Source organism: Flagellimonas spongiicola (assembly GCF_023502425.1).
Classification (GTDB): Bacteria; Bacteroidota; Bacteroidia; order Flavobacteriales; family Flavobacteriaceae; genus Flagellimonas; species Flagellimonas spongiicola.
The window spans coordinates 288,357-329,474 of record NZ_JAMFMA010000004.1 but is presented as its reverse complement, the minus strand read 5'-3'; the positions used below and the strand labels follow the sequence as shown (position 1 = coordinate 329,474).

Here is a 41,118-nt window from a genome sequence, read left to right as displayed (position 1 = left end):
TGTTGCAACTGCCATTGGCGGCTGGTTGCCTACTCCGCCTGTTACCATGGAAAAATTCACGTTATATGGTTGACCAAGTACTCCACCTGATTCATTAGAACCATTATAGGCTGTAGCGGTTAGAGAATAAGACCCTTCTGGTAAAGAGCCTATCAAATAATCACCCGAATTATCCCCGAAAAGTGCATAAGGGGCTCCATTTTCTGTTCGTGAATTGGAATTTGTGCCCGATAATTGAAATGAGACACTCCCTACAATTGAAGGTACAGTATTCGCCCTTACATTTAAATTTGTTGATGGAAGTGAATTGATATTTATTTGTTGTCCATCTGTAATGGTGAAAAGCTCCGTATCATCATTTGAATTCATTAATGTAAATGACAGAACTCCATTTTCAGGAGGAGTACCCGAACTAATGTTAATGGATGTTGAAGATGCGTTACCGTAATTGATTACAAGAGTAGCGCTTTTGTTGGTTCCTGTTCCTCCAACAGCTATGTTCAATTGATGATTAGCCCCTGGCGCTAACAAAGCATATTCAAGAGCTCCTGCAGCAATGGAAAAATCAGAAGCATTTGGTCCAATTATTTCAAGTGACTTAATAATTATTCCGGTATTGCCGCCAACTACGTCTATTGAAAGATTTGCTGAGGAATTCTCCGCTATATTCAACTCTGATGGCGTATTAAGGCTACTTGCAACCAAAACGGCACCCTGAGGGTTGTCCGTGCCCAGATATTCCATATTCTTTTGATTGCCACCACCTAAGTTTGGAGATCCCGCTAAAACAAATATACCTCCACCTGAGACGATTGCTTGCGTACCGTGCCTTCCAAAATTCATATCAGACAGTGTCCTCCAACTTTGTCCGACCGGGTCAAATTCTTCAGTGCTTTTAAGTGCTATCTGGCCAGCAACTTCACCTCCCATTACTACTAGCCTGTTGTTGAAATTTACCGCTGCATGACCCGCTCTTTGAGTAGGTATATTTTGAGCACTTGGTAATGTACTCCAACTTGCTGTACCAAAATCATAGACATCTACCTCCGCAATTGTTGGGGCAAATGTTCCACCTGGACCTCCGGAAAGTCTTCCACCAGATACGTAGAGTTTGTTACCTATTACCGCAGAATGAAAATGATCTCTTGCGCGCGGAGCATCTGACAGCGATGTCCATGTACCTGTTGCTGGTTCATATTCATCGAACCACGGAACATATCCACCATTATGTCCTATTGTGTTTCCGCCAACAATGTAAAATTTCCCATTATACATAGAGAGTCCAGCAGATCCTCTTTTTCTGCTTGCCGGAATTTCTGGACCCTGTATCCATTCATTAACAGTCGGATCAAAAGCCCAAACAAAATCAGCTGGAGCTTCTGTTGGAAAAGTATTTGTTTTGAACGCTCCAATAACCCAGATTAAACCTTGATGTTCCGTTGCCTGAAAGTGATTGAATTCTTGGGGTGCAGAGTTTGTCAATTGAGTCCAGCTATCAGTTGTATAATCGTAAACATCTATAGTTGTTGTATTCTCACGTCCGCCCATTAGATAAAACTTGTTTCCAGCTTGGACAAAAGAGCATTCATGACGACCTGTATAATTCTCATTCTCATCCTTATCAACCCAATTGGAGTTAATAGGCTCAGCTGAAACTATCCATGTAAATTGAATAGTTTGAGCATCAACGGTTTCGGCATCACTGTCATCAACCAAAATTGTTACCAAATATGGACTATTGTTTGCGCTACCGGAATTTACCGTTCCTCCTATTTGTCCATTCGTCGGCTCAATAAAAACACCAGGTGGTTGTCCTGACATGGAAAAACTCAAATTTCCATCACCACCTGAAGCAATTACTCCAAGACTACCATCCAAAACATCTCCATCAATGTTATTTTGGTTGGCAACTGGTTGAACGATAATCGGATTTTGATTGCTGGAATTTGCAAGTATCTCAATTGCATTTACTAAAGGGTTTTCTACTTGATGTGCGAATTGTATATTAAGTTGACCATCCAATACCTGAGTAGCATAACTAAGCATTCCACCGGATTGATGACCAAATAGAGCAACTAAATCCACATTATCTCCCAATTGTTGCCCTTCAATATTAACATCAAAAACCCTTTGACCCACTTGACTGGTTCCCACAAAACTGTTTCCTGCATAAATGTTCACAATGTAATCACCATTGGAAACCGGAAATATAAACTCCATTTCAGGTGCTGATGGCAAATCATATCTTTCTTGGGCAAATAATGACTCAAATGTACTTTGATCCATTTCTGCCGGAATGCTAGAATGTCTATTTGCGAATTGTAAATTTGACCCAAAAATCTGACCTGCATTTACACTATACCCGCTGCCAGAAGTAGCTCCATTGACTAGGTTTGACTGCCAATCAACACCATCACTACCATTTACCAATGCTCCAGAGGCGTTTACCCGAGCGACCACACCACTATTAGCCGTATTGGTGGTCACATTCAAAAAATCCCAAGATCCTTCCAGTTCTTTTCCAGAAGTGTTTGACGTACCTATAAATCCAACCGCTAAATCTGTATTGGCGTTTTGTAATGCTTGTAATATTGAACCAGCTGCATTAAATGTTCCCAATAAAACATTTGAACCTGCATCTATTTGATACTCTAAATCCACTATCCCGGTCGCTGGATTAATCACAAAATGAAATAATATTCCAGCATTTGGCCTATCCCCAACTGAAATATTAACTTGAATTGGTGTACCAGGAACATCATTTATTTCTTGCAATGCGGTAAAACCATTAGTTGTTACTACGAACTTTATATAATTACTTTGTGTACCATCTCCAATAAAGAATCCTAATTCTCCATTGGTAACACCATTGGTATTGCCATAAAGTCTTAACGGTCCGGAAAAACCATTCATTCCGCCGGTAACTCTAATTACACCAGTTGTATTATTTACTTGTACACCATATTGATATCCTTTGTCCTGATTGTTTGAAGTTCCCAATGCTGTGCCAGAAGTCATATGGGAAGTCATTATGCCTGGCGCCCCGCCCAATACATCATTTGGGTTAGGTCCTGCATCTTTAACATCTAACCAGTCCAACCAGTTATTACCGGTATCGCCATTATTCATCAGGCCAGTCATTCCTAGACCGAAAATACCTCCCAATCCTTGTTGGGAATTAAACAGGTCGTTAAATACTGGTATTGTAAATGCATCACTGCCTATGGCATTAGGATTGCCCAATTGGAATGGATCGTTAGCATCTGAAATACCATCAGCATCGTCATCGGTATCATTTAAGTTTGAAATGAACGGTGCTCCGGTAGATTTATCAAAATCATCAGGTTGCGAGCCTCCGTTGCAAACTTGTGTTCCATTATCTACTTCATCCTGATTTAAATAACCATCTAAATCTCCATCTGCAGTTGGACTATAACCAGCGTCTCCTGGCTCGAGACAGTTTGTAAAATCTTGTGGTTCAAAAACTACTATTTTCCCTTCTAATGTTCCTGCCCAAACCGTTCCTGGGAATATGTCCGAATCACTATTACAAGTTATACCAAGAGCATTCCCACCAATACCCGATAAAAATGTTTGATTTAAACTTTGTAATGTACCATTGGCCTGAAGTTGAACTCTTCTTACGTTACCTCCACTGTGTCCCGCTAGAAGATCACCTTGCATTGCCCCATTAAAATTAGAAGCCGTATACTCATCAATGCCATTAGTATTAGTACCCCATGTCGCTACCGGGTTATCTTCTGGCCCATCTGGGTTATTCACCGTTGGACCTCTCCAATCCCCTTCCACTGGGTTTGCAAACTGCACTGGCGGCCAGTTTGCCGGTAATGCAATATTTGCATTTGAGGTTGAACCAGCAGTAGATCCGTTTGGATCGTACGTTAATGTTCGAAAAACTTGGCTTGCTCCAATCTCTGTAAATAATCCGGCCCCATTTGGATTGGCTCTTACGGGATTTGGATGACCCCCGTACAAGGAACCAGGTGTATAGGTTTGAATATTAGTTGTAATTAACTGTAGATGATCAACATTATCTACTTGCTCATTTCCAGATTGCGACTGACTACCTGGCTCACTTGGCACATAGTTATTCGTGGCCGATCCCCCGCCTTCATTTTCAGGAAAACCACCCCAACCTCCATTAGCTCCGTTGTCCGTAGCGTACAAAGCACCGCTTTCGGTAAGAACTATATCATATGAATTCCTGTAACCTGGCGAATATATTTGAACAGGACCTGACGGAACAATCACAGCTTGATTTAAACCATCATTTCCACCAAATGGATCATTTACATCAATACCATTATATCCAGCACCATTTGGGTCTGTAATCCCATTGGCATTTGGCCGTGTAGGATCGTCCAACGTTGGAATATCGTATATATAGCTGCGGCCGTTATTGTTTTGTATTGGTAAACCTTCTATCATATCCAAATTGACTGATAGGATTGCGCCCGACAAAGCATACTCACATTGATATACAAAATTAACCGAAGGCCCACCCGCATTGGTGTGACCTCCCGACGCCACAATCAAGTAATCAGTTCCGTTAATGTTGGTGAATTCAACGCCATTTGTAGCATGGTTTTCTTCAGATCTAGGCAGACCCCGAACGATATCTACAACTTCCCATGTACTTCCAGTCCAAGTAAATCTTGTAATTGTACCGGAATTTGTATCCAAATCCACATCGCCATTGCCACCTCCAGGTCCAGCTCCGATGCGAAAATCACTTGAGGCCACATATATTATTGGATTGGAAGCTGTACCAGCCACCGTAAGACCAGTTGTCTCTCTAGAAGAACAATTGTTTGCGCCCCCACTGCAAGGTGTTCCATCATCATCGTAGTTGGTTATGTTCTTAACACCAGACAGTGTTTCAATATCTATTACCGAATAATTCCCCGGGCCATTCCTTTGAATTGTAAGAATCTTAATCGTTCCAGGGTATTCGGCAACATATAATCTACCATCGGGACCATACATTAACGATGTGACTCCGGAAGCAACGTTGCCAAGACCTCCAAAATTCAAGTCATTTTGTGTAAAACTTTGCGCTGTAAGCACATTACTTGTTAGGGCAAATACAAGACACAGCAAACCTGCCTGAGCACGTTTAAAGTAATATCCTTCCATATTCCTTTTGGTTGGGATTAGAAAATCAGTAAAAAACAGTATTTATGGGGGAAAGGGGGACTTACTCAAAATTATTCTTTTTGCAAGCAGCTTATCCATCCAAATCTTCAAAATCGATTAAGGGTTTCAAATACTCGATAAAAAACACCATCTAATTCACTGATAATTAGCTAAAAAAAAAGGGAAGTCCTAAGACTTCCCCTTTTTCTCTTACTTTGTTAAGAATAATCCTAACCTATCTATTTTGAACCAGCAGTGGAATCAATATCGGATCACCATTACTTAATTCGACTTTTACATAATATAACTCGTCTCTTAATGTATGTACCGGAATCTGATATTGATTATCCGTGAATACGTCTTGTGGTTGGAATGCACCCATTAACCTACCTATGGAATCATAGAGGTATATCATTGTGGTTACTGTACCTTGCGGCATATTGAAAATTCTAAGGTTAGCAGTAGCATTAGCAGGATTCGGTGCTATCCTAGCCTCAAAATCGGTTATACCTGAAGGATCATTATCCTCTACTTCTATTGTTAAGGTAGCTGTATTCACAAGACCTTCGGCATCTTCTACCGTAAGTACCACATCAAATGTTCCAGCGAACTGATAGGTGTAAACCGGATTTTCCTCTGATGAGCTGGAACCATCTCCAAAATCCCAAGTATATGAAACTATGGCATTATCATCTGTAGAGTTACTGCCAGTAAACGAAACTTCCAGCGGAGCATTACCCGTCAATGGTGTTGCGCTTGCTACTGCAACTGGTGCTTGGTTTCCAGAATCCGATACCACTATTGTTACCGTTGTCATGTTTGTGAGACCTTCCCCATCAGTAACAGTAAGTTCAACTTCATAAGTACCCGAAGAAGCAAAAATATAAGTTGGGTCAGCATCAGTTGAAGTTCCACCATCTTTAAAATCCCATGAATAGCCAACAACTGCCTCATCATCAGTGGAGCTGCTTCCTATAAACGAAACTTCCAATGGAGCGTCGCCATTCTCAGGTGTCGCAGAAGCTATTGCCACTGGAGGTTGATTACCATTAGGATCCGTAACAATTATGGAAATTGTGGTTGTGTCTGTCAACCCTTCTCCATCAGTTACAGTCAATTCAACTTCGTAAGTGTCCGGAGTATTAAAAGTCGTAACCGGATTCATTTCGTCGGAAGTTGTTCCATCCTTGAAGTCCCAGAAGTAACTTACTATTCCTGTATCGTCTGAAGATCCACTTGCATTGAATATTACTGGAAGTGGTGCGTTACCAATTGTCGGATTTGCTGTTGCAACTGCAATTGGAGCTTCATTATCTGGATCCGTTACGGTAATGGTTATCGTTGCTGTATCCGTAAGACCCTCAGCATCCGTTACCGTTAATTCAACTTCATACGTTCCCGCAGCATTAAACGTGTATGTTGGATCAGCTTCAGTTGATGTACCTCCATCAATGAAATCCCATGAATAGCCAACCACACCTTCGTCATCGGTAGAATTGCTACCCGTGAATGTTACTTCAAGAGCAAAATCACCAGTGGTCGGTGTTGCTTCTATAACAGCTGTTGGAGCCATATTTGGTACTTCAACAGTTATTGAGACAATATCTGTATCTGTTAACCCTTCGTTATCCGTAACTGTCAATAGTACATCATAGGTACCTGGAGTTACAAAGGTATAGGTAGGGTTCATTTCAGAAGATGTACCCCCATCAATGAAATCCCATTCATAACTATCTATTTGCAAATCATCCGTTGACCCACTGGCGTCAAAATTCACTTCCAATGGCGCATCGCCAGTTAGCGGAGTTGCACTTGCTACAGCGGTTGGAGCTATTCCAGCCCCCTCAACTGTGATTGTAATACTTTTTGTATCGGAATTGCCACTGGCATCGCCTACGGTCAAATCCACATCATAAGAGCCAATATCAGTGAACACATGTGTTGGGTCTGCATCTGTAGATGTATTACCATCTTTAAAATCCCACAAGTAACTGGTTACCCCTAAATCATCTAGAGAATTACTTCCGGTGAAATTCACAGTCAATGGAGCAGGTCCGCTTGTGACGTCAGCTTCTGGTACTGCTATGAGATCACCCGGTTCTCCTACATACCAGACAAAATCAACAGTTTCATTGGTCGGAGGCGTTCCACTTTCAGTAACAGTTACAGAAACATTGTACGGGCTATTGTCTGCGGCACCAATACCACCTGATCCTTGAGAGGATTCAGGCCCATCCAATGTTGTAATCGGTTCACCCGGGCCTTGTAAATCAATTTGTGTTAAGGCAAAGCGGTCAACTCTATGACCTGCAGAACGTTCTGACATAGATACGGTAAATGTAGTTGGGCTTGGTACATATACATAGACTGCAAAACTGTTAAAATCGATAGTTTCGGCACTCCATTTATTTCCGCCACCTACTGCATCTCCATTTCGGAATATTTTAAAGTATCCATTACTTCCAGGGTTAGAGGAACCAAAATTAGGTCTACCTTCTGCATTTCCTGCGGGATAGTAAACACTTTTTCCAATGCTTCCACCGCCTAAAAATGTTTCAAACTCTGCGGTATTCGTTAAATCTGCACTTACACAGAAGAAATGGATATTAGATGTATTATCTATTTTAAACCAAGTATCATTTTCTTCCGTTGGCTCTGAACCGCTAAATGCAGATTTCATATGGAATCGATATACCCCAGGTGTATTGATCTGAACATCATAATCAACCACTTCCCCAACTCCAGCAACACTGAAATGGTTAGCATGAGCTTCCATGAAAGTTGTGCCTCCGTCGACTATGATATCCCATCCTGAATTTGCAGCTGAATCTGAAAAATCGGTCTCGGCTTCTACAATTACCAATCCACCTTGTTCATTGAAAGCTCCTCCCGATCCACCTGAACCATCGGCCAATGTACCAGTAATAAGTCCTGTATTGGTATTTATCGCCAAATTAGGTGGTAATCCCGTTGCGCTAAAAGTAGTCGAACTTGTACTGGTTGTTTGAATTTGCAAGGAAACAGCGTCCCCTTCATAATTATATTGGTCACCTGGATTGGTCACTTCAAACTCTGCATTTGGATTATTGGTCAATGCAATATTCATGGTACTGGCCGCTCCGTAATTAATGGTTAAGACCGCAGAACGATCCGTTCCAGTGCCAGCTAATGTTATACCGACGGAATGGGAACCACCTGCATTCAACAAAGCATTGGTCAAATCGCCAGAGTCTATAGTGAAGTCTGCCGCATTTGGACCGGAAATCTCCATAGAACGTATAAATATGCCAACGTTACCATCAATAATATCCAAATCCAAATTCACTGTTTCACCATCATTAACAACAAGTGTATTTGGCGCAGACAACTGACTTGCATTACTTGGCGTACCAGTTGGATTGTCATCACCTAGATATTCCATTGTTTTCTGGTTACCGCCTCCTAAATTTGGAGAACCGCCAAGTATCTGAATTCCAGTTCCTGAGACAATAGCCTGTGTGCCATGGCGATTAAAATTCATATCGGCTAGCCTTTCCCATGACTGGGTAGCTGGATCATATTGTTCTGTTATGTTCAATGCGCCATTTACATTAATACCATACACCAATTCATTCTGTACTTCACCTCCCATTACGACAAGCTTGTCATTGAAATTCACCAATGCAGGAGCTCCACGTGGCGTAGGAATATTTTGCGCACTTGGAAGTGTACTCCAAGTTCCAGATGTGAAATTAAAGACATCCACTTCAGCTATGGTAGGCCCAAAAAAGCCTCCTGCACCTCCAGTAAATCTACCTCCAGCCACATATAGTTGATCTCCAATAACTGCAGCAAAGAAATGGTCTCTAGCTCTTGGTGCATCTGCTAGTGGTGTCCATGTACCTGTTGTCGGATCATATTCATCGAATTGGGCAACATATCCGCCGTCATGTCCATCATTATTTCCACACACAACATAGAATTTATCATTATAGACAACTAGTCCTGCAGAGCCTCTTCTTCGGTTAGCAGGAATCTGTGGCCCCTGTATCCATTCTTCGTTTGCTGGATCAAATGCCCAAACATGTTCTGCCGGTTGTTCGTTAGGGAAAGCATTATCTTGGAATGCTCCAATAACCCAAATCAGTCCTTGGTATTCTGTTGCTTGGAAATGGTTAAACTCAAATGGTGCCGAGTCCACTAATGAATTCCATGTATTTGATGAATAATCATAAACATCTATGGTTCTTGCAGCTTCACGACCGCCCATTAGATAGAATTTATCCCCTGCTTGAACAAAAGCATTTTCATGTCTCGCGGTATAACTCTTGTTTTCATTTTTCTGTGTCCACAGGAACTCTGCGGAAACACTCCACGTAAAGTTTTGGCTTGATGGGGCAGAACGTGGTTTGATAGCGGTTACGATAACGTTGTGTATCCCATCTCCATTTGGTCCGCCTGAAGATGCATTTACACTCAAGGTTCCAGTTATCTGACCTGTATCTGGATTAATCGAAATTCCTTCCGGTTGACCAGCTATATAGAAATTAGCAATCTCACCAGGAGCTCCTCCTGATGCGCTTACCGTAAAATCAATATCTTCTAAAATACCATTGGATTGATTGGAAATATTGGACAAAGTATACGTTGGATTTCCGTTATCCACCGCATAAACCTCTATTGCATTAATCAAGGGGTTCTCAACTACATGTCCGAAAGAAATATTCAATTCACCGTCAGATACGGTTACGGGATATGCCATCATACCTGCTACTTGATGCCCGAATTCGGTAATAAGGTCTATGTTGTCTCCTACAACTACGCCCTCCATCAATATATCAAATACTCGATCTCCAACATTTTGAGTACCTGTGAAGCTATTGCCCATAAACATATGAACAACATAGTCACCATTGGAAACGGCTATATCATATTCCATTACCGGATTGGTACTTTCATCATATCTTTCTTGTGCAAACAAAGCGTCAAAAACTGAGTTGTTGACATACGCAGGTATTGAACTATCTCTGTTTGCGTATTCAATACTTCCCAGGGTATTGGTAATTAATCCGGTATTTACAGAATATGCATTACCTGATTGTGCACCAACATTTGAATTGTCTTCCCAAACTGATCCAATATCCGTAGAACTAACTTCACTACCCGCAGCATTAATCCTATTTACAAATGGCTCTACAATTACCCATGAAAAGTTGATATTCACTTGATCACTTGTAAGTCCATCGCTATCATCAACCGTTACGGTCACATTAAATGGACTACCACTGAAAGCGTTTTCATCTACGGTTCCTCCTATTTGACCATTCGTTGGTTCTATAAATAAGCCTGTGGGTAGTCCTGTGGCTGCATATTGTAGATTACCATCTCCTCCAATAGCCTGTACCCCAAGACTTCCATTCAATTGTTCTCCGGCATCACTGCGCTGATCTGCAATCGGATGAACATATATAGGTGTTTCTGAATCTGGTGCATCTAATATTTCAATTCCATTAATCAACGGATTCTCTATGATTCCATGAATAAATTCAACATCCAAGAAACCATCATTCACGGTGATAATGTGGCTAATCATTGTACCAACATTATGCCCATAAGTACCGGATAAATCGATGTTATCCAATAATGGAAGATTTACCCCTTCTATATTGACATCAAATATTCTTTCACCCGGATCTGATGTTCCTATAAAACCGTTACCCATATATAATCTAACCTCATAATTGCCAGGTTGAGCAACTGGGAAAGAGTATTGAAAGTTGGGTGGTCCAGGAGTACTGTCATATCTTTCTGAATTAAAAATACTACTAGGAGTTGTGGCCGTGTCAACCGAAGAATCAGTGCTTGAGACCGTCCCAAGGAAAATGGTATTGGTACCAGCTACAGATAAATATTGTGAAGTGTTCGCAACCGAATCCTCTTCCCAATCAATATCTCCATCAATTGCGCTAATTTGAGGTCCACCAGAATTTACACGATACAATATGGTATAACCATCAGTAACATCTACCGTAAATACATCTTCCACAAAAAGACCGTCACTATCTGTTGCACGAATTGTAATCGTTGATGACTCAACCGTTGAAGGATAGGATAATGTAAGTGTGTTACCCGTAATATTGGTTCCAATTGCCGGATTGGTATTGTTTTGAACTGTATAAGTCAAATTTCCCAATCCTTCATCATCATCAAAATAACTATCTAGATTAATATCTTCATCCGCGGTATCAATAATTCGATCCAAATCTGGTATCTGTTGTACCAAAATCGGATTTTCGCCTAGTACATTTAAAAAGTCCCATGAGCCTTCCAGTTCTTTGCCCGCAGTATTGGATGAACCTATAAAACCAACAGCCAAGTCGGTGCTGCTTGATTGAATTGCTTGTAAAACATTGCCCAAAGCAGTAATGGTTCCCAAGGTAGTCCTAGCATTATTATCAATTTGGTATTCCAAGTCAACTGATCCTGTACTAGGATTGACTACAAAATAAAAACGAATCCCATCTGAGGGCCTATTGGGTATACTGATTGTAGTCTGAACAGGTGTTCCAGGTACATCATTAATTTCTTGTAATGCAGTAAAACCGTCAGTGGTCACCACAAATTTGATATAGTTACTTTGTGTACCATCACCAATGAAAAATCCAAGTTCACCACCAGTGACACCATCGGTGTTTTCATATAGTCTTAGCGGCCCTGTAAAACCATTCATACCACCAACCACTGTAAAATTGCCAGTAGTATTATCCACTTGAACACCGTATTGATATCCTTTATCTTGATTATTGGAATTGCCCAAGGCCGTACCATCGGTCATGTGCGAAGTCATGATTCCCGGGGCACCTCCCAAAACATCATTTGGATTAGGTCCTGCATCTTTAACATCAAGCCAGTCTAACCAGTTACTTCCGGTATCTCCGTTGTTCATTAAACCGGTCATACCGAGTCCAAATATTCCGCCTAAACCTTGCTGAGTATTGAATAAGTCATTAAAAATTGGAAGGGTAAAAGCATCGCTACCTCCAGTTGTTGGGTCTCCTAGCTGAAAAGGGTCGGTTGCATCTGATATCCCATCGGCATCATCATCCGTATCATTTAAGTCAGAAATCAAAGGTGAACCTCCTGCTGATTTATCAAAATCATCAGGCTGTGACCCTCCATTACATACTTGGGTTCCATTGTCCACTTCATCTTGATTCAAATAACCATCTAAATCCCCATCTGCAGTTGGATCGTAACCAGCGTCCCCTGGTTCCAAACAATTTAAGAAGTCCTGTGGTTCAAATACCACAATACCACCTTCAAGTGTACCTGTCCAGACAGTACCAGGGAATACATCCCCATCTCCATTACAAGTAATACCCAAGGCATTCCCTCCAATTCCTGAGAAGAAGGTCTGGGTTAACGATTGCAACGAGCCATTAGCTTGCAGCTGTACTCGCCTAACAAGTCCACCGCTATGTCCAGCTAAAAGATCTCCTTGCATTGCACCACCAAAGTTAGAGGCAGTGTATTCATCTATTCCATTGGTATTTGTTCCCCAAGTCGCAATTGGGTTATCATCCGGACCATCTGGATTGGCAACGGTGGGACCTCTCCAATCCCCTTCTACTGCATTTGCTGTTTGAACTGGTGGCCAGTTGGCTGGTAGTCCTATATTTGGATCAGTAGTTGATCCCGGAGTAGAACCGTCAGGATCGTAAATCAATGTTCTGAAAACTGCAGTTGTACCATTATCTGTATACAATCCTGCCCCACTTGGATTAGCTCTTGTAGGATTAGGGTGTCCACCATAAAGCGATCCAGGGACATAAGTTTGAATGTCAGTGGTTACCAATTGAAGGTGATCCACATTATCAATTTGTTCACTCCCAGAAGGTGATTGGCTACCTGGTTCCAATGGGTCATATGCATTGGTTGCAGAACCTCCTCCCTCATTTACTGGGAAGCCTCCCCAACCACCATTTGCACCATTGTCCGTTACATAAACGGCTCCGCTTTCAGTCAGCACTAAATCATATGCATTTCTATATCCAGGAGAATAGATTTGTACAGGACCTGATGGGTCCACAATCGCCTGATTTAAACCATCATTACCTCCCCATGGATCATTGATGTCTATACCGTTGTAGCCGGGAGCATTAGGATCAGTAATCCCATTGGCATTTGCTCTGGTTGGGTCATCCAGTGTTGGAATGTCATAAATATAGCTTCTGCCATTATCGTTTAAGATAGGCATACTCTCCAACATATCTAAGTTAATGGAAAGAATAGCCCCCGAAAGCGCATATTCACAGGTAAAAACAAAATTTGTTGAGGGTCCACCGGCATTGGTGTGTCCTCCAGAAGCTACAATTAAATAGTCTGTACCGTTTATTGTTGCTATTTCTAAACCATTTGTAGCGTGATTTTCTTCAGATCTAGGTAATCCCCTGACTATATCAACAACATCCCAAGAACTTCCATTCCATGAAAATCTTGTAATCACACCTGAATTTGTATCCAAACCTACATCCCCATTTCCCCCACCAGGGCCAGCACCAATTCTAAAATCACTAGATGCCACATAAAACACAGGATTAGATGAAGTACCGCCTACTGTCAAACCAGTAGTCTCCCTAGGTACGCTAGAGAACAAAGTACCATCGTCATTATGATCCTCCATAGTTTGGATTCCATTCAGCACCTCCATGTTGGTAACTTCATAATCCGTAGAACTATTCCTGGCAATGGTAAGAATCTTGATAAGTCCAGGGTATTCGGCGACATAAAGTCTGCCATCCGGACCATACATCAAAGAGGTAACGCCGTTTGAAACATTACCTTGTCCATTAAAATCCAATGAACTCTGATCAAAGCTCTGACCATACATATTGGAAGAAAATAGACAAGTCAAAAGTAGTATGAAAACTAGACTGTACTTGGGGTAGTTTTTTCTCATGATAGTAATGATATTTTCAGCAATTATTTTTTAGTTGAGGATTTAACTTACAAGGTTTCAAATATACTTCAATGTGGTCCAAAAGGTTTCGTTGATATAGCTTTATTCGTTCAATTAGAAAGCTTTATCGACGAACTACAAGGAGTCGTAAATACGAGGATTTAACTAATGTTTAAGGATATTTCCTACGGGAGAATTTAATGAAAAACCCCATTTAAGTGTTTATAGGACAAAAGGAAGTTAACAATTAAGATGTTCGACTAAAGCTTCCACCATTTTTTGGTGGATTTTCCATAGCCATAACCATATTTACCACCATAACCCAATTCTGATGCTTTAACGTCATTTACGGCAAAGCATAAGCCTTTAATTTTCCCTTCTTCTTGCAATTTAATTGGGTATTCCACGGCTTTAACTTCAGTGGTTTCGGCTCTTGTCACATAAATCAAGTGGTCTGCATAGTTGCTGATAAGAAGTGTATCGGTAACTACCATCAACGGTGCCGTGTCCACCAATACGTAGTCGTATTTTTCTGACGCTTCTTGTATCAAAGTTTTCATTCTTTTACTAAGAAGTAGCTCAGCAGGGTTAGGCGGAATCCTACCAGAATATACAACATCGATTTCATTTTCATATACCAGCATTGTGTTGGTAACATCCTTCATTGTTAGGTCTTTATTAAGGATATACTCCGTTAATCCAGCATCTTTGCCTCGTTTGGGACTTGCCAGATTGTCTGAATATCCCCCTGTAAAGAATGAATAGATTTTAGGGTTTCGAATATCAGCTCCGATTAAAAGCACTTTTTTATTGGTACTTGCCAATATCATGGCCATGTTCGATGAAACAAACGTTTTACCCTCACCTGAAACACTGGAAGTGATATAGACGACATTGTTCTTTCCAAATCCACTAGATTGTCTCGTTTTTATTAAATAATCTAAGTTGGTTCTTACAATTCTTAAAGCTTCCGCTAAAACGGAACGATCATCTTTAACAATGATTTTTTCCTCTTTTTTACTCAACCTTGGGATTTCACCTAGAATTGGAACACCGTCAACCAGTTTTTCCAGCCCATGTAAATTGTGGATCTTATTGTCTATTAGACTATGTACATAAATCACAGAAAAAGGCATCAAAAAGCCAAATATCAATGAGGCCAAATAAATAACTGGTCTGTTTGGTGAAATAGGATAAGGCGTTGGATTGTATGCACTATCAATTATTTTACATTTTTGGGCAGTAGATGCTACGGCAATTTGAGCTTCTTCCCGCTTTTGAAGCAAATACAAATAAAGGGATTCTGTTGTTTCTTGTCTTCTTGTAATATCCCTTAGCGCACGTTCATTTTTGGGCGCTGAATAAATTTTTGACCGGATAATAGCTTGTTGGTTACTTAAGGTATTCACCTGCATCCCCAAGTTATTCACCGTACTATTCAAACTGGATTGCATTGTCCTTTTTAAACCATTAAGCTGTTGATCAAGGTTTACAATTACCGGGTTTTTCTCGTTTGAACTTTTGAGTAATCGATTTCGTTCTAGTACCAACTGATTATAACGTTCCGCATTACCGGCAATACCAGGATCTGAAAGCCCAAGATTAGAAGGTAATACTTCGTAACTCTCTTGTTGATCTACCATTTCCTTCATAGAAGCTGCAATCTGGAGCTGGGTATTTGCATTGGCAAGATCCTGCCTATTTGCTGCCCCGATGTTAAGGTTGATATTTGCTTCGGAGGCGATATCGGTTACCCCTCGTCCTGTTTTAAATTCCTCTGCACTTTGGTCAACAACATTTAAGCTACTAGAGATATCAGCTATTCTGGCATCAATAAAATCAGCGGTTTTGTCGGCAATGTTTTTCTTATCCGCAATAGCATTTAGGTTGTACACCTTTATCAATTCATCTATGACATCCGTAGCTTTTTCTTTAATAGGGTCCTCCAACGAGATATATACAATATTTGAAAACTCATCAGCTACCGTAATGTTCAATCTATCATTATAGGACTGAGCCATGAGTCCAACTGGAGTAACGGAAACTTCTAATTTTGCTTCCTCATATTTGCGAAGTACTCTTGAGTTAGGGGTAACCACCATGTCTCCTATAGGAGTATCAATATTACGTCCAAAAGGCACAATTGTTGGTGGATCTTCTTCATATTCACTATACCCGAAATCAGTTTCGGAGTTATAGGTAAAATAAAATGCAAAGTCAGCCTTGTTCAGCGTGGAATCCGGTGCAATAAAATTTACATTAATCGGAGGATTTGCATAAAATTCGGTATCTCGAATATCACCTAATGCGGTAATTGTTGTATTAAGTCCGAGGGCCCGGACAACATCAATGAGATTGGACCTGGAATTGATGATTTCGATTTCATCTTCTACCTTGTTTTTGGCGCCAGAAAAAACATCAAGTTCACTAAATAAATCTAATCCAGAAGAGGAATCCTTGTCTTCCTCTATTTGTATCTTGGCCTCAGCAATATATTCTGGGGTAGTATATCTTAAATAAAGGTAACCTAGTACCAAACACACAAACATAGATAATGCAAACCATTTCCAATGTTTCACATACGATAGGAGTAGTTCTTTTAAATCAATGTTTTCACCCATAATATATACTAACGGCTAAGATAAATTCTTTAATATTAATTTCTGGTAAGTAAAATCACTGCCGAGGTCAACAGTACAGAACCAATTGAAACCCAGATACTTGCCCTGTTATCCAATTGTGAAGATGTAACTGCCGATTCGTTTGGTTCTACATATACCACATCGTTTTGCGTCAGGTAATACACCGACGAATTCAATGCTTCTTTACTTCTTAAATCAATTCTATTGTAAACTTTGGTACCATCAAAATCGCGAATAACCATTACATTATCACGCTGTCCTTTGATCGTTAAATCACCTGCAAGACCAAGTGCCTCCAAAATAGTTATACGTTCCCCATTTACTGGATAAGTTCCAGGTCTGTTAACTTCACCCAAAATGGTTACTGTAAAGTTTTGCAGACGAATATTTATAATTGGGTCCTTTAAATAATCGGCAAGCTCGTCCCGTAACAAAACTCTTACCTCTTCTGGGGATAGACCCACAATTTTTATTTTACCTATTACTGGAAAATCAATTTCACCAGCCTGATCTACTAAGTAATCTACACTTTGAGGAGTAAACCCAGTATTTCCGCCTCGCAATCCACGATATAAATTAAAGGGTGCGCTTGCTTCTTCATTAAGCGTAGAAACATGTATACTTACCACATCATCAACCTTGAATTTTGGTGTGAAGCTGTTACGATCCACAAAAGTTTCAAATTCGCCAGCATTTTGAAAATAGACAATATCCTTTTTTGAAGCACATGAAGCCAGTAACGAGATTAACAATAGAATTGGTAATCTTGTAAGTAAAAATTTAGTTTTCATAAAATTGTTATTGGTTATGGGTATTGATCTAATTAGGATTGCAACATTTTCTCGTCTTTAACGTCCTGTTTTTTTCCAGAAGATTTTTTTGTGCCCTTCTCATCAAATTTACAAAGGTTGGAGTTATTGGAAATATACTCAGGTACAATTTCCTTCATTATTTTGATCGTATTTTCATTGAAGAATATATTGGAGATACATAACTCATCTATTTTGGACCGAATTAAATTATAATCCAACTCCCGAACCTTACTGATCATTATCTTTTTATGATAGGTAGGAAGGGTATTTTCACCATTTGCCAAGAGTTCTTCATAAAGTTTCTCACCTGGCCGTAAACCTGTAATCGAAATGTCAATATCCTCTGGATATCTTAACCCAGATAATTTTATCATGTTCTTGGCCAGATCATAAATACGCACAGATTCACCCATATCAAAAATGAAAATTTCACCGCCTTGTCCCATAGCACCGGCTTCCAATACCAACTGAGATGCCTCAGGAATTGTCATAAAGTAACGTGTAATATCCTTATGGGTCACGGTTAATGGTCCACCTTTCTCTATTTGTTTTTTGAATAGAGGAATAACAGAACCGTTGGAACCTAAAACATTTCCGAAGCGGGTGGTAATGAATTTTGTTCCTCCTTTTTGTTGCATGCAACTGATGTACATTTCGGCAATTCTTTTGGTTGCCCCCATTACATTGGTTGGATTTACCGCCTTATCCGTAGAAACAAAAACAAACTTATCCACCTCATGAGTCAAAGCAAGGTCCGCGATTGTCTTAGTTCCACCCACATTTATCTTAACAGCTTCATAAGCATTGTACTCCATTAAGGGTACATGTTTGTACGCAGCGGCATGAAAAAGAATGTCAGGTTTATGTTCTTCAAAGAACATATTCATCCGGTTCTTATCCCTAATATCCGCAACAAGGGGTAAAAAATTGTGATATCCGTTCTGTTTTAACTCTTGCTGTAAATTGTAAAGAGCAGATTCTGCTTGATCAATAATAATTAATGTTTTATAGTCATATGTAGCAATTTGTCTTACAATTTCGCTACCTATTGATCCAGCCCCACCCGTAACCATTATCGTTTTTCCTTTTAGTTCATCAGTCACCTTTGACTTCTTGATATTAATAGGAACACGATTTAATAAGTCTTCAATTTGTACATTTTTTATCTGGGATACCTTGAACTCGCCATTTATCCAATCCTGAACAGGTGGTACAATCTTGACTTCGACATCAAAATCCACTAGCCCTTCAACTAGTGTGCGCAATTTGTGGTTATCAATTACGTGGATAGCCACAATGATTTCGCTAACATTGTTACTGGCTAAAAAGTAATCTTCCAATACATTCCTTCCGTAGACTTTGACACCATTTATGGTTTTACCCACTTTCATTTTGTCATCATCAATATAACCTATGACTTTGATATTACTAGCACTGTGGCTTGTAAGGGCATTATATGCGATCACACCAGATTCTCCCGCACCGTAAATCATTACGTTTTTTACGGTTTTAAATCTTTTGGTCATACTTTCAAACATTGTCTTGAAGGTATACCTTGCAGCTGTTAGGGCAATAAAAGCAACTAAGCTATGTATGATTATTATGGAAAGTGGAATTGTAAATCCATCCATAAGATCTAGTTGCCTATTAAGTATTACAACGAAAATGGTAAAAATGCTACTTAAACATATTGCATTGAAAATGTTGTATACATCCTTAATACCAGTGTGCCGAACAAACCCTCTGTATGAACCAGTCAGCATAAAAGCCACTCCTGATATAAACATTACAATAGGTAGCTGAATCAAGAATTTCTCTACATCAAAATTCAAAGTCATGTTAAACCTAATGATGTAGGATAAGACAAATGTGATTCCTATTATAGTTACATCAATAAGCAGTACCAACCACTTGGACGCGTACTTTCTTGTCGTATTCAATAAGTAATTCTGTATCATGCCAATGCAACTTTTTTAATTATTGAAACGACTCTTTCCAAATCTTCCTGCTCCATATTGGAGCCACTAGGTAAACAAAGTCCTCGATTGAAAAGATCTTCTGAAGTTCCATCTGAAAAATGCAAACAACTCGCAAATACAGGTTGTAGGTGCATTGGTTTCCAAAGTGGTCTAGATTCTATATCTTCCTGGTCAAGTGCCAAACGAATGCTTTCTCTTTTGTCAAAACTATCTGTCAGTATGCATGTCAACCATCTATTGCTGTAAAAACCTTCAGGCTCTTCAAGAAACTCGATTCCAGCGATACCCGATAAATTTTTCAAATAATAATCAAAATTGAAACGTCTTGCCGCTACCCTATCATCAATCACTTCCATTTGTCCGCGTCCAATACCAGCAAGAACATTGCTCATCCTATAATTGTATCCAATTTTGGAATGTTGGTAATGCGGTGCTTTATCCCTTGCCTGCGTAGCTAAATGGACGGCTTTTTGCTTTATGGATTCATTCTTTGTCAGCAAGGCGCCACCTCCAGATGTGGTGATTATCTTGTTCCCATTAAAGGAAAAAATACCTATTTCGCCAAACTGTCCACATTTCATCTCTTTATATTCGCTTCCCAAAGCCTCTGCACTATCTTCTATTACAGGAATTCCATATTTTTTTGAAATTTCCTGTATTTCCTCAATTTGATAAGGCATACCATACAAATGCACTGCTACAATTGCTTTTGGTTTTTTCCCATTGGATATTCTATCCAAAATTGCCTTTTCCAATAACTCTGGTGAAATATTCCATGTTTTCGACTCACTATCAATAAACACTGGCGTAGCTCCCAAATAGTTAATTGGGTTAGCTGAAGCCGAAAAGGTGAAACTCTGACATAGCACTTCATCCCCTTTCCCAACACCTAAGAGCTGCAATCCAAGATGGATTGCCCCTGTACCTGAGCTCAAGGCTGCGGCATGGACATTGTTGTTCAAATAAGATTCCAAGGAATTTTCAAAAAAATTGACATTGGGACCGAGTGGGGCCACCCAATTGCTATCAAAAGCCTCTTTAACATAAAGTTGCTCTGTACCGCCCATGTGGGGTGATGATAGCCATATTCTGGTTTTGGTCATCAAAATTTGGGTTTTTTGAGGTTTTTCATGTTCAAAAATAGATATCCCCTTAGCTTAAATCCCCAATATTCGTTAAAGCCATAAAAATATCGATTAAATGAACCCTTTGCCCCTTGGATTGCATATATGAACATTCAAGCTGTGTCATTTATCCGTTAGAGCGTATATTTTGTCCAAAAGCATTAGGATCACGATCTTTAATTTTATAATCTTTGCAGCTGAAAAATATTCCTGATGAAAAAAATCACAAAAATCTGTTGTATTGGTGCTGGTTATGTTGGCGGTCCCACAATGTCCGTAATTGCTTTAAAATGTCCTGAAATCCAAGTCACGGTTGTTGACTTGAATGAAAAGCGCATTGCCCAATGGAACGATGAAGACCTAGATAAACTGCCCATATATGAACCCGGATTAAAGGAGATTGTTGCGCAAACTAGAGGCAAGAATTTGTTCTTTTCTTCAGACGTTGACAAAGGGATTGACGAGGCGGAGATGATTTTCATATCCGTGAACACCCCGACTAAGACATATGGTAAAGGTAAAGGGCAAGCAGCGGACTTGAAGAATATTGAGTTATGCGCCAGGAATATTGCCAGGGTAGCTAAAGAAGATAAAATTGTAGTGGAAAAATCCACCTTACCAGTGCGTACAGCCGAAGCACTAAAAAGCATATTGGACAATACAGGTAAAGGTGTGAAATTTGAAATACTTTCCAATCCAGAGTTTCTTGCTGAAGGAACTGCAATAGAAGATTTGCTAAATGCGGACAGGGTCTTAATTGGAGGTGACGAAACGGCTGCCGGACAGGCAGCTAAGGATGCACTTAGTTGGGTTTATGAACATTGGATACCTAAAGATCGGGTGCTGCAAACCAACGTTTGGTCGTCAGAATTGTCCAAGCTTGTAGCAAATGCCTTTCTGGCACAACGTGTCTCATCAATAAATTCAATATCAGCACTTTGTGAAAAAACAGACGCCAATGTTGCTGAAGTCTCGCGAGCTATCGGTTTTGATAGTAGAATAGGCTCAAAATTCTTGAACTCTTCTGTTGGATTTGGTGGGTCATGCTTTCAAAAGGATATTTTGAATCTTGTTTATATCGCCAAAAGTTTTGGTTTGACCGAGGTTGCAGATTATTGGGAACAGGTCATCATTATGAACGACTACCAAAAAAGACGTTTTGCTGATAATATTGTTTCTACATTATACAATACAGTTTCGGGTAAGAAAATTGCTTTTTATGGTTGGGCTTTCAAAAAAGATACTAATGACACTAGGGAGTCGGCAGCAATTTACATTGCAGATGCATTACTCGATGAAATGGCCCAAGTAGTGGTCTATGACCCAAAAGTAAAGGAAGAGACCATTTATAATGATCTCGATTATTTGGGTACACGAAGTCCAGAAGAAAACCGTAGATTATTAAAGGTTGTAAGTGACCCCATGGAAGCAGCGGAGCAATCACACGCCATAGCCATTTTGACTGAATGGGATGAATTCAAAACTTATGACTGGCAAAAAATCCATGAAATCATGTTAAAACCGGCATTTGTCTTTGACGGCAGAAGGATTTTGGAAAATGAAAAAATGGAAAAGTTAGGGTTTAAGTTCTATAAAATTGGACAATCCCATTAATTAAACAAGGACAACAGATCAGCACGATAAAAATCGTAATTTGCAACCCTTATTATAATACCATTAAAAGGGAAGCATGAAAATATTGGTCACTGGAGCTGCTGGATTTATTGGTTACCATGTAAGTGAACTATTGTTACAAAATGGACATGATGTAGTTGGAATAGACAATATCAACGATTATTACAATCCACAGTTAAAGTATGATCGCTTAGCGGAATTAGGTATTGATCAACATGCCGCCGATGACTTGAAATCCGTTGCAATTAGCAGTAAACATGGTGCGAAGTTCAAGTTTTTAAAAATTTCCTTAGAAGATACCAAAACACTGAACAAACTCTTTGCAGAGCAGCGTTTTGAAGCAGTTTGTAATCTTGCTGCACAGGTTGGAGTTCGTTATAGTTTGAAAAATCCAGGTGCATACGTCTCCAGTAATATGGTCGGATTTATGAACATTTTAGAATGTTGCAAAAACAATTCTGTTGAACACCTAGTTTATGCTAGTAGCTCAAGTGTTTATGGTTTAAATGAAAAAATCCCTTTTAACGTTAACGATAATGTAGACCAACCAATTAGTATATACGCTGCCAGCAAAAAAAGCAACGAATTAATGGCACATACGTACAGTCATTTATACGGTTTGCAAACTACTGGACTACGTTTCTTTACAGTATATGGGCCATGGGGAAGACCAGACATGGCAATGTTCTTGTTTACAGAAGCCATCGCAACTGGCAAACCGTTGAAAGTCTTTAACCACGGCCAAATGAAAAGGGATTTCACCTATGTACAAGATATTGCCCAAGGAATCTATAAAGTACTTACGGAAACAAAAGACCTTGGTTCCTCCCGCTCTTTGTATAAAGTATATAATATTGGAAATACCAAGTCTGTTAATCTGTTGGATTTCATTGAGGAAATTGAGAAAAACCTTAACCAAGAAGCTGTAAAAGAAATGCTGCCAATGCAACCAGGAGATGTAGAAAATACATGGGCAGATGTAAGTGAATTGATAAAAGATTACAAATATCAACCTTCCGTATCAGTAAAAGAAGGGGTTAAATCTTTTGTGAAATGGTATCAGATTTATTATGGTAAATAGAAACGTGAACACAGTCAAATGTTAACGAAAACCGCAGTTTATCGATGATTTTCATAAAAGTGCGTTAAAAATAAATTTAAAATAATCCAAAACACTAATTCATCACGTAGTAGAGCAATAAATAAAAATTGCTTGGAAATTAAAAAAAGGTGCATTTCATCGAAAAAACAAAGCTTTTGGTCGGAGTTATTGAGTAATCGCCTAATTTTACATTCCCAAATGTCACCTAAAATAACTTAATTTACACTACGTATGAATTTGCACCCCACAAAATTCATTGCTTTGATTCTTTTTGTATTTCTTTTAACCTTAAATCTCTCATGTAGTAAGGACTCGGATATCTTTAACGAGGTAATTTCCGATGAAATAGAAAAAAATATCGAGGACGCTGAATCCCCCGACGGAAATTATGTTCTCTTAACAAAATCATTCTCACCTCTACACGATGCCTACCTACAGTCTAGTGCAGGGTACAACCTAAATATTATAAGACTAGAAGAAGATAATCGAACTAGTTATATGATGTTCGATTTAAGCACACTTCCTGGGCCAGTAGTTGATGCCAACCTAAGTTTTGTGATTGATAGTGACCAAGGAGATGGCACAATCAACGTCTTTAAATCAGAAAATACAAACTGGTCGGAATCCAACCTTAACGGAAGCAATGCCCCATCCACAGATGTATTGCTGGGCACAATGGGAAAAACCTATAGTTTAGGTAGTCAGCAAGAACTAAGTCTGAACACTTCTGACATTGAAACTGATGCTTTCAGCTTGGTTATGACACACAGTTCAGGAAATGACCTGGCATTTTCTTCTAAAGAGAATCCCAACAATAATGGTCCTAAACTTGTTGTAACCTATCAAGCTCCTCCTGGTTACGTTGATCCAAACCCGCAATCTGGTAATGGAAATTCCGGTGGAGGTAACTCTGGCAGTGGAGACAACACTGGTGGTGGAGACAATACTGGTGGTGGAGACAATACTGGTGGTGGAGACAATACTGGTGGTGGAGACAATACTGGTGGCGGAGACAATACTGACAATACTGGTGGTGGAGACAACACTGGCGGTGGAGACAATACTGGCGGTGGAGACAATACTGGTGGCGGAGACAATACTGGTGGTGGTCAAGACAATCGACCTGAAGATGGCGCTTATTATGTAACTCCGAATGGTAGTCCAAGCAACAATGGACTATCCGAAAATAACGCATGGAGTATCACCCATGCATTTGCAATGGCAGCTGCAGGCGATGTAGTTTATGTAAAAGCAGGAAATTATGGAAGTGTTGAGTTGAATGTTGATAATTCAGGTATGCCAGGAAATCCAATACGCATTATTGGCTATACCAACACTCCTGGTGATTTAGTGAGTAATCAAGGATCAACCTTTAATTATGGAGATCAACTGGATGCTAGTAAAATGCCGCTGATTTCTTCTGGATCTGACATTGGATTAAAAGTATACGAAGATTATGTGGAAATCGAGAATTTCCAGATTACCAATTATAGAACAGGTGTTCGCTCTACTGGTTCACATGTGGTTTTAAGAAATATTGTCGCCACACAATTTGGAACACAATCAAGTTATAATGCCTATGACGGTTTTGGAATCGTAATCACTGGAAATGAATCGCTATTGGAGAACAGTTTTGTATTAAATGCTACTGCTGAAGCCATAAAATTATTCGATTCTGATAACTCACTTGTGAATTACTGTACCGTTTACGCGGACAATCCTAGCAATCCAACAGATTATTATTATCTATTGACAGGAGGTACCAATAACACGGTTGTTCAGAACTCCATAGCGGACAGGGCTTCCGGATTACAACATGGAGGACACGGTTTTGACATGAAGGATTTAGCAGAGTACAATACGTTTAGAAATTGCACTGCTAGGTTAACCAATTTTGAGTTGAACTTCTCAGGAGTTAAAAACAATATTATTGAAGATTGTGCCGTGTACGGTGAAGGTACGGGTTCTGGTCAATGGCATGCCAATATTTTTATTGCAAATGGTGCTAACAACAATCTAATTAGAAATACACTTATTAAAGACACTTGGACTGCCATAACCCTTGTTGAACAGGATGATGGATATGTTGGACCAGGCGGTGATCGGGATTTAGAAGATTTAGGTTACAACAATACATTTGATAATGTTACTATTGAAAATACAAATCGAATGTTGAATATTGGTGGCGGAAACACATTCTCAGCTACTGCTAGAAACTACACATTCAGAAACTGTAATGTTACCAATTTTGATTCCGTAGCTATTGTCTATTTTGGTACAGAAAATTTTCAATTCCAAAATTGCAACTTCCAAAATGGTGATAAACTATATGTCGAAGCGCAAGAACAGTATGCCCCATATAGTAGTTTCGATGTTTCTTGGACCAATTGCACCTGGTCTAACGTAAATTTCGCAGCGCCAAACTAAATAGCATTACAATACCTATAGATCAACGGGTAAGCAGATCGCTTGCCCGTTTTTTTTATCCTTTTAACTAGGTCTTTAACAATCCTTAGGTATTAATCCGATATTTGCCACCTCGAATTAGCCTAAATGAGCCTAGGGAAGAAAATGTTTCATGGAGTAGTATGGAGTGGTTTGGAAAAAATTTCCATTCAGCTGGTACAATTCGTTATTGGTATCATACTAGCAAGAATTTTAACACCCAAGGAATATGGTATAATTGGTATTCTATATGTGTTTATTGCAATATCCAACGTTTTTATAGACAGCGGCTTCACCAAAGCTCTAATCCAAAAACAGGATCGAACGGAAGAAGATAAGTCAACCGTTTTCTGGTTTAATTTACTTATTTCTTTGGTCTGCTACATACTTCTCTGGATTACTGCACCTTACATAGCTGATTTTTATGAATTGGACGTTCTTAAAAATCTTCTAAGAGTTTTGGCCTTGGTATTGATCATCAATTCATTGTTTACAGTTCCTACCACACTACTGAACATTGACCTGGACTTTAAGACCTTGGCAAAGATCAACTTCATTTCGGTTTTTGGAGCTGGCATGGTAGCCATATACTTGGCAATGGAAGGCTACGGTGTCTGGGCGTTAGCCTATCAAACTTTATTGAAATCGATTCTTTCATTGGTAATGACTTGGTTTTGGGTTCGATGGAAACCGCGTCTTTTATTTTCAAAAGCATCATTTGGAACCTTGTTCTCTTACGGATCAAATTTATTGGTATCATCTTTACTGGGAGTCGCTGTAAACAATTTCTATGCGTTATTTATCGCTAAGTTAATCAGCACCAAGGACCTTGGATACTACACCCGTGGCACACAATTTTCAGATTTTGTTTACGGAACCATAAGTTCAATTTTAGACAGCGTATTGCTACCGGGTTTATCCACAATTCAGGAACAACGAGATGTACTTATAGCGCAAACTAGAAAAGTTATCAAATTGACGGCGCTAATAACAATACCAGTTTTTTTGTTATTGGCCTTAATGGCAAAACCCATTATCATTACATTATTAACTGAGAAATGGGCACCAGCTGCTCCTATAATGCAATTCTTCTGTATTGCCCGTTTAATTACCATTATCTCAGGTATAAACGTTAATCTACTCTATGTCATTGGTAGAACGGATTTGGCGCTTAGACAACAATATTCAAAAATCGCTATACGTGTTGTTTTGCTGGTTGTATCCTTAAAATATGGGATTGTGATTATAGCGTTGGCAGAATTGATCTCAACCATTATACATTTTTTCATCAATACATATCATCCTGGTAAAATTATGGGATACGGTGCACTGTCACAGATTAAGGACATGAAAATGATTTTTTTATCATCAATACTAATGGTAATGGTAACCTTTCTTTCCGTTTACTTTATTGACGATAATTTAGTGAAGGTATGCATTGCTCCGCTTGCCGCACTTGGTTCGTATTATTTGTGTATGAGAATATTTAAAATTGAAGAATGGAACAGTTTATTTGCCATGAGTAGAAAGTTTTTAAAAAAATAACTAAAACTAGAATTACATCAAAAAAATAAGATAGCAGTATATTTTTAGGAATGCCAACAATACTTTAACAATAGCGTCGTTCATTCTTTGAAATCAAGCACAATCATAAAAAAGATAAAGAATGTAGGTGGTGTTTTGTTTTTGAACTGCTAATTGATTTGCACCAACATTTCCTGTTAAATTGTACTTTTGTCAGATTTTATATTAAAATAACCTATCCTAAATAATGGAAAATATTAAAAATAACAAGCTTGCTATAATTGGTCTTGGATACGTTGGAATTCCATTAGCAGTTGAATTTGTCAAAAATGGATTCGATGTTATCGGATTTGATATAGATACAAACAAAATCGAAGAACTTAAAAGTGGCCATGACGCTACCGGGGAAGTTGACGATGAAGATTTGGATTTCATGGCAAAAATTAATTTCTCACATAACGATGATGATTTAAAATCTGCCAACATTTACATAGTTACCGTTCCTACTCCAATAGACGGTTCAAAAAAACCGAATCTTAATCCATTAAAAGGAGCTAGTAAAACTGTTGGGAAGCAACTTTCCAAAGGTGACATCGTAATCTACGAATCCACTGTATATCCAGGTTGTACAGAAGAAGATTGTGTACCAGTACTTGAAGAACATAGCGGGCTAGTTTTCAATGAAGACTTCTTTTGCGGATATTCTCCTGAAAGAATAAATCCCGGGGACAAACAAAGAAGAGTACACAACATTGTAAAGGTTACTTCCGGCAGTACACCTGAAATCGCAAATTTTGTTGATCAACTATATAATGAAATTATCACCGTAGGTACACACAAGGCGTCAAGTATTAAAGTCGCTGAAGCCTCCAAAATCATGGAAAATACACAGCGTGATTTGAATATTTCACTGGTCAATGAGTTTGCCTTGATTTTTGACCGCCTAGGTATTGATACTGTTGAAGCATTGGAAGCTGCTGGTACAAAATGGAACTTTTTACCGTTTAGACCTGGACTTGTTGGAGGACATTGTATTAGTGTAGATCCTTATTACCTAACTCATAAGGCAGAAAGTTTAGGATATCATCCTGAAGTGATTCTATCCGGTAGACGGATAAATGACGATATGGGTATCTACATTGCCAATCGGGTTATTAAATTGATGGTGAAAAACGACTTAAAGGTCAAAAATGCCAAAATCCTAGTTCTCGGAATAACATTTAAAGAGAACTGTCCGGACATAAGAAATTCTAGGGTTATCGATATGGTAAGAGAACTGAAAAATTTTGGTACGGACATGGACGTTTACGACCCTTATGCCAACAAAGAAGAAGTGTTTGATGAGTATGGTCTAAGCTTAGCGCCTAAAATCGGCAAAGGATATGACGCAATAATACTATCCGTGGGCCATGAAGAATTTAAAAACCTGGACTTGCCAAACTTAAAGTCAAGTAACAATACTATCGTGTTTGACATCAAAAGTTTCTTTCCAAAAGAATGGGTGACGGATCGATTGTAATAACATTATGTTCTGCTTTGACCGCAATAATCCATGTGGTCAAAGCAGAACAATCCAAGTTCATTAATTTGCTACCAGGCCGGATCCGGAATTTCAGTGATTAATTTTTCCACGACATCAGCATCATAGATATCCGCAATAGGAACGACAAAAAACAACTCATTACTTCTTAAAGCTCTTTTGAAATAGCTGTTATCACCATTGAACATTTCTGTTTTGGCAGTTTGAAAGGCTTTTCTCAATGCCTGCTCACCAAACCGCCATTCTGTATCAGGTCTTAAGTCATGCATTGCCTCTAAGGCAAACAATTTGTCTTTTTGTCTATTTAAACCAAGTGGATGGGAATAAATTCTTTTAAAATAAATAGCATTGGAAAAATTTGGAGGCAGCGGCATTGTTCCACCTGAATTACCATAAGGGTAATGCTCATTGATTATATAATGATTGGAATATAGATACAGTTCACCTTCACTTATACTATCAGCTTTAAGGGCCTCCATCAAAGCAATGGTAGTATATTGATGTTCCTTGTGTGCATCCAAAGCCGGATAGGGTGTTACAATGACATCAGGTTTAACATGAGAAACTATGATCTGCAAATTCTTGACCATATCTTCCCAGTTAGAACTTCCTGTTATACTATCCTTAAGAAAGGAAAAATTTTGTTTTCGATAAACATTTATATCTGTGGCTTTCGTAAACGTTGCAGGGAATTCCTGACTCTTCTTTTTATACATTTTTTCCAAATTGGAATAATATGCAAAATTCAGAATGCTATCATGGTGGACTCCGCCCAATAGCGGGACCGAGATACTATTCCATGTCCTTAGCTGTCCCTTTTTACGATAATGTAAAATCGAATCTGTATAAACCTCATCATATTTAAAAGGGCCTGATTCACCAGATTTTATATTTAAAACAAAGACATTCGAGTACTGACTATATATTCCATAAGCCGCGATTTCAGCATCATCAGGATGGGTGCCAATAACCAAAATTCGTTTGTCATCCAAAGGCTCATTTTTAAAGTAAATCAATTCAGCATCTTGATTGTTGATTCTCAGACTGTTCGCAGAGAAATTCAAACGGGTTTCGCCTTCAGTTAACAAATTACTGATATTCAAATATCTAAATCCTTTAGCACCGTCCTCAAAATATTCCAATACAGATTTATCGCCATTGGAAATCTCTACGCTGGGTGTACTCCATTTACCCTTGAAAGTTGCCTGAACAGTGACTTTTAGGAAGGCAGTGAATCCCTCCCCAATATCTTCCGGTATTGTAACGGAGTTATCAAGGTAATCCAGAATTATCAAGTTACTTTCCTTGAATTCATAGTCGTAATCTACTTGAGTATCATAATAATAGATATTATTTCTATAGTTGGCGTACCGATATACAAACAGTGCCGTAAACATTAACAATAATGTGATCAATGCCACAACAAGCCTTTTCCTTTTCATCAATGAAAGTTTGATATGCTCAAATTTACTAACAGGACAATGGTGTTGCAAGAAAAGTTAGCATATGTTTATATCAGGTATATTTTGAATATAATCATTTGAACCTATACCTATCTCTGTTTAATATGCATCAATTATGCATTTAATCCCATTTTATGACAACCTATTGGCATTTCAAGTCACATTTGATTGCAATTACGGATATTTGCGGACAAAATTCTAAAACGTTTTATGAGTCTGGCCAAACGGATGTTTAATGGAATTGCATGGAGTGCTATCGAGCAATTTTCGGTTGATATACTTCATTTTGTTCTAGGGATTGTCTTGGCTAGAATTCTTGCTCCAGAAGAATACGGAGTTATTGGCATCTTATTGATTTTTATAGCGATTTCAGACATTTTTATTGATAGTGGATTTGGCGCAGCACTAGTCCAAAAACAAAATAGAACCGAGGATGACAAATCGACCGTGTTTTGGTTCAGTCTTCTCGTTTCATTCTTTTGCTACGCAGTACTATTTATCTCAGCTCCATTTGTCGCGCAATTTTTTGATATTCCAGAATTAGAGGAACTTCTAAAGGTCTTGGCTCTGATACTAATTATCAATGCCTCGTTTACTGTTCCGGATATTATCTTTTCAATTGCATTGGATTTTAAAACATTGGCCAAGGTAAGTTTTGGTGCAACACTGATTTCAGGTGTTACAGCAATTGTTTTGGCCTACAGTGGTTATGGCGTTTGGGCATTGGTATTTCAGAGCCTCATTCGATCTAGTTTAAATGCAATATTTACTTGGATTTTAGTCAAATGGAAGCCCAATTGGGTCTTTTCCTGGACTTCTCTGAAAAGTTTATTTAAATATGGATCTAACTTATTGATTTCATCATTGATAAGTACCACCGTAAATCACTTCTATGGGTTGGTAATTGGTAAAGTGATGGGGCCTAAGGATCTGGGGATTTACAGTAGAGGTACAAATTTTGCCGATACTGCTTATGGAGCTTTGGATGGTGTATTGGATAGCGTAATTTTCCCTGCGCTTTCAACCATTCAAGATCAAAAAGAAAATCTGATTGCCTATACGCGCAAAATCATCAAAGCTACAGCACTGCTTATAGTTCCGCTTTTTCTTCTGTTGGCAATTTTGGCTGAACCCATTATTAGATTACTCTTGACCGAAAAATGGCTGCCTGCAGTTCCTATCATGCAGATTTTTTGTATCGCTCGCATGATAACTATAATCTCAGGTGTTAATGAAAACCTGTTATATGTAATAGGACGAACGGATTTGGTATTAAGACAACAATTGCTAAAAATAGGCGTTCGCGTATTATTGCTGTTGGTTTCGTTTCAATATGGAATTTTATTCATTGCAATAGCTGAATTGATTGCGACTACAATCCACTTTTTCATTAACACATACTATCCAGGAAAAATAATGGGTTACGGTCCGATTAAACAAATAAAAGACATGCTCAAAATTCTCTCAATTGGTTTGGTTATGGCCTTGGCCACTTATTACCTACGTCTGTTGTTCCTATCTGATATAGTGAATATTTTGGTAACTGGACTAGTAGGTTTGATTATCTACATAGCTGGATTGAGATGGTTGAAAATCCAAGAGTATGATGAATTGGTGGCGCTTACCAAAGGCTTTTTTAAGAATTCAGAAGTTAAACAATAAAATTGGATAGAATGTCAAAGCAAATTTGTTGCATTTTCAACTCCGCGCCACACTATAGGATGCCGATCTATTCCATTATGGACACTGAATTGGAATGCGATTTCTATTTTGGTGATTGGTTGGCCGATTCTATCAAACAACTTGATTTCAATACGCTTAATGGCTTTAAGAAAATACTCTCAATCAATCAAATACCACTTACGGGTTTTGAATGGCAGACTGGGGTATGGCAATTAATTTTCAAGCCCTATAAGCACTATATTATTACTGGAACACCAGGTTCCTTGTCAAATTGGCTATTGGCATGTCTTGCCAAAATATCGGGTAAAAAGATATATGCATGGACACATGGTATGAAAGGCAATACGTCTACCATGGGAAAGTTGATTGAGAAAATGTTTTATAGACTTTGTCATAGAATCTTGCTTTATGGTAACCATGCCAAACAGAATATGATAGCGGAAGGGTTTTCTTCGGAAAAATTAGTGGTTATCTATAATTCACTTGATCATCAAAAGCAACTGGTATTTAGAAAAAACCTTAAAAAAACTGAAATATTCAGTAATCATTTTGACAATAACAATCCGGTAATTATTCACACAGGCAGGATTCAAAAATCCAAAAAGATAGATCAGTTGATTCAGGTAGTTGCCAATTTGAATATGACTGATATACCCTGTAATTTAGTCTTAGTTGGTCCCAATGCGGACTCTGAGGGATTAGAAACTTTACCTGAAGATCTTAAAATAAGTAAGAATGTTTGGTTTTACGGTCCTTGTTATGATGAGGCGATCATTGCAGAGTTGTTTTATAATTCGGATGTGTGTGTATCCCCTGGCCCCATAGGATTAACTGCACTACATTCAATGACCTACGGTTGTCCAGTGATTACGAATGACAATTTTAGTGGCCATGGCCCGGAATATGAAGCCCTGTATCCTGGAAAAACTGGGGATTTTTTTAAAAATAATGATTTAGAAGATTTAAATGTAAAAATTCAAAAATGGATTAATAAAGATAAATTTGATAAAAAATCAATTGCGAAAATGTGTCAGGATATAGTAGATGCCAAATACAATGCAAATTATCAAATTGATGTTTTAAAATCTACAATCAAATAATGAAGGATTCCATGAAAATACTTTGGGTTAGCAACACTATATTCCCAGATTTGGCTAAATCATTAGGTGAGAATATACCCGTAATTGGAGGTTGGATGTATGGGCTAGCATTGGATTTGGTCTCAAATGGCACCGAATTAACTGTGGTTACTGCTTCTAAGCACCATCACAAACTTTCAAAAAAAATTAATGGCATTCAATATTATCTATTAGAGAGCTCCACATCGATATACAATTATGACCAATCGTTAGAAAGCCAATGGGTTACCGTTATCAAGGAAACCCAGCCAGATGTTGTTCATATTCATGGAACCGAAGCGGCTCATGGCCTTGCATTAATGAATAAAATTCCCGATCTCAATTATGTAATTTCCATCCAAGGATTAATCAGTGTTTACACTAGATACTATTGGGGAGGTTTAACGGAGTCCATCATCAAAAAAAATATCACATTTAGGGATGTGGTACGCAGAGATTCCCTTTTGAAAGCTAAACAAAAATTCAAAAAAAGAGGAGAAGCAGTAGAAGTTCCTTACCTAAAGAAAACAGCACATGTAATTGGGAGAACGCATTGGGATCACACGCATGCAATTACCATAAATCCTAATATAATGTATCATTTTTGTAACGAATCGTTACGTAAGGAATTCTACGATTCCCGAAAATGGGATGCTGATAGCAAGAAGGATTATTCATTAATGATCAGTTCAGCTGCATATCCTATCAAGGGTATGCATAAGGTATTGGAAGCGATTAAAATAGTTAAAAAGTTATATCCTGAAGTGAAACTAAATGTGGTAGGAAAAGATATCACAGATTCAAGCTCGTTTTCGGAAAAACTACGATTAAGTGGTTATGGTAAATTGTTGAAAAATTACATTCGTGAAAATCAATTGTCAGACCAGGTGAATTTCATGGGAAGTTTGGAAGCAAAAGGTATGATCCAAGCATATTTAAACAATCACGCATTTATATGCCCATCCAGTATTGAAAATAGTCCAAATTCATTAGGTGAAGCCCAGTTATTGGGAACACCCGTAATCGCATCCTATGCTGGAGGGATTCCAGATATGGTGGATCACGAGTCTTCAGGTTTACTATACCGTTTTGAAGAAATAGAACAGTTGGCAAGACATATCATTCGTATTTTTGAACAACCTGAATTAGCAGAGAAATTATCCAAAGGAGGTATTATTTCAGCAACTAAGCGACATGACAGAGAAAGGAACCTGAAAGACCTCATGAGCTGTTATACAACAATCCTAGAAAATAATCATTCTTAATTAAGTTAGGGCAAACCAACAAATGGTTAACAAAATTTATACATATTTAAATCAAGTTGGATTTTTAATAGTTGGGCTATTTGCATTATATCTATTGAATCCATTGAATAAAGGTTTTTTGATTGGTTATGTCCTACCAGCATTTATTTTTATTAAGGCAAGCCTTGTTAAAAAGAACTTGGATTTGGATTTCACATTGCTGCTACTGCTATCAGTGATTTATGGATTGTTTTACATTTTAGATCCTGTTGATGGAATGCAATTTGTATTGATATATTCTCTATTCCCCCCTACATTTTATCTGTTAGGTAAGTTTATGAGCAACCCCATCAAGGATGACCATACTGTGTTCTATCTATTGTTCTTCGCAAGTGCTTTATTTTCTTTACCCGCCGTTCTTTCGGTATATCTGAACTTTGCAGAGGGTGGCTTTGTACAGGCAGATAGAAGCATACCTTACATATGGACCGGCGAATCGCTTTCAGCAACTGTAATGGGTGCCTATTTAACCTTAAATATGTGTATTCCCGCTCTACTTATCGTAGGACGTAAATCCATTCCGCTATTGATTAAAATTGGCATGGCCATTTTATTTATATTATCCCTAGTGTGTGCTTTGCGACTTGGAAGTCGAACCCAACTCAGTATTTTTTTACTTACTTCCATTATTGCAGTTGGATACATGCTTAAAAGACAAACGGCAAAAGAGAATGCAGTATTACTGTTTTTTTTGGTCGTTGCGGTTGGTTTGATATTGAACAAAGTATCCTTTGATTTAAACGCCGATTGGTTAAGTTCATTTGCAAGCCGAATGGATGGTGGCCGTGCCGATGTAGCTAGTGGCGGAGGAAGAACAGAACGTTGGGTCAAATCCTTTGAAAATATGTTCACCAAACCTCTAGGATGGGATGTAAATGAATTTGGGTATTCCCACAACTTGTGGTTAGATGTTCTTAGAGCTGGCGGTATTATTCCTTTTCTTCTATTGGTTATTTATTCTATTCGTTCTTTCAATCAAATTCGAAAAATCATCAAGACCAATGAACACCTGTTCATCAATGGTTTTATATTAATATATGGACTCGCATTTCTATTAATATTCATGGTTGAACCTATTTTTGAAGGTATTTTTTCGCTATTTGTACTTTTCTGTTTTTTCAAAGGAGTGATCAATAAATATTCTGAGATCAAATCATCATGAAAAAGATACTTTATGTAAGTTCTGTCTGTTCTGAAGACATACTGCAATACATATTTGAAACTTCTAAGGTAAAACCGCAATTGGCGGCTCAAAAGTTTCATAGATTGTTGGCTGAAGGGCTTTCAAAATGCCCACAAGAATGTACAATTGAAACCTTATCATCTATCCCGGTCATACCCGCTAATCATTCTCGTCGCTTTTGGTCTTTGACTAAAACAACAAGCAATGGGTTAACCTATAACTATATTCCAATGCTCAACATTAACGGTTTCAAGAACATTGGGGTTTTGCTTTACACTTTTATAAAAGTGTTTTTTTGGTCCCTAATAAATCGAAGAAGCAAGGTGGTCATTTGTGATATTTTGAATGTGACGCTATCCATGGCTTCCTTAGCAGCCTGCAAACTCACAGGTTGTAAAATAATCACAATAGTTACAGACTTGCCTGGCATGATGGTAAGTGAATCCTCTGGTCAAGTAGGTCTGGCCAACATACCAAAGCGCTTGACTTGGTTTGATGGCTATGTAATTTTAACTGATCAGATGAATTCCGTTGTAAATTCAAAATCTAAGCCATATTTAGTTATGGAAGGTTTGGTTGATGTGGCAATGGAAGGGTCCAAAAATACTTTAGAAAACAAATACACGGACAAGATAGTCATGTACGCTGGTGGACTTTATGAAAAGTACGGTGTTAAAAAACTTATCGACGCATTTAAATTATTGGAAGATCCCTCGTATCAACTTCATTTATACGGATTAGGACCCATGGTAGACACAATGTCTGAATATATAGGTGCGGATACACGCATCACTTACAAAGGTGTAGTTCCAAATCCTGTTGTGGTTTCGGAACAATTGAAAGTAACCCTATTAGTTAATCCTCGTCCATCGGCAGAAGAATTCACCAAATACTCTTTTCCTTCCAAAAATGTTGAATATATGGTCTCCGGTACACCAATGGCAACTACAAAACTTCAAGGAATGCCAAAGGAATACCATAAATACGTTTATCTATTCGAAGAAGAAACAACGGTTGGTATGTACGAAACATTTAATAGAATTCTAAGCCAAAATCCTCCCGATTTGCATTCATTTGGTCTTGAGGCTAAATCCTTTGTTCTTGAAAAAAAGAATAATGTGGCCCAAGCCAAAAGAATCCTTGAATTTTCAAATTCCTTGGTTTCACCGATCAAATCAGACCATTCATAAATAGCGGATATTTAAAATCTGCCAACTACATAGTCTTTTAGTCCAATTATCCATTATATATTCCCTTTTATAGAGTATTGAAGCTCACACTTTCAATAAAGAAGTATTTTTGGGGCGATATATCATAATCGTGAAATCCGAATAAGTGAACGTCGCTCTTATTTTTCCAAATAATCTTTATACTTCCCCCTATCTACCTTACTACACCCAAATTTTGGAGAAGGCAGGGACAACATACGATATCATCTCGTGGAATAGAAACAACAGGGAAGAAAAGGGTACTCTTGCATTCAGTCTCCATAATAAAGGAGCTTCCAACTTTTTAAGAATTTTTGATTATTTCAAGTTCGCCAAATTTGTAATCCGGACGATTGAAAAAAACAACTACGACAAGCTGATTGTTTTTTCTTGTCAATTAGGGATTTACCTTAAACAATATTTAGGTAAAAACTATAAGGATAAGTACATCTTGGACATCAGGGATTATTCACCTATAGTGCCCTATTTCGGAAATAGAATGAAAAATCTCATCCATAACGCCAGTGCGGTATCACTATCGTCGGAAGGTTTCAAAACATGGCTACCAGAATACGACAACTACATGTTAAGTCATAATGTCAATAAAAATTTGGTCAATGCAGCTTTAAATTCCAATAGTCGAGAGAAACCTTTTTTCCAAAATAAAACCATACAGTTGGATACTATTGGTCAAATTAAAGATTTTGACTCGGACAGCAAAGTGGTTTCAACCTTGGGAAACAACCCAAAATACAGCTTGAAATTCATGGGATTTGGCAGCACTCTTGCAAATTTGAAGGCATTCGTTCAAGAAAATGGATTAAATAACGTTGTACTTACAGGACCCTATAAAAAGGAAGAAGAATCGGAATTATTGAGTAATACCGATTTCATCAATATACTGATAAGCAACAATACGTTTAATAATCAGGTTTTGAGCAATAGATTATACCTATCAGCGTTATTGAATATTCCTTGTTTGGTAAACGATTATTCCATTGAACAACGGAAAATAATTGAAGAATACCAGTTTGGAATTGTAATAAAAGAATATTCAACTATCCCTCAAGAAATTGAGGATTACATACAAAATTTCGAAAGTTCAACCTTTACCGCAAGATGCCAAGCATTCCTGAAGAAAGTTTTGAACGATTATTTATTTTTTGAAAAAACATTGACTGAATTTATAAATACACCCAACCATGTTCGAAGGTAAAACATTACTTATTACAGGAGGAACCGGTTCCTTTGGAAATGCCGTCCTTAACCGATTTTTGGAAACTGACATAAAAGAGATCAGAATCTTTAGTCGAGATGAAAAAAAGCAAGACGATATGCGTAATCGTCTAAAAAACAATAAAGTTAAATTCTATATCGGCGATGTTCGCGACCCCAATAGTATCTCAAGAGCAATGCGCGGTGTTGATTACGTTTTTCATGCAGCAGCCTTAAAACAAGTACCTTCTTGTGAGTTTTTCCCAATTGAAGCAGCTAGAACCAACGTTTTTGGTACGCAAAATACAATAGATGCTGCTATAGAAAATGGTGTGGACAAAATCATATGTCTAAGTACAGACAAAGCTGCATACCCTATTAACGCTATGGGTATAAGCAAAGCCTTAATGGAAAAGGTTGCCATCGCCGCTTCAAGGAATGTGGACGAAGGTAAAACCACTGTATGTCTAACACGTTATGGTAATGTAATGGCGTCCCGCGGTTCGGTTATACCTTTATTTGTCAACCAAATACAAAACAATCAGCCACTAACCGTTACCGATCCAAAAATGACTCGATTCTTGATGTCGTTGGAAGATGCAGTCGATTTAGTACTGTTTGCTTTCGAACATGGTAACCAGGGAGATCTTTTTGTAAATAAAGCCCCTGCTAGTACCATTGGAGATTTGGCAGAAGCAGTGCGTGATATATTTAATGGTAGTAACGAAATCAAGGTTATTGGTACTAGACATGGTGAGAAATTATATGAAACCTTATGTACCAGGGAAGAAATGATCAAGGCAGAGGACATGGGTAATTTCTATAGGATTCCTGCCGATAATAGAGATTTAAATTACAGTCGATATTTCTCAGAAGGTGAAACAGATATTAGTGAAATTGAGGATTATCACTCCCATAACACCAAACAATTGAATAATAGCGAATTAAAGAACACCTTACTAAATTTGGATTTTATCAAAGAGTCTCTTAATGCATAATCCAAAAATCATAAACGCTGAAACTTTTGGGGATCAGCGTGGGATTTTACGTTCTTTTAATCATTTTGACATGCAGGAGGTGGTGCGATTTTACGAAATTGCCCCAGCGGATGTGGACATGATCCGTGGATGGCAAGCGCACAAACTGGAGAAAAAATGGTTTTACTGTCTTGAAGGTTCATTTATCATCAATCTTGTTCTAATTGATGATTTTGAAATACCTTCAGACGATTTGAAATCCCAAAAATTTGAGTTGGATACGTCCAAAGGAATCTTATGTGTTCCTCAAGGTTACGCCACGGCGATAAAAGCTACTAGGAATGATTCAAGGTTACAGATTTTTTCAAATTTTGACTTGGATAGTTCCGTGAAGGACGATTATAGATTTCCTTTGGAAAAATGGTCAGGAGACTGGCAATAAAAACATATGAAAAAGCTGAAAGTAGGTATTACTGGTCAAGCAGGTTTTGTAGGCTATCATCTTAGCACTACGCTATCCTTACGTGATGATATTGAATTGGTCGATTTTAAGCGATCATTTTTTGAAGACACTGAAAAATTGGGTGATTTTGTTGCTTCTTGTGACACCATAGTCCATTTAGCTGCAATGAATCGTCATGAAGATGCAAATGTCATCTACGAGACCAACATCGGTTTGGTGAAAAGGCTAATTGAAGCATGTGATTCAAGAAATGTAGCACCACATATCATTTTCTCTTCCTCTTCTCAAGAATCAAAGGACAATCTCTATGGAAAATCCAAAAAAGAAGGGAAATTGTTATTTGCTGGTTGGTCAAAACGAAGTACGGCTCAATTTTCATCCTTGACAATTCCAAATGTTTTTGGCCCTTTTGGGAAACCCAATTACAACTCGGTCGTGGCCACCTTTTGTCATAAGGTTGCACATGATGAGGAAACAACCATTATTAATGATGGAGAAGTTGGTTTAATTTATATCAATGAACTAGTTGCTGTGTTCATGGATGTAATCTTGCAAAATATTCGGGGAGATAAAATCGACGATCACAGCTACGAAGTCAACATTCCGCCAAATCATTTCAAAAAGGTCTCCGAACTTTTAAGGCTTTTAAAGCAATATCGAAAAGATTACATGAATGGAGGTATTTTTCCAAGCTTGGAAGATCCTTTTGAAAAAGCTTTGTTCAATACTTTCAGGTGCTACGTACCTGAGGATCATTATCCTGTTAAGTTTACCAAACATACGGATCCAAGAGGAAGCTTTGTAGAAATAGCCCGTACACAGACCAGTGGTCAATTTTCATTTTCCACCACCGTGCCGGGAATTACAAGAGGCAATCATTTTCATACACGCAAAGCGGAGCGATTTGCTGTTATTCGAGGTAAAGCCAAAATTCAACTGAGACGCATTGGAACCGACAAAGTTATCAATTACATACTGGACGGAAACGAACCTGCATATGTGGACATGCCTATCTGGTATACCCATAATATCATCAATATAGGCGATGAAGAACTTATTACTTTGTTCTGGATCAATGAACCCTATAATCCGGAAGATGCAGACACCTATTTTGAAGACGTCGAAAATAAATAACCAAAAAAAGATACATTGAAAAAACTTAAAGTAATTACAGTTGTTGGAACAAGGCCAGAAATTATACGACTGGCCTGTGTACTAAAAGCTTTAGATGCCAATAAGGCAATAGATCATACATTGGTCCACACCGGTCAAAATTATGATTATGAGCTCAATGAAATCTTTTTTGAAGATATGGGCATACGAAAACCTGATCATTTTCTAAATGCTGCGGGTAAAAACGCATCAGAAACGGTTGGACAAATCTTGGTCAAGATAGACCCATTATTGGAAGAAATCCAACCAGATGCCTTTTTGGTATTGGGAGACACAAATTCATGTCTCTGTGCCATTCCCGCCAAGAAAAGGAAAATACCCGTGTTTCATATGGAAGCAGGGAATAGATGTTTTGATCAAAGAGTACCAGAAGAAACCAATCGGAAAATTGTTGACCACGTAGCTGATATCAACCTTACCTATAGTGATATTG

22 protein-coding genes (1 of these 22 cut by a window edge) are annotated in these 41,118 nt (G+C 38.4%); 15 read left to right on the top strand and 7 right to left on the bottom strand.

From position 1 onward, the window contains the following. From M3P19_RS16210 to M3P19_RS16185, 6 genes are all read right to left on the bottom strand, one after another. Nucleotides 1-5,157: Kelch repeat-containing protein (locus M3P19_RS16210; RefSeq protein ID WP_249658742.1), on the bottom strand; the 5,157-nt coding region annotated here is incomplete at its 3' end. A 235-nt stretch (nucleotides 5,158-5,392) separates the two neighbouring features. Continuing rightward, nucleotides 5,393-14,095, bottom strand: a complete 8,703-nt coding sequence (locus M3P19_RS16205; protein WP_249658741.1) for a PKD domain-containing protein — start codon at nucleotides 14,093-14,095, stop codon at nucleotides 5,393-5,395. Nucleotides 14,096-14,355: 260 nt separating this feature from the next. Continuing rightward, on the bottom strand, nucleotides 14,356-16,716 hold the full coding sequence (locus M3P19_RS16200) for a GumC family protein (RefSeq protein ID WP_249658740.1): 2,361 nt from the start codon (nucleotides 16,714-16,716) through the stop codon (nucleotides 14,356-14,358). 35 nt (nucleotides 16,717-16,751) lie between these two features. Beyond that, nucleotides 16,752-17,528 carry a polysaccharide biosynthesis/export family protein gene (locus M3P19_RS16195; RefSeq protein ID WP_249658739.1) on the bottom strand — a complete coding sequence of 259 codons (777 nt, stop codon included), beginning with the start codon at nucleotides 17,526-17,528 and terminating at the stop codon, nucleotides 16,752-16,754. 32 nt (nucleotides 17,529-17,560) lie between these two features. Next, entirely contained in the window at nucleotides 17,561-19,507 is a 1,947-nt protein-coding gene (locus tag M3P19_RS16190; RefSeq protein WP_249658738.1) for a polysaccharide biosynthesis protein, read from the bottom strand. Next, nucleotides 19,504-20,631: a DegT/DnrJ/EryC1/StrS family aminotransferase gene (locus M3P19_RS16185; RefSeq protein ID WP_249658737.1), complete on the bottom strand. Its 1,128-nt coding sequence runs from the start codon at nucleotides 20,629-20,631 to the stop codon at nucleotides 19,504-19,506. The genes M3P19_RS16190 and M3P19_RS16185 overlap by 4 nt, the downstream gene beginning before the upstream one ends. 234 nt (nucleotides 20,632-20,865) lie before the next feature. Here M3P19_RS16185 and M3P19_RS16180 point away from each other — a divergent pair, with 234 nt between their 5' ends. The 5 genes from M3P19_RS16180 (at nucleotide 20,866) to M3P19_RS16160 (ending at nucleotide 28,877) form a co-directional block, all read left to right on the top strand. Next, nucleotides 20,866-22,266: a nucleotide sugar dehydrogenase gene (locus tag M3P19_RS16180; RefSeq protein ID WP_249658736.1), complete on the top strand. Its 1,401-nt coding sequence runs from the start codon at nucleotides 20,866-20,868 to the stop codon at nucleotides 22,264-22,266. A gap of 76 nt (nucleotides 22,267-22,342) precedes the next feature. Then, nucleotides 22,343-23,368, top strand: coding sequence for an NAD-dependent epimerase (locus M3P19_RS16175; protein WP_249658735.1), 1,026 nt, complete (start codon nucleotides 22,343-22,345; stop codon nucleotides 23,366-23,368). Between the two features lie 252 nt (nucleotides 23,369-23,620). Then, nucleotides 23,621-25,816, top strand: a complete 2,196-nt coding sequence (locus M3P19_RS16170; protein WP_249658734.1) for a DNRLRE domain-containing protein — start codon at nucleotides 23,621-23,623, stop codon at nucleotides 25,814-25,816. Between the two features lie 126 nt (nucleotides 25,817-25,942). Further along, on the top strand, nucleotides 25,943-27,379 hold the full coding sequence (locus M3P19_RS16165) for a lipopolysaccharide biosynthesis protein (protein WP_249658733.1): 1,437 nt from the start codon (nucleotides 25,943-25,945) through the stop codon (nucleotides 27,377-27,379). Nucleotides 27,380-27,605: 226 nt separating this feature from the next. Beyond that, nucleotides 27,606-28,877, top strand: a complete 1,272-nt coding sequence (locus M3P19_RS16160) for a nucleotide sugar dehydrogenase (RefSeq protein WP_249658732.1) — start codon at nucleotides 27,606-27,608, stop codon at nucleotides 28,875-28,877. A 71-nt stretch (nucleotides 28,878-28,948) separates the two neighbouring features. Here M3P19_RS16160 and M3P19_RS16155 read toward each other — a convergent pair whose 3' ends face one another. Continuing rightward, a complete protein-coding gene (locus tag M3P19_RS16155) occupies nucleotides 28,949-30,340 on the bottom strand; it encodes a PIG-L family deacetylase (RefSeq protein WP_249658731.1) in 1,392 nt (463 codons plus the stop codon). A 231-nt stretch (nucleotides 30,341-30,571) separates the two neighbouring features. On the opposite strand from M3P19_RS16155, the gene M3P19_RS16150 reads away from it, so the two are divergent. The 10 genes from M3P19_RS16150 to wecB form a co-directional block, all read left to right on the top strand. Next, a complete protein-coding gene (locus M3P19_RS16150) occupies nucleotides 30,572-32,023 on the top strand; it encodes a lipopolysaccharide biosynthesis protein (protein WP_249658730.1) in 1,452 nt (483 codons plus the stop codon). An 11-nt stretch (nucleotides 32,024-32,034) separates the two neighbouring features. Next, nucleotides 32,035-33,144, top strand: a complete 1,110-nt coding sequence (locus M3P19_RS16145) for a glycosyltransferase (protein WP_249658729.1) — start codon at nucleotides 32,035-32,037, stop codon at nucleotides 33,142-33,144. An 11-nt stretch (nucleotides 33,145-33,155) separates the two neighbouring features. Continuing rightward, nucleotides 33,156-34,427 (top strand): glycosyltransferase family 4 protein, encoded by a 1,272-nt coding sequence (locus M3P19_RS16140; protein ID WP_249658728.1) that lies wholly within the window; start codon nucleotides 33,156-33,158, stop codon nucleotides 34,425-34,427. Between the two features lie 22 nt (nucleotides 34,428-34,449). Further along, complete coding sequence (locus M3P19_RS16135; protein WP_249658727.1) at nucleotides 34,450-35,628, top strand: O-antigen ligase family protein; 1,179 nt, start codon at nucleotides 34,450-34,452, stop codon at nucleotides 35,626-35,628. Then, nucleotides 35,625-36,839, top strand: coding sequence for a glycosyltransferase (locus tag M3P19_RS16130; protein ID WP_249658726.1), 1,215 nt, complete (start codon nucleotides 35,625-35,627; stop codon nucleotides 36,837-36,839). The genes M3P19_RS16135 and M3P19_RS16130 overlap by 4 nt, the downstream gene beginning before the upstream one ends. A gap of 145 nt (nucleotides 36,840-36,984) precedes the next feature. Then, complete coding sequence (locus M3P19_RS16125) at nucleotides 36,985-38,073, top strand: glycosyltransferase family protein (protein ID WP_249658725.1); 1,089 nt, start codon at nucleotides 36,985-36,987, stop codon at nucleotides 38,071-38,073. After that, nucleotides 38,060-39,070 (top strand): polysaccharide biosynthesis protein, encoded by a 1,011-nt coding sequence (locus M3P19_RS16120; RefSeq protein WP_249658724.1) that lies wholly within the window; start codon nucleotides 38,060-38,062, stop codon nucleotides 39,068-39,070. Before M3P19_RS16125 ends, M3P19_RS16120 begins: the two co-directional genes overlap by 14 nt. Beyond that, the gene (locus tag M3P19_RS16115) at nucleotides 39,063-39,491 is read left to right on the top strand and encodes a WxcM-like domain-containing protein (protein ID WP_249658723.1); all 429 of its coding nucleotides are present in this window, start codon (nucleotides 39,063-39,065) and stop codon (nucleotides 39,489-39,491) included. The genes M3P19_RS16120 and M3P19_RS16115 overlap by 8 nt, the downstream gene beginning before the upstream one ends. A gap of 6 nt (nucleotides 39,492-39,497) precedes the next feature. After that, nucleotides 39,498-40,646, top strand: a complete 1,149-nt coding sequence (locus M3P19_RS16110) for a polysaccharide biosynthesis C-terminal domain-containing protein (protein ID WP_249658722.1) — start codon at nucleotides 39,498-39,500, stop codon at nucleotides 40,644-40,646. 15 nt (nucleotides 40,647-40,661) lie between these two features. Continuing rightward, nucleotides 40,662-41,118, top strand: partial view of a non-hydrolyzing UDP-N-acetylglucosamine 2-epimerase gene (gene wecB / locus M3P19_RS16105; RefSeq protein ID WP_249658721.1) — the 5' portion only. The gene runs 680 nt beyond the window's last position; 457 of the gene's 1,137 nt are visible here — the first part of the coding sequence; it begins with the start codon at nucleotides 40,662-40,664; its stop codon lies beyond the right edge, outside the window.

Excerpts from the sequence above, each read along its gene's own strand:
- M3P19_RS16135 (WP_249658727.1), top strand. The coding sequence starts at position 34,450 with ATGGTTAACAAAATTTATACATATTTAAATCAAGTTGGATTTTTAATA.
- M3P19_RS16140 (WP_249658728.1), top strand. The coding sequence starts at position 33,156 with ATGAAAATACTTTGGGTTAGCAACACTATATTCCCAGATTTGGCTAAA.
- M3P19_RS16190 (WP_249658738.1), bottom strand. The coding sequence starts at position 19,507 with ATGATACAGAATTACTTATTGAATACGACAAGAAAGTACGCGTCCAAG.
- M3P19_RS16175 (WP_249658735.1), top strand. The coding sequence starts at position 22,343 with ATGAAAATATTGGTCACTGGAGCTGCTGGATTTATTGGTTACCATGTA.
- M3P19_RS16120 (WP_249658724.1), top strand. The coding sequence starts at position 38,060 with ATGTTCGAAGGTAAAACATTACTTATTACAGGAGGAACCGGTTCCTTT.
- M3P19_RS16115 (WP_249658723.1), top strand. The coding sequence starts at position 39,063 with ATGCATAATCCAAAAATCATAAACGCTGAAACTTTTGGGGATCAGCGT.
- M3P19_RS16130 (WP_249658726.1), top strand. The coding sequence starts at position 35,625 with ATGAAAAAGATACTTTATGTAAGTTCTGTCTGTTCTGAAGACATACTG.
- M3P19_RS16145 (WP_249658729.1), top strand. The coding sequence starts at position 32,035 with ATGTCAAAGCAAATTTGTTGCATTTTCAACTCCGCGCCACACTATAGG.
- M3P19_RS16150 (WP_249658730.1), top strand. The coding sequence starts at position 30,572 with ATGAGTCTGGCCAAACGGATGTTTAATGGAATTGCATGGAGTGCTATC.
- M3P19_RS16185 (WP_249658737.1), bottom strand. The coding sequence starts at position 20,631 with ATGACCAAAACCAGAATATGGCTATCATCACCCCACATGGGCGGTACA.
- M3P19_RS16200 (WP_249658740.1), bottom strand. The coding sequence starts at position 16,716 with ATGGGTGAAAACATTGATTTAAAAGAACTACTCCTATCGTATGTGAAA.
- M3P19_RS16195 (WP_249658739.1), bottom strand. The coding sequence starts at position 17,528 with ATGAAAACTAAATTTTTACTTACAAGATTACCAATTCTATTGTTAATC.
- M3P19_RS16165 (WP_249658733.1), top strand. The coding sequence starts at position 25,943 with ATGAGCCTAGGGAAGAAAATGTTTCATGGAGTAGTATGGAGTGGTTTG.
- M3P19_RS16110 (WP_249658722.1), top strand. The coding sequence starts at position 39,498 with ATGAAAAAGCTGAAAGTAGGTATTACTGGTCAAGCAGGTTTTGTAGGC.
- M3P19_RS16170 (WP_249658734.1), top strand. The coding sequence starts at position 23,621 with ATGAATTTGCACCCCACAAAATTCATTGCTTTGATTCTTTTTGTATTT.
- M3P19_RS16160 (WP_249658732.1), top strand. The coding sequence starts at position 27,606 with ATGGAAAATATTAAAAATAACAAGCTTGCTATAATTGGTCTTGGATAC.
- M3P19_RS16205 (WP_249658741.1), bottom strand. The coding sequence starts at position 14,095 with ATGAGAAAAAACTACCCCAAGTACAGTCTAGTTTTCATACTACTTTTG.
- M3P19_RS16155 (WP_249658731.1), bottom strand. The coding sequence starts at position 30,340 with ATGAAAAGGAAAAGGCTTGTTGTGGCATTGATCACATTATTGTTAATG.
- M3P19_RS16180 (WP_249658736.1), top strand. The coding sequence starts at position 20,866 with ATGAAAAAAATCACAAAAATCTGTTGTATTGGTGCTGGTTATGTTGGC.